Below are 57,671 nucleotides of genomic sequence, written 5' to 3'. Positions count from 1 at the left end.
TGTCCGGCAACATCCTTAAACGTCTTGCCGGTTTCTGCTGAAACATAGATCTTAGCGTTGGATTTGCCGAAAGTCATCGTGTTGGCGCCCATCTTTTTGGCCAGCTGCCTTGAGAACAGCTGTCCGACGCCCAGAATAATGATGATCGGCACCAGCCACATCAGCATATCCATGAGGAATGAATTCTGCTGCGGAATCACCGCGGTATACTGAGCCCCGCTTTGTTCCAGACGATCCGTCAGCGCCGTATCGTTAGGCATAATCCCGGTGACAAAGACATTTTTCTTATTGTCTTTGATCGTATAGGCGATCTTTCCGGTCTGATTATCGACTTCGACTTCATCGACCTGCTTTTCATCCAAAGCGGCAAGCAGATCACTGTAGCCGACTTCCTTTATCCGCTGATTCTGAATCATCGGCGTCACAAAGAGATTAAACGCCATCAAAGCGATCAGCATCACAAAGTAATAATAGATTAACGGTTTTTTATTTTTTGGTTTTTCTGTTTTCATAAATCCTCCCGATCCAAGAACTCATTGAGTTTGTGCAGACCTGCGCAGATCTCTTCCAGATCCTGCGGCGTCATTTTCGCTGAAAGCTGATCGCTTTGCAGCTGCAGCTGCTGATCACAATCGGCAATCAGCTGTTTCGCCTTGGCTGACAGACAGATATGGACTGTCCGCTGATCCTTCTGCGAACGAACGCGATGCAGAAATCCATTGCGCTCCAAACGCTGGCAAATCGCTGAGATGTTGCTGACGGTCATGCCGGAAGCCGCCGCCAGATCACATATCCGCTGCTCATCCTGCTGAAACAGCTCAAGCATGACAATCGCCTGCGGACCTGTCAGACCCAATGGTTCATAGACTTCCCGTAAGCAGCGATGCAGACGCATGTTAATCTGCCGCATCAGCGTCATCATTTCCATGACTTGTTCGCTCATAATTCCTCCATTTCTAAATATTCAATGCATTGAATATCTATTTATTGATGATTATAAGCGTTGTTTCTTATACTGACAAGATTTCTGCACCACTTCACACAATCTCACAAAATCATTCCATCTTTTCCGGCAGTTCTTGCAGTTTCACCTGCCGTGATGATACTTCCTCAGAGAAACGGATGGCTGGATTCTGAGTTTTCAGAAAACTCATAACAGTTTTTGCATCCTTGTCCTTCTGCAGCTGAATTAAGGTCGTTCTGCCATCCTGTGTGTTGATCTGCAGCTGACAAGGGGCGTAGAGCTTTTCGGATTTTCTTAACGGCACCCGAGCATAGCTGCACATTGTAATTTCTGCGTAAGTTCCCTGTACACCCTGCTTATTAAACCAGGAAAGCCAGCCGTCTTCCATGAAAAACGTCGTGTCTGCCTGACGGTAAAGCAAACGCTGCGGACCGCGCAGCTGCTGGGTAAACCGTTTGACCTGACCTAACTCACCAACCGCCTGAATCAGCCGGACAGCTAAAGCCGCCAGCCAGACAACAAGAAATAAGCCGATATAGACAGACTGGCTGACCCAGGCTAAAAGCGCGGTGATGATCAGTAAAAGCAAATAGAAAATTAAGGCGCGGCTGTGTTTTTTGACAATCTGCTTCTGAATGAGTTCCGTGATGTGTTTCATTCCCCTCACCTCCATTGACTTCATTGTATCATATTTTTCTTATTTCTCGTATTCATTATTCTTTTCTTATACAAAAGACTGAAATTGTAAAAGAAAACCCGAACCGCTGCCGTTCAGCCTATTCGGGTTTATTCAAATTCAGGTAATTCCTCCAGTGTTAACGGCTTGTTCGGCACCTCATAATAGACCGTCAGTGCGGGATTCATCGTTTTCAGAAACCGCAGAACCAACATGCAGTCCGCTTTGCGTTCCAATGCAATCACGGTATAGCGCTGATCCCGACAATTGATCTGTAATTTCCAGCTGCGACGCCGGCTGTCAAATTTCATCCGGGAATTCTCATTGATCTGATTGAGATAACAAGTTTTAATCTGTTCATAGCGGACACACAGTCCCTGTCCGCGGTACCAGGAAATAAGCTTTTTGGGCAGAAAGAACGTATTGTCCGCCTGCCTGCACACCGGATAGGAATCATTCAGTTCCAGCGTTTGAACAAAACGTTTAACCCGCGCCTTTTGCACGAGTGCTTGCAAACTCACAAGGACGTCGACGATCAAACTAACGGCGAATAACAGCCATAGAGTTCCGCTGAACCAGGAGATCACCAGTGTCAGTAAATTCAGCGTGAACGCAAAGCTCAGCTTTTCCCAGGGTTCCCTCATCGCTTTTTGAATTAATCCTGCCTCGATCCGCTGCATCCCGGTCATCTCCTTTTCCTTATTATAGCAGGAAACAACAGGATTTCAGCGAAACTATTCTATTTTACCGCCTCGTTGGGTTCATCGAATTCCCTTCATTTTCCAGCTTATTCATACCGCAGTGCGTCAATCGGATCCAGCTTGGCGGCTTTGTTAGCCGGATAGTAACCGAAGAACACGCCGATTGCCATACTGAAGCCGACCGCCAGCGAACAGGCCGCGGCCGAAGGCTTAGCCGGATACCCAAGCAGATTAGCCGCACCCGCTCCCATCGCTACGCCCAACAGGACGCCTAACAGACCTGCGATCATGCAGATAATCATCGCTTCAATAATAAACTGAACGCGGATCGCCAGATTCGGCGCGCCCAGCGCCTTGCGGGTGCCGATCTCACGCGTCCGTTCCGTGATGCTGACAAGCATGATGTTCATGACGCCGATCCCGCCGACCAGCAGACTGATCGCCGCAATGCCGGCAATCGCCACCTTCACCGTGTCGAGCATCTCCGTCATCGTTTCCAGCATTTCCTTCATGCTGGACGCGGAAATGGTGTAAGTCTCATTGTGGGTGTAAAAGCTGGTGAAAAAAGCCTCGGTATCGCTCAGCAGCGTATCGACGTCCTCACCGGCCGCCCCGACAACCGTAATCGACTGATATCCTTGATTCGCCTGGGTGATCTTCTTGCCCACAGCGGCAGGCACATACATCGAAGTCGTAAGATTGTCGCTGTCTGAGAGCGCCGCCATCATGCTGCTGGAAGTATCATAATGATAAATTCCTACGACGTAAAAGGTCTGAACATTGTTATTCAAACTGACTTCCAGCTTTTCACCCATCGCTTTTTCCACCGAGCCGTACAGCTTTTCAGCCAGATAATCAGAAATGACGGCTGACCGTTTAGCGTCAGCATTGTCTTTATCATTAATAAATCGCCCGGTGATCATGTCCAGATCTTCGACGGTCAAAGCATCGGGATTCACTCCTGTGACATTGACGCTGCCGGAAACCTCTGCCTGCGTGATCGTTCCGCTGCCGACACTTTCCGTGCAGGAAACAGCGGTAACACGCCCGTCAAACAGGGATCGATATTCCGCAATCATGGCTTCCGAGATCAGATCTTCTTCATCGGGATTATTGGGACCGAACATGTACATCCGAGTGCCGCCGCTGAAACCGGAAGAAGAACTGCTGCTTTTTTTCTGCAGGGAAACGGTGATGTTGCTGGCGCCCATACCGGACATGCTGTCGGTGATGGACCCGGTCAGTGAGTCGCCGACCGTCATGATCGCGATCACGGAACTGATGCCGATGATAATTCCTAGCATTGTTAACAGCGACCGCATTTTATTGGCTTTTAAGCTGGAAAGCGCCATCAGAATATTGTCAAGCACGCCCATGAACGCCCGCTCCTTTCCGAACGCTGATGATCTGACCATCGCGCAGGGTGATCACCCGCTGGGTTTCCTCGGCCAATTCCGGGTTATGCGTAATCAGCACAATCGTTTTCCGCTGTTCTTCATGCAGCTTATGAAACAGATCCATCACGATCCGGCTGGTCGCTGTATCCAAGGCGCCGGTCGGTTCATCCGCCAGAATCAAGGAAGGATCGTTGGCCATGGCCCGGGCGATCGCAACCCGCTGCTTTTGACCGCCGGACAGTTCATTGGGCTGATGTTTCTTCCGTTCGCTCATGCCCACCAGCTCCAGCAGCCGGCCGGCCCGCTCAGTCCGTTCCCGGGCGGCAACGCCGGCATAAAGCATCGGCAGCTCTACATTTTTAAGCGCGCTCATCCGCCCGATCAGGTTAAATGTCTGAAAAACAAAGCCGATCTGCTGATTGCGGATCCGCGCCAGCTCTTTATCCCCGGCCGTTTGAATATCAACGCCGTTAAGCCGATAATGGCCTTCGGTAGGACGGTCCAGTGCACCCAGGATGTTCATCATCGTCGATTTGCCGCTGCCGCTCTCGCCGACGATAGCGACAAATTCACCGGGTTCAACCTGCAGATCAATCCCATGCAGAATCTCAAGCTCATTGGGCTTGCCTATATAGTAGCGTTTGATGATGCCCTGCATGGTGATGACCGGCAAATGCGGCGTACTCATCCATTGCCTCCCCGGCCGCCCGGCGCGCCGCCGTTTCCGCCCGGTCCGCCGCCGGAAGGCATCTCACCGGAAGGCATAGCTCCGCCCATGTCAAACTGAACTCCGGCATTGTTGGATAAATCCTGAGCATTCCCTTCCGTCATGTTGACCTGGGCCTGTTCTGGATCGGCACTGCTGCGTACTTCCATCCCTTCGCTCAGCTGGGAAGAACTGATTTCAATATAGTAATCATTTTCCTCGCCTGTCGTGACGCTCACTTCCTTAAAAACCGCCTCTGCCCCGGAACCTGACTCCTTGACGAAGACAACCGCCTCGCCCTGATCATTCGTCCCTACCGCGTCAATCGGAACGACAAAGACATTGTCTACCGTAGACTGGATGATCTCTACTGTTGCGTTAATTCCCACATATAAGCCGCTGTTGGGTGTCGTTACGGTCACTTCCGCTGAGAAGCCGGTGCTGTTCTGGGATGAAGCCACAGGGGAAATCTGCGTCAGCGTGCCTTCGATTTCACCCTCGGTCGCATCCGTTGTGATTTTCGCACTCATTCCCAGTTCAACATTCTGAATTTCATACTCCGGAATGGTCACTGAAATTTTCAGCGCTTCGGTATCCTGAATTGTCGCAATCGTTGTATTGTTGCCGGCCATGGACCCGACCGTCACATTGATTGCCGTCACCTTTCCAGCCGTTTCCGCCCGCAGCGTACAGTTCTCTCTTTTTTCATATAAATCATCCAAGGCGTCGCTGGCAGAAGCTTTTTCCAGAGCTTCCTTAGCCTCCGTGACTTTCGTTTCCCAGTTATCCCGCTGATTTCTGGCTGTGTTCCACGCATTCACAGCGCTGTTGTAAGCGGTCTGCGCAGAAGTATAGGCCGCCGCCAGCGCGTCGTAATTCATCGCGGACTGAGCTGTTTTTAAATCCTGCTGGGCACTTTCGGCCTTGGCTTTCGCATCCTTGGAAGCCTGTTTGGCATTCTGATAATTCGTTCCGGCGGTGCATGCCGTATCCTCCAAGCCTGAACACTCTCCCGTACTGATCGCTGCATTCAATTGGGAAAGGGCCTCATTCTCAGCTTCCATTAAACTTTGATACGCAGCCTGCGCCTGATCAACATTAGCCTGGAAGGCATCCACAGAACTGCGCGCTGATTCATAAGCCGTCTTCGCGCTGTTCATCGCGGTTTCTTTTTCTGCCATCGTATTCCAAGCGCTGTCGGCGTCACTCTGCGCCCATGTCAGATTTTCCTCAGCGCTGGCCAAGCTTTCTTTGGCCTGATCCGCAGACTCCTGAAGACTTTCCAGCGTCTTCTCAATATTCTTGTCGATTTCCTCGGTGTCGAGCACACAGATGATATCCCCGGCTTTCACCCAGTCCCCTACCTGAACGGGAATCGACTTGACGGACAATGACTGATTGGTCGTCACATTGGACACCGCCGCGCTTTCCACCGTTCCGGTCAAACTGATTGAATTGTTTAAGGTCGTTTTCTTCAATACGGTTGTCCGCACAAACGAAGCCTGGGTGTTATTGCGCCGGGTTGTTCCCCGACGGGTAAAATAAAAACTCCCCGCTCCCAAAAGACAAACGCAGAGCACGGTAATCCACGTTTTCTTTTTGTTCCAATGCAGGGATTTCCGCAGTTCTTGGAATTCCATTTCATCACGCTCACTTTCCACTCTTTAATAAGCACCGCTATTCTCCCATGAAAATGTGAATTGTTTTTGAATTGTTCATGACAGTAAACTGAATTTTAAGCGAACTTTCAGCGAAGCCGCGCGTATTGCCTGATTTCCCCTTTTCAATTCTGACAAATTGCGTAATTTTTCGCCGGCTCACTTTCTTTCGATATCGAATCGGTGTAAACTTAGCTTATCTGAACCACCGCGTTCCATGATCCCAGATACTGCGAAAGGAGATGTTCTATGAAAACCTCCGCGTCCCTTGTTGACTCCTGCATAAATCGTTTTATCCAGTCCTTGTTTGTCGATCAAGACTGGGATACTCTGCAGTCGCTCCTCGATGAAAATATTCGTTGGCATTCGGCCGAGGCAGGAACGGTTTTTATCGACAAAGAAGCTATTCATGAGCATATTCAGCAGCAGCGGCGCCGGCATTCGGAATTGTTGGTCCAGACCACGGCGCCGGTCTGTTCCCAGCTGGATGATCGATATCAATTCATAACGGTGAAAGTCCTGATGCAGGGCGAGAACTGGCATACCTTGTACCTGTCTTTAATTCAGGATTGCGGCAGCGGTCTTTTCTGCTTTGTCCAGGCAGCCCCGGCGCAGAGCAGCTTGAATTCGCTGCAGCATCAGGAGCTGACCTTAACGTTTTTGCCGGATCAGATGCCGGGCGGTATTTTCCATTGTTTGTTTGACGAACCTTTGACGCTTCTGCAGACAAGCGACAGCTTCCTTCAATTGACCGGTTATACAAGAGAAGAAATCAGCACGGAGCTGAACAACAGCTTCCGTGCCTTAATTGATCCGCGGGATTATGAAAATACGCTGAAAGAAGTGCGGGAACAGCTCAGTCACGGCTGTGATAAAGAGCTGCAGTTCCGGCTGCTGCGCAAAGATAAAAAACCGATCTGGGTGCTGGACAAAGGCCGGTATTTACAGGACGAATGGGGCCGTCAGTATTTCTGCTGCATCCTGGTCGATATTACGGAGACCAAAAAGATCCAGGAAGAATTGCGGCTGAGTCTGGAACGTTATGAAATCATCATGAAGCAGACCCGGGATATCATTTTTGAATGGAATCTGGCAACCGATCAGCTGTTGTTTTCGGATAACTGGCAGCATCGTCTAGGTTATGCGCCGCCGGCCACAACGGCGATGATATTGAACAAATCAAAGCTGCATCTGTCCGATGAGCATCGCAATCTGTTTGTCAGCCTTCGCGACCAAATTCTTCAGGGCCAGCCGGTTCTTGAAGGTGAAATGCAGCTGTTGGATTGGGAATACCAGCCGATTTGGTACCGTGTCCGCATTACAACGCAGTTTGACGCTCTCGGCCATCCCGTCAAAGCCCTTGGCATTCTGACCGATATCGATGAAGAGAAATACAAATCTCAGCTGTTGCTGGACAAAGCCCAAAAGGATGCGCTAACCCAGTATTATAATAAGGAAACTGTCCAGCGGCTGATCGAAGACTGGCTGGCTCAATACCCCAAGGCTTTCAATGCTTTGATGATCATCGATATCGATGATTTTAAGCATGTCAATGATACGCTGGGGCATTTGTTCGGTGATGCTTTCTTAATTGAAGTGACTTCCCGAATCCATCAGCTGTTCCGCAGCGAAGATATTTTAGGCCGGATCGGCGGCGATGAATTCCTCATCTTCCTGAAAAACATTCCCGGCCCTTCTCTGGCAGAGCGAAAAGCCCAGGAAATTCTTGAGGCCTTCCGCACCTTTGAGATCCGCAATCAGAAGATCGCCAATGTTTCCTGCAGCATCGGCATTGCCCTGACGACGGACTCCCGACTCAGCTACCATCAGCTATTTCAGCGGGCGGATCAGGCTCTGTATTCGATTAAGAATCAAGGCAAGAACCGCTATGCCTTTTACAGTGAGCTTTTACGCTCAGAAACCTTCCCGCTGCGCGACGGTATGACCGCAGTCAACACCCGCATCGATTCCGACACCAATCAGAAAAATGCTTATGCGCAAGTCAGCGATTATGTATTCAGTACGTTATACAACACCCAGAATCTTGAGGAATGCATCGAACATATTCTGGAAGTTGTCGGTCTGCATTTCAACGTCAGCCGTGTTTACATCTTTGAAAACAGTGAAGACGACCGTTTTTGCAGCAATACCTTCGAATGGTGCAATACCGGGATTCTTCCGGAAAAAGACGCGCTGCAGCGGGTTTCCTATGAAGAGGATCTCAACGGCAATTATCTCGACAATTTTGATGAGAACGGAATCTTTTATTGTCCGGACATCATGACGTTGGATCCAAAACACATTGAAATTCTTGAACCGCAGCACATCAAATCCTTGCTTCAATGTGCGATCCAGGATCAGGGTGTGATTAAAGGCTATATCGGGTTCGATGAATGTCAGGAAAAACGGCTGTGGGATCAGGATCAGATTGACGTGCTGACGCATGTCGCGGAAATTCTCAGCGTTTTCCTGCTCAAACGCCGGGCTGAAAAACGAATCGAATCACTGCAGGCTCAGCTTAGCCAGTCTGAAAGCACCAGACGTTAAAGCCCTTGCTTAGTCCCCGCTTAAAAACAGGATCAGATTTCCGGAAGTTTTTCACTTCAGGCTCTGATCCTGTTTTATTGTAAACCATTAAAGCTCCCCTAAAATTCAGACAGCTTTCCTCATCGGGAAAGCGGGGAAGCTTCCCGATTGGACTCGATCAGCAGCCGGCGCTGAACGTCCAGAGGCAAACTCCGGTACAGTCCCATTTCAAACGCATAATAGCCTAATAGATTCCCATCCTTTTCAATATCCAGCTGACCTGCCAGAAGGGTCTGCAGCTGTTGGTACAACGCTTGTTCACCGCCGGTTTGAAGACGCCGAACCACCTCCGCCACCAGCTGCTGCATCTTTGTCAGATAGAGGCGGTATTCCGGATTATACTCAGCCATCAGCGTTCCCAGCGGACCGTTGAAAAACTGTACGAGCGGCAGCGTTACCTTTTCATAATTGAGCTTCCAATAAGCCTGTTCACGATCATCCTCCACCAAATGATGCAGGCAGTCCAAGATTCTCTGCGTATAGATCGGAAAGGTCGTTTCATCCAGCTTGAGTATCGCCTGGGTATCGCGGTATCTCTGCCGGGCATCTTTTTCAATCCATTCAGAATCCAAAGCATAGATGATCCGGGCTACATATTTCAGTGATCCTTTTAAGTCCTGCTGCGCCTGTTCTGTCATTTTCCGCCACAGAAACAACCGGTATTCACTCTTCGATACATTGAGAAAAGAACTCCAGATAAAAATCGAGATCATGCGGGCATCCTGATCCGGACACAACAGATCCAAGGTTGACTGATCGGCTTCGCTGGGCGCGGTACTGCGGCCGATCTGTTCCTGCATGCTGCTCATGTTGTACTGCGGCGGCAGTTCCGTCAACAACGCAGATAAGGAATGCACTAACCCCAGCTGCCGCAGCAGCTGATTGCGCAGCGCGTTGAGCCGGCGATGCAGATAAAAATTGGTCATGCTGGGATAATCGAACAGCTCATGAACCTCACTGACCGGCATATCCCATTGTCTTAACAACGCGATGATCTGTAAACTGCGGACGTCATCTTCACTGAACTCCAGGTAATGATTTTCATCACAGCGCTGCGGCGACACCAGACCTTCCTCAATATAAAAATAGATCGCTTTTTTCGTCAGTCCCGTTCGCTGGCAGACTTGTTGAATACGCATGCGGCTTCACCTCGATTTCCTCTTCATCCAAACCGTTCCCTAAGGGAATGGTTTTTTAGCTCTTTTTCGTGAAAGCACTATCATTTCTCACATAGTCACCTTGTTTTCTTCATTATACACGAATTAAACAAACCAAAAAAGAGGGGATTGACCTTCCTGTCACAGGACATTGTATAATGAGTTTGCGAAAGCCTTAACAAAAAAGGAGTGGAAAGAAATGAAGAAACAAGCAAGCAAGTTCACAGCGCTGCTTCTGTGCGGAGTCCTGGCCTTGTCCTTGACCGCCTGCGGCACCAACGACAAGCCGGCGCCGACCCCGGACGCCAATGCGAAACCATCCTACACAGCCGGAACCTATACCGGAACTGCCAATGGCATGAAGGGTGAAATCAGCGTGGATGTCACCGTCAGCGCCGATGCGATCACCGATGTCACCGTTAAAAGTCATCAGGAGACTTATGGTATCGGCTACGGCCTGGAAACTTCCCCGGTAGAAGTTCTGCCAAAGCAGATCGTCGAAACGCAGTCACTGGGTGTGGACAACATCACCGGCGCGACAATTACCACTGCCGCCATCAAAAACGCAGTAGCCAGCGCGGTTACAGAAGCCGGCGGCGATGCTGAAGCCTTAAAGAACGTACCGGTGGAAAAGAATCCGGAAGATCTGACGCTGGACGCTGACGTCGTCATTGCCGGCGCTGGTGCTGCCGGTTTAGCCGCAGGCATTGAAGCGAGCCGTGCCGGCGCAAAAGTCATCATTCTGGAAAAGCAGGGTGTGACTGGCGGCGCCACAACCCGCAGCGGCGGCAAGCTCTTGGCTGCCGGAACAGAATGGCAGAAAAAGCAGGGTTATGAAGATACTCCGAAAATGATGCTGGACTACATGAAAACCATGGACGGTGCTGCCGAACAGCTCAATGATGAAATGATCACCGCTTTCTGCAACGATTCTGTGGAAAACATGACGTGGCTGGAAGACATGGGCGTTATGATCTTTGACGTTGAAGCCATTCATCAGTCTTTAACTCCATGGCGTGTTCATAACACCACCAATGCGGCAGGCCACAGCGGCGGCGGCATGACCGACGGCTTCGGCGGCAACATCACCGTGCCGATGACAGAAGAATACCTCAAGAACAACGGCGAAATTTATTACAATACAACTGCAGAAACCATTCTGACCGATGCGGACGGAGCGATTGTCGGCTTAAGCGCAACCAAGGCCGATGGAAGCAAGCTGACAGTCAACGCTAAAAACGTTATCCTTGCGACCGGCGGTTATGCTCAGAACAAGGAAATGATGCAGCGTTATGCTGAATCCACAGAAGGCTTTGTAACATCCGTTCCCGCCGGCAACCTCGGCGACGGCTTAACGATGGGCAAGCAGGTCAACGCTCAGATCTTTGATGCTCCGGCGACTCAGACAGTTTACCTGGATTTCAATTCCGGCGTCGGCATCAATGAAGAAGCCGGCTTGATCGTCAATGCCGAAGGCAAGCGTGTCGCCAACGAATATACCTATCAGTATCATGTCGGCAATGCCCTCGCCAAGAGCGGAAGCAGCTACGGCTGGTATCTCGCTACAGCCAACGACACAACCCCAACCGTACAGTATGCGATGTCGTTAGAGAAGACGATCAAAGCCAATTCGATTGAAGAACTGGCTAAATTGATGGAAGTCGATGCCGCTGAACTGCAGGCAACAATCGACCGTTACAACGAATTATGCGCCAGCGGCAAGGATGAAGATTTCGGCAAGCCGGCAGAACACATGATGCCGGTTGAAGGCGAAACTTACTTCGCCCTGAAACTGCGTCCAAGTGTAACCGTCACCTTCGGCGGTTTAGTCACCAATGTTCAGGCTCAGGTGCTGGATACGGAAAACAACCCAATTCCAGGTCTGTATGCGGCCGGTGAAGTCGCCTTTACCGGATTGTTCGGCGACGAATATCCATGCTGCGGCATGGCGATCGGCGGCGCCGTCTATTTCGGACGGATCGCAGGTCAGCAGGCAGCAGCCAACAAATAAGTTTCTCCCCTCGTTTCAAGCGGTTCGGCTTTCTGCCGGCCGCTTTTTTGTCAGCTTACAGCCGCGCTTGCTTTTCCCTCGGTCAGCCTGCTATGCTTAAGGTAAAGAAAGAAGGTTGCGCCATGAAAATTCAGGATGCCTGTCTGCCCTGCATCGTGTCGCAGGCGGTCCGTTGTGCCAAACAGATCTGCGAATCCAAACGCCCTGCTTTTTATCGCGCCGTCTTCGCAAAACTGGCAGCGCTGGATTTTGAACAGCCCGCACCGGCAGCGATTGGCGATATTTACCGCTTAGTAAAGCAGACTGTCTGTACTGAGGATCCCTATGCCGAACTGCGCCAAAAAGTCAATGCCCGCTTACTCGCAGAAATTCCTGCCCTCGCCCAGCGGATTGATCAAGCTGCCGATCCCTTTGCCGAGGCACTCTGGATTGACGCGCTGGCCAACGGGTTTGATTTCAATCCGATTCATCATCCCAATTTTGAACAAATGCTCAACAATTTCCACGCTTCGTTGACTCTTGCTTTTACTGAGGACCAGACAGAAGCGCTGAGACAGGATTGTCTGCAGTCTGAAACCCTGCTGATGCTGGGCGACAATTTTGGTGAAGTCGTCATCGACCGGCTGCTGCTTGAACAGATCCATCAGCTGAATCCCAAGCTGAATCTGATCTATGCTGTCCGCGGTGCACCGGTGGTCAACGATGTGATCAAAGCCGATGCCAGTCAGGCTGGAATCGGACAATTCGCCCGGATTCTAAGCAATGGCGATGATGCCTTGGGAACATTGCTTTCGCGTACCAGTGCGGAATTTCGGGCTGTCTATGACCAAGCGGATCTGCTTTTATGCAAAGGGCAGGCCAATTTTGAATGCTTAGTGGATGTTCCGGAAAAGAACCGCTACTTTATAATGAAAGTCAAATGCACCGTCCTCGCCAAACGGACAAAGCAGACTCTTGGTTCTCTGGTCTGTCTTCATTATCCCGAAGCGAAACAGCATAATGTTCAGCGATGAAGCAGTTGCTGATTGATCAGCAGTCTAGGCAGTTTCTGAATCAAATATCTCAGCTTACTATAAGATTGAAAAACGCAGCTGAAAGTTAGAAGACAGCTCAAGTCAGGCATACTGTATAATTTAACATTCAGATCGAAGACAAAAGCAAAAAAAGCTCAACCATAGCCGCAGAGGGAAAAATGAAAAAATTAATAGTTTTTCTTACAGTATTCGCTGTTTTCCCTGGATGTACTTTTATTTCTAAAGCTCCTCCTGCTGAATACGAAATTGAAGAACTGCCAAATCTTATCATGAATGCTTACGAAGAAGTTTATGGAGTGAAAGTTACCGTTAACAATTTGATCGGTGCCTCATATTTGGAAGAAAATAACAAAACGAAAATTAACTATTTATATGAAATCAGTTTTGACGATTCTTTTTATCACTTCTATAACACGCATCAATTAAGTCCGGAAAAGGATATGATCAAGAATGTAAGGGAAGATAAAACAGAGCTTGCTTATTTTAAAGAAAGAATTTTACTTACTGAAAATAATAAAGCGTTTATCAGCTCTGTTCTGAATTGTGATTTTAAATCTTTATTTTGGACCGGCGGAGAATTTTTCAACGCAGCTATAGCTTTAACTAAAAAAGACAGAAATTCAGATGATACCTATTATGAGAGAATCGCTGAAACAATATTGAAGAAATTTGAAACAGATTATAAATACAGATCAGTTGTTTTTGTTTTTGTTGACGATTTAAGTTTAATTGAAAATAGTCTGTATTTAGAGTTCTACGGAATGAACATAAATCAAGTTCACACACTTATTGACACTACCATTCCCTATACTCAGTTAACGTATGATGCAAAAAAATAAACCAGCTTGATTAACGTATTGCTGCAAAGCTGATTATTGGTTTTTATAAATAATCATCCCCTATTACTCAATTTAGATTTCTTGTTCAAAGATATTCGTTCTTTTTTAAGATAAGTGTTGAGATTAATTAATAACTCCTATGATTTCACCCAATGGCCTTGAGAAGAGGTTTCCTATAATAGGATTAAGAAAAGCGATCGTATTGGAGCAATGAAACTAGATCGTGGAGGAATAAACTATCTCACAGATAGTCAAGAACTCCGTATAGTTACAATAGAGTAAATCTTTACTGTAAAGGGTGTTGCCAATCCCCCTTTGATGTAACGCTGCTTTAGATAATAATATCTTATGGGATTTAACAGTTGGAGGCGTAAGCCGTTAAGTTACACGCCCACTTTCTTTAGGTGGTAAGTAGTTAACAATACGCTCTTATCATTGTCAGTGATGGTTCGCAGCGTGCCGAAGATTTATAGAAGCCACTCTAAAATAAAAAGGAAGACGATTATCACTTTTTCTTTACTGCACTGTCAATTTTCTGCAAAAAAACTTAAAAGGTGCAAATAACGATTTGTAAAGCACATCATTTAGTGCAAACAATTATCTAAATAACATGCTAAATGGTACAAGATATGATACAATCATTTTAACAAACAGTTAGTAGGATTGTTTATGGAACGACTTGCGATGCAAAATTTGATAGCTTGGACTCAAAATAAAAAGCGAAAACCTCTCATTGTTTGGGGTGCCCGTCAGGTAGGGAAAACCTATCTTGTCAAAGACCTTTTTGCTGAAAAATATTATAAGGATAACTATATTTACATTGATTTTAAAATTGATGATAATGTAAACGAGTTTTGTCAAAAAACCGCAAACGCTGAGAAAATCATAGAATACCTCTCTTTGCTTAAGGGCAGACATATCGATGAGAACACCCTGCTTATCTTTGATGAGATACAGGAATGCCCCAACATCATATCGGCATTAAAATATTTTTGCCAAGATTTCAGAAACATTCCTGTCATCGCAACCGGTTCAATGATACGAATCAAAATTCAGAGAACAACTCATAAACGGGGTGGTAGTCATGAGAAGTTTCTCTTTCCGGTTGGAAAGATCAATCAAATCACGATTTATCCGCTTTCCTTTGACGAATTTTTGATGAACAAAAATCGAATAATGTACGATACAATTCAAAAAGCATACAAAGCCAAAAAGCCACTTGAAGCAGCGATTCACGAGCTTGCGATGGAACAGGTTTACAGATACTTGCTCGTTGGGGGTATGCCTGAAGCTGTGGACAGTTATATTGAGGATGGTGATCTGCTTGCTTCCCGTGAGATATTGAAAGAGCTTTATGACAACTATCTTGTCGATATGGAGCTTTATCAAGCAAGTCAGGAAGCGATCGTTCGCTCAAGAGCTTTGTTTTCCAACATCTACAAAGAACTTAACAAGGAAAATAAAAACTTCTCTCCGAGCCTCGTAGAAGCCAAAGCAAAAACAAGAGATTTTGCAACTTCCATCCAGTGGCTCACGTTGGCTCACATTGTAATTCAGTCCTATCAACTTAAAGAACACATTACAATGCCGCTTGTTGCAGATGAAGATAGTTATTTCCGATTGTTTCTTTGCGATATGGGTATGTTCTCTTATCAAAGCGGCATCAATTCGGTATCCTTTGTGTCAAACGAGAGAGAAAACACTCTATCGGGCATATTCTTTGAAAACTTTATCGCAAACGAGTTGACTGCAAAGGGGAACAATCTTTTCTATTGGAAAGGCAAATCCACCGCGGAGCTTGAATTTATCGTCGAGAGTGATAATAAACTATACCCCATCGATGTAAAAAAAGGGAAAGGAACACTGAATTCCCTTGAGAAATTCTCTAATCATAATAAGTTTGAATATGCCATTAAGGCATCTAGAAACAACTTCGGCTACAATTTTGAACAAAAGCTGCTGACTGTTCCGTTCTATTTCTTCCCATTTGTAGCAAAAGACCTCGCCGAAGGGAATATGACAACATTTTAAAGGAAAAAGACATGCAGGGTTATTCCCTTTTATATTTGTTTTCGCGGCAAATGAAAAGGAATGGATGTTCCCTCAAGCTTGTCATTCCTCTCCTTTGAGGTTATACTAAAAAAATAAAGAATCTGAAAGTGGGGGAATACCATGAGAATTGAAGAATGTCTTGAAAAATCCAGATTTGAATCACAGGGATCAATTGTCCTAAAGGGCCAGACGATTCCTTACCGCACCGTCAGCGAAGATAATTTCTTTGTTGATGAAGAAGGTCAGCCGACCGCAACCCTTTTTTCCTATGCTTATTTTCGCAGCGATATTGAAGATCCGTCAACCCGACCGGTTCTGTTTGCCTACAACGGCGGGCCGGGCTGTTCCAGCCTATGGGTGCATGCCGGTTTATTCGGACCGCGGCGAATCAAGCTGGAAGATGAGCTGCATCTGCCGACCGTTCCGCCGTTTGAGCTGGAAGACAATCCGCACTGCCTGCTCGATCTGTGCGATCTGGTTCTGGTCGATCCGGTCGGGACTGGTTTCGGCCGGCTGATTCAGGAAAAAGCCCGCGCTGAATTCTATGACGCGGACGGCGACGTGAAGGCTATGGCCCTGTTCATCGAACAATGGCTGACACGCTACAACCGCCGCAACAGCCCAATTCTGTTAGCCGGTGAAAGCTACGGCACCGGACGCTCGGCTTTGTTGGCGGCTGAATTGCTAGGAGCCGGACCCGTAAAACCAGATACCCTGGGTCTGTCGGTCAGCGGCATCATGCTTTTAGGCAGCACTTTCTTTGAAGCCAATCCGGCAGAACCTTCTGCCGTCAATCTGATCACGATGGCAGCCACTCATCATTATCATCATCCCCAGGGCAAGCCTTCCCGCGGCGAGTTCATCGAAGCGGCTTCGCAATTTGCCCAAACCGAATATCTCAGCGCATTATTCCAGGGCGACGCCTTGCCGCAAGAGCAGCAGGAAGCCATTGCCGAAAAGCTGGAACATTTTACCGGCATCGAGAAAGCATTCTGGATTCGTCACCATCTGCGGATTGACATGCAGAAGGAATTCGCTCACCTGCTTTTAAAAGATCAGGGCCTGGCTGTCGGCTTCTATGACGGCCGCTATACCTGGAATGATGATCCGGCCATCCAGGACGCCAACGTCATCGCCGATGATCCAGCCATGGGACAATACACCCCGGCCTTCCAGACCGCCTTTGCCTTAATCTGCAAGGAACTGAACATTACGTTCAACCGCAGCAGCAAGGGTCTGGTCTTTGACGTCAACGAAACATGGCAGCGCAAGCCAAAGACCTCCCCGGCCCAAGCTTTAGCCGGAGCGATGCGGCGGAATCCCAAGCTGCGTGTCTTCTTTGCCAGCGGTCTGTATGATCTGTGCACTACAGCCGGCAATGCCCGCTATCTGGCTACGCATTCGCATTTAGATCCAAGCCGGGTTCTGGTTGGAGAATATCCTTCCGGACACATGGCTTATCTGGGTGAGGAAAGTGCGAAATTATTAGCTGCAGATATGCGCCGCTTCTTCACACAGGCCATCGAAAAATAAAGTCAAGCATCAAGACGGATGTTCGCGCTCGAAAGCAAAGCATCCGTTTTTTCATTTGCGTTTGAGAAGACTTTGTTTTTTAGCTATGCTTCTAAAAGAAAAAACCGCAACGTTCAGGAAACACCCAAGATGTTCCTTCTCACTGCGGTTTGATCTATTCGAATAACCTATGTTTGTTCAGGCCTAGTTTTCCAGCTGCTGCCTGCCTTTATTTCGCGGCGTTGGCTCCGGCAATTCTTCCGAAAACCATAATGTCCGCGATGGCATTGCCGCCGACACGGTTGCCGCCATGAATACCGCCGGTCACTTCCCCTGCGGCATATAAACCTTGAATCGCTTCGCCAGCTTCATTTAAAACCTGAGCTTCCGTATTGATCGTCAGTCCGCCCATCGTATGATGAACGCTCGGTTTTTCGATAACCGCATAGTAAGGGGCGGTCTCAATTTTACTGCCGAAAACATTCTTTCCAAAATCCGGATCGTTTCCCGCGTCGACATACGAATTGTATTTTTCAACCGAAGCCATCAGATTCTCGCTCGGACATCCGATTTGTTCAGCCAGGGCTTCCAGACTCTCTGCCTTATACAGAATTCCCTTTTCCACCATCGCGTCGACCTGTTCCTGCGTTGCTTTGTTCTGCAGCGTTGGGATCATATTCTGATCGGCAATGTGGTAGAAAACGCCGTCGGTCTGACTTAAAGCCGCACTGGCTAAGACATCCCGTTCCGCATATTCGTTGACAAAGCGATTCCCTTCCTGATTGACAAACATGTAATACTGGCTCGGCACCAACAGACCGTCCGCAAGCTGACCGGTCACGGCGCTGGCTGTCGGCATCAGCTGAACCATGCCCATGCCTGTCAGCGAAGCTTTTGCCTGCAGGCCCAGTTCAATTCCATCGCCGGTTGCCCCGGCAACATTGGTGGTTTTAATGCCTTCTGGAATCGCTGGCCAGTAGGTATTGTACTCTTTTACCATTTCCCCATTGGCGCCAAAGCCGCCGGTTGCCAGAATGACATTTTTCGCATGAATCGTTAAGGTGGATCCATCTTCTTTGCGGCAGATCACTCCCGTGACCGCATCCCCGTCCAGAATCAGATCGGTAGCCCGGGTAGCTAAATAAATCTTTCCGTTATGCGCTTCGATATACTGCTGCGCCGAAGCGAAGACGCCTTCCTTACTTTCAAAATTATGACCTCTTAACCACAGAGATCCGACCGGACTGGATAATTCGTCACTCAAAGCTACGCCGACTGTATCCCCCAGCCAATGGAAGGTTTCCAATGATTTTTCACATAAGATCCGAACCAGATCAAAATCACCGCTGATTTCCTCGCCGCTGAGGTCGACTCGTTTTCCGGCTTGGTAGGTCTGAATGATATGCCATTCAACCGAATCGAATTCTTTGCTTGTATCGCCCTTAAGGTATTCGTTAATCTGTGTTTTCAAGGTTTTCAATGTGTCTGCATAATCCCCGAACTCACTTTCATCATAATCAAGCACAGCCTTCAAGGTTTCAACTTGACCATTGAGCGCATCCAGCTGATTTTCCAATTCCGGGTCCGCGGCATTCATCGCAAAGCCGCTGGCCAGCGTATTGCCGCCCAAAGCCGATGTTTTTTCAACGAGAATGACGCTGGCGCCCTGTTCCGCCGCGCTGCTCGCTGCCGCAATCCCGGCTCCGCCGCCGCCGACAACGACCACATCGACAGTTTCCTCCGTGTCTTCACCGGCTGCCGCACTCAGATGAATTTCTTTGAGTGCTTCCACATCCGCGCCCGCGGAAGCCAGCGCTGAAGAGGCGGCCGCCAGAATCGCTTCACTGGTTATCGTGCAGCCGGAAACCGCGTCAATTCCCAATCCCTGGGCTTCTACAATCGCACTGGGAATCTTTTCGATGGCTGGATCCGCAATGCCTTCTGTTTCCTGATGCGAGGTCACCGTGACTGATTCAATCTTATCCGCAGATAAAACAACTTCGACCGTCAATTCACCATTTCGACCCTCTGCCGTTGCGCTGTACGTTCCAGCTTTGAACGCTGATGTTTTCTTTTCCTGCGTTGTGCATCCCCCCAGAAGCAGCATCGCAGACAAGAACAAAACCGCTAGTTTCTTCACATTTATTTCCTCCTTGTGACTTTCCTATCATAACCCCTACAACGTTTGTAAGGTCAACCCCGTTTAATGACCGGAAGATAAAAACGATGAAAGCGGTGATGTTCCTGATCCTTGCCCACACAGTTTCCCAACGTGTAACCCCAACAATCGCCATTCACTTCATAACCCTGTTGGCAAACATATTCCAAAACCCAATGAAAATGTGCCAGATTCAGTCGGTCCTCCCCAATGGTTTCGATCAGAAACGAATAGGCCAGATTTGAGGGATGATTCTCATAGTTCTCAAACCAGGTTAATTGAAATTCCTGAAAATCGTTGAGCGCGATCCCAAAACCAAATTCAATTTGACTTTTTTTATTCGTCCAATCCTGTTTGCGGACGACCGGGGAAATAAAGGATATCGGAAGCAGATTTGTAAACTGCCGGTTTTTCTCGCCGGCAATTTCGCTCATGATACGGGTCTTGGAAAACAGTGAGAATCGAACAATCGCCGGACTGGTTGTCAGTTCGATTTCATGAAGGCTTGTTTTCACGTTGTTCAGTTCCCGACGGCAGTCAATCATACTTTGCAGGATCGCCTGCTGCTTTTTCAGGTTCCACTCGAAATCCTCTATTTTCTGCGAAAGCGTTTCTTCCAACGTGTCCAAAGAGCCTTCATAAATCAGCGTCTTAATCTGTTCCAGTGGAATATCCATGTTTTTATACCGCAAAATTCCGGTCAGAATCTCTACATCCTGCTGCGTGTATTCGCGATATCCGCTTTCGTTTCGCAGCGGATGAATCAACCCCAGCCGTTCGTAATACCGCAGCAGTTCATTGCTGACATTCATGGCGTTGGCTGTTTCCTTAATTCTACTCTTCATTGTTTCCTCCTTCTCTTTCGTGAGGCTGCTTCGTACCTTTCAGCATTTTCATGAGCTTGTATCTAACTGAATAAAAACCGTAAGGTTTTCTTAATTGGCTTAAGTTACCCTACGGTTCATCAAACATCAGTTTTGATCAGCGAACAATACTGCCCACCGGTAAAGCTTCCACGGAAAGCACTTCGATCTGATCTTCACCCATACCGGCTAAAATCATACCCTGTGATTCAACCCCGCGCAGTTTCGCCGGCGCCAGATTGGTAATCACTACAACCTTCTTGCCGATCATCTGTTCCGGCTTGTAGCTGCCCGCAATGCCGCTGACAATTTGCCGCGGTTTTTCCTCACCGATATCAATCTGAGAAACCAGCAGCTTATCCGCTTTCGGATGCTTCTCGCAGGACAAGACCTGGCCCACCTTCATTTCAATCTTCGCAAAATCGTCAATTGTGATCTGCGGCTTCGCTGGTTCCGCCGGCTTGGCCGCTGCTTTCTTCGGCTGATCAGCTTCAATTTTTTCCAGCATTTCTTTTTCATCAATCCGCGCGAACAGTATCTGCGGTTTCGAGGTGACATGAATGCCGTCTTCCAGCTGACCGAAAGTCAGCACAGAAGCATAGCTGCGCTGTTGGGTCTGAAGCTGATCCAGAATCGCCTTTGACGTTTCAGGCAGATAGCTTTCAAGCAGAACTGCCGCAATCCGAATGCATTCCAGCAGATTATACAGCACGGTAGCCAGGCGTTCTTTTTTAGTTTCATCCTTACCCAGCGCCCACGGCATCGTTTCATCAATGTATTTGTTGCTTCGGCGCAAGAGTGCAAAAATTTCATCCAGGGCATCCGCCACCCGCAGCTCATCCATCTTTTTCTGAACATTGGCCGGCGTCGCTTTCGCCAAGGCAATCAATTCCTCATCAATCGGATCGCTGACCTGCGTCTTACGCACCAAACCCCCAAAGTATTTGTTGGTCATCGACAGCGTGCGGTTGACCAGATTGCCGAGAATATTGGCTAAATCGGAATTAATCCGTTCTATCATCAGTTCATAAGTCACTGTTCCATCCTGAGCAAACGGCATTTCGTGCAGCATAATGTACCGCACCGCATCCACGCCGAAGTAGCGGACTAAATCATCCGCATAGATGACGTTGCCCTTGGATTTGGACATTTTGCCTTCTCCCACCAGCAGCCATGGATGACCGAATACCTGCTTCGGCAGCGGCAGATCCAGCGCCATTAACATAATCGGCCAGTAGATCGTATGGAAACGCAGAATATCCTTGCCGATCAGATGGACGTCGGCCGGCCAATAGCGCTTGAACTTTTCTCCATGATTGCCGTCGCAGTCAAAGCCTAAACCCGTGATGTAGTTGGTCAGCGCGTCAATCCAGACATACACGACATGCTTCGGATCAAAATCCACAGGCACACCCCAGGTAAATGAAGTCCGGGATACGCACAGGTCCTGCAGCCCCGGTTTAATGAAGTTGTTGATCATCTCATTTTTACGGGATTCCGGCTGAATGAACTGCGGATTTTCCTCAATGTGCTTTAAGAGCCGGTCGGCATACTTGCTCATCCGGAAGAAATAGGCTTCTTCCTTCGCTTTTTCGACCGGTGCGCCGCAATCCGGACATTTTCCGTCCACAATCTGACTTTCGGTAAAGAAGGATTCGCATGGTTTGCAATACCAGCCTTCATATTCAGACTTATAGATATCTCCCTGATCATAGAGCTTCTTAAAGATCTTCTGAACCTGACGTTCATGTTCCGGATCGGTTGTCCGCATGAATTTATCATAAGATGTATTCATCAGATCCCAGATTTCTTTAATCTGGCCGGCCACCTGATCAACAAACTGCTGCGGCTCTACTCCGGCAGCTTTGGCTTTGTCCTCGATCTTCTGTCCGTGTTCATCCGTTCCAGTCTGAAAGAATACGTCATATCCCAGCATTCTCTTATAGCGGGCAATGCTGTCGGCCAGCACGATTTCATAGGTATTGCCGATGTGCGGCTTGCCTGAGGTGTAGGCGATGGCCGTTGTAATGTAATATTTTTCGCTCACAAAAATTCCTCCTTTTTATAATAAAAAAACGTCCCTGAAAGGACGCTGATTTCGCGCGGTACCACCTTACTTCATATCATTTCGATATGCGCTTGCTTCTTAACGCGAAGTCACGTCTTATCCTACGCTGTTCGGATAATCAGTTCCAAGACCATGTTCGCTTTGATTTTCAGTCCTGCTTTCACCTGACCAGGCTCTCTAAATCTAAAATATCAAAGCTACTCTTCTTTTCTCTACCTTTACGTCCTTAATTATAGTAGCAGAAATCGCCGATGTAAAGCCTTATTCTTTGCCTTTTCTGCTTTTTTCTTACGTTTGTTTCACTATCTCTTCGCTGATAAAGCATGCTATAATGGTTATTACAGAGGCGAGGTTATAATTATGAGAAAACAGAAGAAGCGTGGATTCACATTAATTGAGTTAATTGTCGTCATCGCGATCTTGGTCGCTTTGTTATTAATATTGGTTCCAAGGTTAACCGGATTCACTTCCACGGCGGCCGAGGTTCAGTGCCGGCAGACACGCCAAAAGGTGATGGAAATGGTTAAAGCCTACGAAATCAAAGGGGAACCCGTTTCTATCACTGACTTATTGGCTAACAAAGATGATGAATATTTTATTTCTACTCCGCAATGTTCTTCCGGGGGCAAATTGAGTGTTGTTGAAATCAAAGGATTGATTACTTTAATCCGTTGTTCCAAGCATGGAAGTATCAGTTCAGGAAATTTAGACACGACGCCCTTAGGTATTCAAAATACAGTTATGGGAGTCAATGAATTTTTAAGTCAATTAAGTGAATCGGAGCGTCTAGAGTTGATAAACTGGAAATTTATGGATAATACTCATATTTATGATTTTATGCGGGATGAAATCTATGGGGGAAGTTGGCCGGAGTTAGATAAAGGCATTACTGCCGCAGCAGGCATCAAAGATCCTTTTTATATTCAAATCTGTTATAATAAAGATGCTTATGGTAGTTTAGATTCAGCCAATTCTATTATATTTGCTTCAAACAGCCAAACTGGGAATTGGTATACTTCTATGATTTATAATCCAGAAGACCAAAAATGGTATACCGGTAAGAAAGGAATTTCTGTCGCTAATTCAAGCTGGGAAAAAATAAAAACATTAATGAATGATAATGGCTGGAAGCCTGTTGAATATATTGAATAAAATTCTTACAACTCCATGACATTCTTCCCGCATATCAATTTTTTCCATGATGATTTTCTCTAATCTACTGTAAGCCCCAGATGGGGAGCAGGAGGATTTCAGATGAAAAAATTATGGATGATCGTTTTAACAGCTGTACTGTTGCTCGGTACAGCCGGATGCGGAAAGGAAGAGAAACCAAGCCCGGCTCCGGAAGCTTCCGCTAAGCCGGAAATTTCAGAGCCAATAAATTCGGATACTCATGGAGAAGAGAAAAGAATTACCGGCAAGATCAGCGATATCAAAAATGTGATGTTTATCCTGGATGACGGACGGGATGCTTATGTCTTCCCTTTAGAAGAAGGAACAACGCTGGAAGGGATTCAGGATGGGGATCAGGTTCAGGTTACCTATACCGGAGAACTGAGTCTTACCGGGGACAGCGAATTGAATACCGTGAAGGTTGAGAAAATAAAATAAACTCTGTTTCAGAAAGGTCAGCTTGCTGACCTTTTAATGTGCCGGCTTCCAACAGATTGATGTATTCGCGTTAGCGCTCCGATATGCTTTGTATTACAAAACACTTGCAATCCTCCTGCATCGGTGGTAGAATGCTTAATGTTTTGTATATCAAATTATTTGGAGGAGTTATGAAAAAAACAATCAAACGCCTGTTATTCGGCCTGCTGGCTGTTCTGATCATCGTGATCGCAGCTTTTGGACTGATGTTCGGCAAAGAAATTCAGACCATCGCTTCGATTAAAAAAGTGGATGATTATGGGATGTATTCGATTGAATACCAAGCTGATTACGGCTTGGACAAACTAGTTCAATCGGGCGGAGCTTCCAGCGATTCTGAGTTAGTTTCCTTCGTTGTCGGAAATCTCTTAAAAGGACTTCCTTTGAAGTTCAACATTCCGGATTTCGGCTGCAGTACGTTTCAAGCAAAAACAGAGGACGGGGACTGGCTGTTCGGCCGGAATTATGACTTAAATTATGTTCCGAGCATGATCGTCAAAACCAATCCGAAAAACGGCTATGCTTCACTGTCTGTCGCAAATATTTCCGTTTTAGGTTATGACGCGGATAAACTGCCGGATAATTTTGCATCGGGAATTATGAGTCTGGCTGCTCCGTATGTCATGATGGATGGCATGAATGAAATGGGCTTTTCAATCGGCGTCTTACTGATCAAAGATGAACCCACCCAGCAAAATACGGACAAGCTGGATCTGACTACGACCTCGGCGATGCGCTGGCTCTTAGATAAAGCAGCCAATGTTGAAGAAGCGATTGCGATGCTTGAAAATATGGACATGCACGCTTCTGCTAACGCTTCTTATCATTTCCAGATGGCCGACGCGCAGGGAAACAGCGCGGTTATTGAATACATTGACAATGAATTGCGTGTCATCCGCAAAGAACCAGATGGATTACAATATCTGACCAATTTTTTGATCAGCGAAGATGTCTATGGTTTCGGCAAAGGTCAGGATCGCTATGAAATTCTTGAAAACACGCTGACTCAGAATCATGGCATCTTATCCGAAATGGAGTCCATGGATCTGCTCCAAGCTGTCAGTCAGGATAAGATCAGTGAGGATACTGGAAAACAAACCGCTACGCAGTGGTCGGTTGTGTATAACAATACAAAAAAGACCGCAAAGATCGTTGCGGGAAGAAATTATGATACGGTGATTGAGGTTTCTCTCAGCCGCTAAATTCAATGAACTCTTTGTCCGTTTGCCAGACAAGGAGTTTTTTGTTTTATCCTCTGAAAACTTTTTCTTAAAAAATGAAAATTTATTCAAAAACTTGTTGACATTCTTTCATCCTTCGCATACACTAAGAACAACAAAACATCGAGGAACAGAAAAAGTAGTCAGAACAAAACCCCAGCGAGCTGATACAGAGTGGAAGGTCAGCGGTACTGATTCTGATGAAAACGCATCTGGGAGATGGCTTTCTGAAATCTGTAGGAAAGTCCGATTATCCGCGTTAAGGATCTGAGGAGGCCGGAACAGACCGGCAATTAGAGTGGCACCGCGAATCCATCGTCTCTAGCTTAGGCTGGGGACGATTTTTATTTTCCCTAATGGGTTCTGGAAAGGAGTGAGAGGATGATCCAGATCGTACAGTTTCAAGTTGACAACCGAAATCGCCCGACCCATCATCCCGAGAAGCGTTACCGACGATGCTTGTTTAATCCAGAAGCTTCAAACTCAAGAAAGGAAAATGAATATGAAAAAAATCAATTTACTTCTCTGCGCAGGCTTATTAATGCTAAGCACTGCCTGCTCTTCTAACCCTTCCGCCTCTTCGCCAACCCCGCAAACAGCACAGAACGCCATTACCGTTGCCGTCGGCAGCCAGATCACCACGCTGGATCCCGGCTACAATACAGAAACTGTCAACAATTACATTTTAGCTCATACCGTTTCCAGCCTGATGACTAAGGATGAAAATGGCACCGTCATTCCGGAGCTGGCTGAGGATTACACCGTCAGTGAAGATGGACTGACCTACACCGTAACATTAAAGGAAGGTCTGACCTGGAGCGATGGTCAGGCCCTGACCTCCCAGGATTTCAAATACGCGATTTTACGAAATCTGACTTATGGGGCAGATAATTCCTGGGCGATCTACAATCTGACAACCTATCTCAAAGGCGCGGAAGAGATTGCTTCCAACACCAATCTGGATGCCTCCGCGATTGAAATTGAGGGTGTTGAAACACCGGATGATTCCACGCTGGTACTGAATTTAAAACAACCGTGTGCTTTCTTTGTCAATCTGTTAACCGGCAATGTCTGGGCGCCGCTCAGAGCTGACTTTGCGGATGCGCATGATTCAACTTGGGCATTAAAGCCAGGTTATCCAAGCATTGGAGCCTATCAGCTGGCCGAATGCAACGAAAATGAAAAAGCGGTGATCGTCAAAAATGACAGCTATTACAAAGCTGACGAAATCACGCTGGATCAAATCACCTTCCTCGTCATGCCTGACAGCGATGCTCAGTCATTGGCATATAAAAACGGTGAAATTGATGTGGCGCTGAATGTTCCTGTCGATGTCGGCGTCAATTATCCAAATCAGAACGAAGTCTGGAATATCCCTTCACCTACTTCTTATTTCATTGCTCTCAATTCCGGAGCGACTGCCCCGGAAGCACTGAAAGAAGCAAAAGTGCGCAAAGCGCTGGCGATCTCGATTGACAAACAGGCTCTGGCTTCAACCTTGGGGCCGGAACAATACTACCAGGCACTGGGCGGCTATGTTCCGGCCGGCCTGAATGGGATTGATCAGGATTTCCGGAAGGAAGCCGATGCGAAAGGAACGATGCAGGCCTATGATCCAGAACAAGCGAAAGCCTTGTTAAAGGAAGCCGGCTATGATGAAACTCACCCGCTGAAAATCAAATATAAGTATTCTTCTTCCTTTATCCATTCCGATGTTGCTCAGATTCTCGAAGCGATGTGGAAAAATATCGGGATCGACTGTGAATTGGAAGTGGTAGAATCGGGCGTCTTCTATAATCAGATTGATAATGGTGATTTTGAACTTTCCCGTTACGGCTACACAGCCAGTGATGATCCGTCGCAGTTTCTGACCTTGTGGACAACCGGCCAGCAGGTGGTGGCGGCCGTGGATGATCCGGCTTATGACAAAATGGTTGCTGAGGCCGCGGCACTGATCGATCACACCGAATATATGGAAGCTCTGCATGCGGTGGAAGAATATCTTGTTGAAGAACAGGCCTACGTTATTCCGCTGTTCAGCTACAACACGCCGATTCTCAAAAGTGAAAAGATCCAGAATGCGACAAAGAAGGGAACAACGCCATTCTACGGTTATGTCACTTTGCAATAATCTCTCCGTATAAGAGAAAAGGATGGATTTCCATAAAACAGTGGAAACCCATCCTTTTCCTTTACTCGCTCAGTAAAACTGCTTCCAAATCCTGAAGCATCACATCCAGCGCGGTAATCCCGCCTTCTGCCAGATACCAAACCGTCGGCGTCAGGTAAACAATATGTCCCTGCTGCGCTGCCAGCGTCTTGGCGGTCAGCTCGTTATTCATAACTTCCTGAGCCAGCTTTGCCCCTTCGGTGTTAATCGCAGAATCCCGATCCAGCACGAAAATGTATTCCGGATTCAGCTTGACCAGCAGCTCCATGGAAGACTCATTGCCGTGCGTTGAATCCACGTCGTCCGCCAAATTGGTAAAACCAATTTCATTGCCGATCAGCGAACAGCGGCTGCCATTGCCCAGAGTATTAAAGTTGCTGCTGGTGACCATGCCGATCACCGCGGTTTTGCCTTGGGCTGCCTGGCGCAGAGCTTCGACCCGGCTGTCAAAATGCTGCAGCTGTTCAGCCGCTTTTTCTTCCATCTTAAACAAGGATGCGACTTTCATGGCATTCTGTTTTACACTTTCCACGACGCCCAGCTGAGCATCCGTGCTCAAATACACGACCGGAGCAATTTTAGACAACGCTTCATATTGGGCGCTTAACCGGCCGCTGATAAAAATCACATCCGGCTCGCTGGCCATCAGCGCTTCCATATTCACTTCCTTTAAGGTTCCCAGATTGGCAATGGCTTCATTTTCATTATAAGCTTTTAAATAATCCACCGTGGATGACTTCGGCATCCCGACAACGCGATCGCCCAAGCCCCAGTTATCCAGCATATCCAAAACCGCCATATCCAACACGGCAATCCGCTGCGGATCGACCGGCACTTCCACGGAGATCATTTCCTGACTTCCGTTCAGGGTTGTCAACGTCATCGTTTCATTCGGCTTCTGTTCAGGCTGGCCATCCTTTTCTGGTTTTGATGCACAGCCGGTAAGTGTCAGCAGGGCTGCCAACAGGAATATTGTTATTTTTTTCATTTCTTCTGCTCCTTTTTGTTTTTAATTTCGAATCGCAGGGATGCGCCTGCCGCTGGATGCGTTTCATCGCAATTCCACTTTTAAGCATAATCCCCCGTTTTTTTGACAAGTCCGCTTCTTATCGATTAATAGTAAATGGATAACGGCCGGCCCTCGACCTGTTGAATTTCAAAATCAACGCCGTAGATTTCTGATAAATTTTCCTTGGTGATCACTTCCTGCACCGTTCCGAAATGGGCTACCCTGCCCTCGACAAATGCGCAGATATAATCCGAGTAAAACGCGGCGTAATTGATCTCATGCAGGACGAGGATTACCGTTTTCCCTAATTCATCGCACAGCCGTCGGACAATTTTCATCATCTTGGTGGCATGGTAGATGTCAAGGTTGTTGGTGGGCTCATCCAACAAGATATAATCGGTATCCTGAGCGATCACCATCGCGATCATCGCCCGCTGCCGCTGCCCGCCGGACAATTCGTCGATAAACTGATCGGCAATCGCATCCAGCTCCATATAAGCCAGCGCTTGGTCGACTTTTTCCTGATCTTCCGGCTGCAGCCGGCCCTGACAGTACGGAAACCGGCCGAAGCTGACCAGCTCCCGAACCGTCAGTTTCATTTGGATATTGTTGGACTGGGTGAGGATCGCCAGCCGCTTCGATAATTCACGGCTGTTCCATTTTGTCAGATCCTGACCTTCAAAGTGAATTAAACCGGCATCTTTGGCGACCAGTCTTGAAATCATGCCCATAACGGTCGATTTTCCTGCCCCGTTAGGACCGATCAGCGACAATACCTGACCTTGCGGAATCTCAAAGCTCACCTCATCAACAACTCGTTTTCTGCCATATTGTTTTGTCAGATGCTGAATTACCATACCTGCTGCCTCCCTTTGCCTAATAACAGAACCAAAAAATAGAAACCGCCGCCAATCGTAATCAATACGCTGATCGGTATGCTGTAAGCAAACAGGTGTTCCACCGCCAGCTGACCGCCGACCAGGACAATCATGCCCAGCAGTGCCGAACCGAAAATCAGCCAGCTGTGGCGGTAGGTCTGAAACAGCTGCCGCGACAGATTGGCGATGATCAGTCCCAGAAATGAAATCGGCCCAACCAATGCCGTCGCAATTGCGATCAGAATCGTCACGCCCAAAAGCAGCCGGCGGTTAGTTTTGTCCACGTCAACGCCCAGATTGACTGCCTGATTTTTCCCCAGCGCCAGCACATCGAGCAGCTTCAGTTCCCGCCGCAGAACGACAAGGATGCCTGTGATCAGCACTGTGGAAATCAAAAGCAGACTGGAATTGACGTTGGAAAAGCTGGCAACTAACGAGCCTAATAAGGCGTCGTATTCATTGGGATCCATGATCCGGGTCAGCGTTGTCTGCATGCTGGAGAAAAAGGTCGACATGACCGTGCCTGCCAGCAGCACATATAAAATCTGATGCTTCATTTTCTTAAACAATGTCCCATAGATCAGAATCGCCGCGCCGCCCATGATCACCAGATCGACGACAAACGACAGCTGCGGATGCCGGGCGATCAGACTGCTGGAGCCGAGAAAGAACACCACCGCCGTGTGAATCAGCGCATACAGGGAATTCATTCCCAACAGGCAGGGCGTGACGATCTTGTTCTGAATCAAAGTCTGAAAGACAATCGAAGCACCGCCGATGCAGAAGGCGGTTACAAGCATCACCAACAGTTTCGGCACGCGCAGCTCCATCGCATAGGCAGCATATTTCGGATTGACGTTGATCGTCAGATAGCCGATCACCGCCAGCACAGCCAGGCCGATTAAAATCAGGGCTTTGATCTGTAAACTGCGCTGTTTCATCCCTTGCACCCTCCTTCCGCTTTTTTGATGAATCGTCCCTTGCCGTTAAGCCGCATCCATAACAGGATAAGAAAGATCAGACTGCCCAGAACGCCCACAATCAGCTCAATCGGCAGTTCATACGGAGCGATTACAACCCGGCCGATCATGTCAGAAATCAGGACGAACAGCGCGCCGAACAGTGCTGTATCCGTCAGCGTCCCGCGAAGTTTATCGCCCTTAAACATCGTGACCAAATTGGGAACGATCAAACCGATGTAGGAAATACTGCCGGCGATAACGACGACACTGGCGGTAATCATGGCCGCGATCGTTAGTCCCAGAAACAAAACGGCATTGTAAGAAACGCCAAGATTCTTTGAAAAGTCCTTGCCCATGCCCACGATATTGAAATGATTGGCAAAGATAAAAGCGGCAGCGATCAGCGGCACCACCAGCATGACCAGTTCATAGCGGCCTTTCATCACCAGTGAGAAATGACCGACCAGCCACGAGGACAACGCCTGTGTCATTTCATATTTATAGGCCAGATAATTCGTAATGCCGCCGATCACATTGCCGAACATGATCCCGACAAGCGGTACCATCACAACGTCCTTAAATTGAATCCGCTGAATCAGTGCCACGAAGATCCACGTTCCGGCGATCGCCGCCGTGAAGGCAAAGCCGGCGCGTACCCAAAGGGTTGATCCCGGCATAAACAACAACGCGCACAAGATTCCCAGCTGGGCCGAGGAAATTGTCGCGCCGGTCGTCGGCGATACAAACTTGTTCATGCACAGCTGCTGCATAATCAATCCGGCAACGCTCATGCCCATGCCCGTACAAAGAATCGCCAACAGCCGCGGCAGACGCGAAATCATCAGAATTTCAAACGCTTCCCAATTCCCGCTGAATATGTCCATCACGCTGAAATCCACAACGCCGATAAATAAGGAAGCGGCTGCGCATACCATCAGCAGCACCGTTAAGATCAGCGTACTTTTAACTCGCAGAAGCATAGCATTCTCCTTTCCTAAATATTTGTTAGTTTAAACTAACTTAAGCATGAAAATAAAAGAGTCGATGGCCCTTCGATTCTATCTTTCCATTTGTTAGTCACATCTAACCTTAAGCTTGTTCAGTCTACCATGTTCCAGCCAAAAACGCAAGCTTCCCTTTTCTCCTTTCGTATGGCAGTTTTTACAAATCTTGAAAACTGATCTTTCAGAAGAGCACCGAAACTTTGTCTTCGACTGAATGAAAAACCGCCCATTTTGCCTGAAACGAAGAACTATGATACACTGGAAAGACAGAGGAAATGAGGGGCGTTATGACACAGACTGAATCTTCTTTATGCCGTGTTTTTCTGGTTGATGATGATCTTCTTGTACTGGATGATCTGCGGGATCTGATCGATTGGGAAGCAGAGGGCTTCATTCTGACAGGCACGGCGGGCAATGGGGAACAGGCGCTAAAACGGCTGGCTCAGACACCGGCAGATCTGGTGCTGGTAGATATTGAAATGCCGCGGTTAAACGGGCTAGCTTTCATCCGGCAGCTGCGGCGGCAGGATCCGCAAGTCCAAACACTGCTTCTGACAGCGTTTTCCCGTTTTGATTACGCCCGCGAAGCTGTGTCGCTGGGTGTGTATAATTATATCCTCAAACACGAACTGACCGCAGCGGGACTGCTCGAAAATCTGCGCGGCATGCGGGAGCAGGGAGAACGCCAGCGAGCTTCCCGTTATCTTGATGAACAGTCACGGTTTCGACAGCTGCTTTTTACCGGAGATCACATTGATTTTTCCGACGTTGGATTCAGCAGCCCGCATTCCGGAATCGGTTTGGTTTGTCTGCGGCATCTGCCTTCGTTCCATGAATTGATCTCTTTCAAAGCAACAGAAGAGACCGACCACTTTTTTGCGCAGCTTCAGCAAGCCCTGCAGCCCTTGCGCAAAACCGCTGTTTTTCTTGTTTTTCTCCAATCCGTCAATGAATGCTGGATTGTTGTGGAAGCCGATCCTCAGCTTGCCAGTGTTCCGTATGAATTTTGTACTGCATTACGAAAGAGCCTGGAAAACATTCTGGCTCCGATGGGGCTGTTGGTCAGTCCGGTTGCGCAGGATCTATCTGAACTGCGCCGATTGTATCGTGAGATGAATGAGCGCCAGAATCAGCTGTTTTATTTTCCTGAGCAGCGCATCACCCTGCTTCATGAATGTCCGGATGCCATGCCGTATGAGGCTTCGGATTGGGAAATTCAATTAGCTCAGATCGATACTCAGGCTAGCCTGTGCCAAACGTCAACAGCGTTTTTAAACGCTCTCGATCAGGCTCGGCCGGCTTTGCCGCAGATTCTTCTGGCTGTGAAGCTCCTGCTTCAAAAGCTTCAGAAGCGAACAAGGATCAGTGAATTGTCTGAGGATTTTTCAGCATGGAAAACAATCTGTACCTATCCGGCTTTATGCGACTTTGTCCGCCGTTGGCTGCCGCTTCAGCCCCAGCCGCAGACTAGCCGCAAAACCGACTTTATGATCCGCTACCTGCAGGATCACTGTGCCGATGAAAACGTTCTTGACGATCTTTCGCAGACCCTGCAGATGAATCGCGAATATTTAAGCAAGCTGTTAAAGAAGGAAACCGGCATGACCTTGGCGCAGATGTTGTTGGATCTGCGGCTGCAGAAAGCAATGCGGCTCTTGAAACAAAAGGATCTCAAGATTTATGAAGCGGCCCGGCAATGCGGATTCCACTCCAGTCAATACTTTGCGATCGTATTTTATAAAAAATATCATGTTTATCCCAGCGATGTATTAAAGGAGCCGTATGTATGAAGCGTAAAGACATCAAGGACTGGCTTGTATCGCTGCTTCCGTCCCGACTTTCGGTAAAGCTGGCTGCCGCGCTGGGCGCGTTGGTTCTGGTGATGACCACCGTCACCAGCTTTGTCACTTATCAATACTTTGCTCACATCCTGACCCAGGAAAATCTGAAAAAAGATGCGCAGGTGCTCCGCCAGAATGCCCAGCAGCTGGAAGGCTTCATCCGTGAACTGACAGTTCTTTCCCGCAGTCTGTTGGCCGATCCGCAGCTGCAGCAGTTCTGTCACACCGCGGATCCGGACTATTTCCAAAAGGAAGCGGCAGCGGATTTATTAACCCGGACGCTGTCGGTACAGGATCTGATCCACAGCGCTCTGATACGCCACGAAGATCAGGTGCTCTGGAACCTGTATCCGCTTGATCATACCTTTGATCCGCTTGCCCAATCTCAGAAAACAAGGGAGCCAGCCGGATTTACCGAAGCCTTCCTGCTGAAATCCGGCGTGGAACAGCTGCGTCTGGCGGCTTATCACACGCCGATTGCTGATTTAGTTCATCCCCAGCAGAAAATCGGGGAGCTGTGGATTCTGCTTGATCTGCGGCAGTTGGAATCCCTGATCCAGACCTGGAATCTGCCCCAGCAGGAAATCACGCTGATGCAGGATCAGACGGTTCTGATCGCTTCCCCCTCCGGGCTGAATGAACAACAGCTGAACAGACTGGCCGGCGATCAGCCCCCTTCCCCGCTGCAGTCTGTTCCCGGCGGATTTCTGCTGAGCAGCCCGGTTGCGGGTACGCCTTATACCTTATTCTCTTATCGATCCAAGGCCACACTGCGCGGACAGGCGTCCTTTCTGATCGTGTTTTTCAGCTTGTTCTCGCTGCTTATCTTCCTTTTATTCGTGATGATTCTCTCCCGCATTGTCCGTCGGTTTACCGCACCGTTATCCACATTGACGGCCGGCTTGAATCAATTTGCCGCTGGTGATCTGAACACCCAGATTACCCTGCACAGCCATGATGAGCTGGAAATGCTGGGTGATACTTTTAATTCGATGGTTGTCCGCATACATGAGCTTTTAGATCAGGCTGTTGAGGATGAAAAAATCCGCAGGAAGCTGAAATTTGACATGATGATCTCCAAAATTCATCCGCATTTTATCTACAATACGTTAAACTCTGTCATCGTGATGGCTCGCCGAGGCGGGAATCAGGAGGTTGTCGACATGGTGCGTGCCTTAATTCTGATCCTTCAGGACGGCATGGCGGTGCATGAGGATCTGTTAATGGACACCATCGAACGGGAACGAGCGGTCATTGAGGCATATGTCACCATCCAGAATTATCGCTACAAGCAGAAATTCAGTGTCGTTTACGACATCGACCCAGCGCTGAACGAGCTGTTGATCGCCAAAAACATTCTTCAGCCGTTAGTTGAAAATGCGATTTTCCACGGCATCATCCCCAAAGAGGGGCCTGGACAGCTGACGCTATCCATTCAGCGCCAAAACGATCAGCTGCATGTCGAGGTTCGTGATGACGGCGTGGGACTGAGCGCCGAATTGGCCAGTCGCATTGAACAAGGCTCTGCCGCCCTGAATGCTCATCGGGAAGCTGAGAAAAACAGTGTTCATGCGATTGCGCTGGTCAATGTCTGCGAACGGCTGGAATTCCTTTACGGCGATCCTGTGACGCTGCACGTTGAAAGTGAGCTGGGGCAAGGTACTGCGTTCATCTTTGATCTGCCGATCATTGAGAAAGGAGGGCTCCCGCAATGAAGGCCTATCGCATTGTTTTTCTTCTACTGACCCTGACGCTGGCGCTTTTTCTCTACGGAGCTTTTTCCGCGCCGCGCATGACGCCGGAACCCTCGCAGAAAGAAGTGATTACGGTCTGGGGCTGGGATGATTTTCTGCCGGATGCGTTTGCGGAGTATCAGAAATCTCATCCGGATATCGCGCTTAATTACACCGTCGTTGAAAAAAGTGAATATCTGCAGCGCTTTAAACTGGCGCTGGCACTCAATCAGCCCTTGCCGGACATCTGCATTCTCGAAAGTGAAACGCTTGACGGCATCAACGGTGCTGAATTGTTTCTCGATCTGGAAGCCTCTCCGTATTTCCTGCCGCGGCAGGAAGTTCTGGAATTTCGTCTGGCTCAGTTTGAAAATGAACTCGGTCATCTGTGGGCTGTGCCGGCCACCTTGTCCGCCAGCGGCGTCGCATACAACCGTACGGTGGCCCAGGCGTTTCTGGCAACCGAGGATCCAGTTCAGGTGGGGATTGTTTTCAGCAGCTGGGCCGATGTTATCAGCAAGGGCATGAAGTTCAAGGAACAATTCCCAGATCGGGCCATGTTTGCCTCGCTGGAAGATGCCGCCGTGATGTTGTTTGGACAATCACGCACGCCGTATATTCAAAACAACACGCTGCTTCAGCCCTACCGTTTCCTCAATGCCTTCCAGATTCTCGACGCCCTGCAGGAGGCTGGCCTGGTCTTCTCCCTGCAGCAGTATTCGCCGCAGTGGATGAACTCGCTGGAAACCGATCAGGTGTTTTTCTATCCGTGCTCACTCTGGCTGATGTCCATGGGTATTTTTCATACCGGACAAGCCTGGGGCTTTACCCGCGCGCCCAGCGGCAGCTTTGCCTGGGGCGGTACCGTCTGGGCGATTCCCAAAACCAGCACCCATGCCGCGACAGCCTGGGAATTCATGCAGACAGTGCTGCTTTCGCCTTCCGGTGCGGCTTATGCCAAAAATCATGGCACCGGAACTTTGATCAGCTACAGTCCGGCTTACAATGAAGAGGGATATTCAGATCTGATCATGGAGGATTTCGGCGGTCAGAATATCGGCAAGATGTATTTGGATCAGATTTTCCCGGAAGTTCAGACCCGTCCGGCGGGAGAGAACGAAGCGCTGCTGAAAGAAGTTTATCTGCAAACTGTCCGTGCGATGATCGGCATGCCGGAAATGAATGGCGAACAGGCTTACGCCTTATTTTTAGAGCGGCTGCATCAGCGGCTGCCGGATTTACAGGAGGAACCCGCATGAACTTGAAGAAAATCATCCCCTCGTTCTGTCTGATTTTGTGCTGCGGCTGCGCGTCTTCCTCCACCCGCTGTCAAATTGACGGTTATTTAGGCCCGATGGACATTGAAGTGCTGAGTGAAGATCAGCGCATTACCGCGATTCAGGTACTGAGCCATGCGGATACGCCGGAAATCGCAGATCCCGCCCTGGCCGACTTCATCGCTCAGATTTTAGAAAATCAAACGCTGCAGATTGATGCGGTCAGTGGAGCAACCCAGTCCTGTGAAGCACTGCGCAAAGGAATTGAGCGCTTGTTGAAACGTCAGGGCTTTACCGAGGAACAACTCTATGCCGCGCGCCCCCAAACGCCGACAGTTCAAGAGGAAGCTTCAGAAATCTATGATGTGGTGGTCATCGGCGGAGGCGGAGCTGGCTTAGCCGCGGCCGTCAGCGCCGCACGCCAGGGGGCTTCCGTTGCGGTGCTGGAAAAAGCCGACAGTCTGGGCGGCAATACAATCCGGGCTACCGCCATGTATAACTGTGTGGATGATCAGCTCCAGCATCCTTTGCAGATCATGGACAGCGAACAGCTTTTCTTTGAAGAAACCTTCAACGGCGGCCATCAGAAAGCAAAACCGGAGCTGGTGCGGATCCTGACTTCCCAAGCCGATGAGGGTCTGGCGTTTTTGCAGGAGCTGGGGTTAGAAATTGACACGGTGATCGACAACTGTCTGGGCGGCGAGCATGCCCGCGGTCATTATTCCAAGGCTCATAACGGTACAGATTTCATTCAGGTTTTGAGCGATGCCTGTGTTCGGGAACAGGTTGACTTTTATCTGAATACACGGGCGGAAGCGCTGATTCAGGAGGGTTCTGCCGTGATCGGAGTCCAGGCTGTCCAGCAACGTCAGCCGATCCAGTTCCAAGCGCGGCAGGGCGTGATCTTAGCGACCGGCGGTTTCGGCTACAATGTGGAAATGCGGATGCAGTACGATCAGAGCCTAACCGGGGATCTGCTTTGCAGCAATACGCCGGGAACGGTGGGCGATGGTCTTGTGATGGCGCAGGCCATCGGGGCTTCGCTGATCGACATGGAATATATCGAGCTGTATCCGATGGCGGATATTTACGACGGCGGACTGCACAACTCCATTCCCAACGCGATCAATCACGGGATTCTAGTCAACACCGAAGGCGATCGGTTTATCCGTGAGGATGCCGGCCGGGATGAACTGGCCCAGGCGATCCGGTCACAGGATCACGGGTTTGTCTATTCCCTCGCCGACGATGATTTTTCCTCGCTGCAGGAAGACCGCGACTTCCTGGAGGGGCTGGTGCTGATGGGACAAGTGGTCAAAGCCGATACCTTGGAAGACCTGGCCCGTCAGTTGGAACTGGATTTCAGCGTATTGGAAGCAGCCGTGAATGACTACAACCGCAGTGTTGAACAGCAGTACGATCCCCGCTTTCAGCGCAGGACGTTAATCAATAAAATTGATCACCCGCCATTTTACGCCACCGCCAAGACCGTCACGGTGCATCACACGCTGGGCGGCGTCGAAATCAATGAACACGCCCAAGTTCTCGATCAAAAGACACAGCCGATTCCCCGGCTTTATGCGGCCGGCGAGGTGACCGGCGGGATCCACGGCGCCAATCGCTTAGGCGGTAACTCGTTTCCTGACTGTATCGTCTTCGGACGGATTGCCGGAACGGAGGCTGCCGCTCAGCCGCCGCGGCCAATGTCCTGAACTTGAACAGAATGTCCGGTTTTTAACTCGACCTCAACTTGTGATTTTTTTATAATTTCCTTATTCAAGGAGGAAAGAGAAATGAAGAAATTACTTGCCCTGACCCTGGGCGCCTGTCTGGCTCTGGGCTTAGGCGGCTGTGCGAATACGCCGGCTGAAAAAACCCCGGACCCTCAACCCGAATCCGGCAACGAACAATTTGATATCGTCATCGTCGGCGCAGGCGGAGCCGGCCTGGCAGCTGCGGTCGAGGCGCACGAACAAGGCGCGGACAACATTCTGGTTTTAGAGAAGATGTCCTTTGCGGGCGGAAGCACCACGATGGCTTTCGGCGGCTTTAACTGTACGAACTCCCGCTTTATGGACGAACAGGGAAAAGAAGAAACACCGGTCATGTTGGTGGATAAAATCATCAAGAACGGCGCCGGCTTTGCGGATGTGGATATGGCAGGCGTCATCGCTATTGAAACGCCGAAAGTCATCGAATGGCTGGACGGCTTCGGATCGGAATGGGGAAAGATCCGCTACGCTGATCTGCATTGTCCGACGGACGGCACCATTCCCGGTGTGGAATTAGTCCGTGTTTTAAAAGAACAAGCCGAGAAAAACGGCATTGAAATCCGCTACAACAGTCCGGCTGTCGATCTGACAACAGATGAAAACGGACGAGTTAACGGCGTGCAGGTCAAAGACGCCCACGGTGAATATACGATTGATGCCCAAGCTGTCATTCTGGCGACCGGCGGTTATGAAAGCAATCCGGAAATGATCGCCAACTATGACAATCCTGGACTGGCCAACATTCATTTAGCTCCAAGTCAGGGCAATATGGGCGATGGTATCGTTATGGCGGAAAAACTGGGAGCGGATCTAGTCAACATGGATCTGATTCAGCTGTCCTGTGCAGTTGCGCCGTTCTCTATTCAGATGCAGCTGCCGATCAAAAACAACGGCGTCGTCTTCGTCAACAAGGAAGGCAAGCGCTTCACCAATGAATACAGCGAAGCCAGCTCAGATCGGCGAATTACTGAAGATATCCTGAAACAAACGGATGCGGAATGCTTCGGCGTTTACAATGAAACGATTTATCAGAATTTCATGGCTATTGAAGAAAAGGATTTCTTTGATGAATACCGGATGACCGGCATCGACAACAGCGGCACGGTCATCAAAGCCGATACCCTGGAAGACCTGGCTGAAAAGATGGGTGTGGATCAAGAGGCTTTCCTGACCACGATGAGCAGCTTAAAGACGGACGGCATCGGCAACGAAGAAGTTGTGAAGCTGGCCGACACCTACAAGGCGGGACCATACTATGCCGTGAATTTAACACCGGGCGTTATGGACACACTGGGCGGCGTCAGAGCCGACACAACCGGACGCGTCCTCAACCAGGAAGGCAAGCCGATCAAGGGTCTGTACGCTGCCGGGGAAGTCATCGGTAATGTTCAGGGTGCTTATTATTCTGTCGGTTTGGGAGAAGCCGTCGTCTTCGGCCGGCTCTCTGCCCGCAATGCGATCGAATACATTCTGGACCGCCAAGGCTTAACCGAGCATGTTCCATTTGACCGCACTCCGGCACAGTCGGAAGACTCAGAAGTGGTCAAAGGCAGCTTCACAGACGGCACTTACACCGGCGAAGGTCAGGGCAACAACGGTCCGATTAAGGTTGAAGTCATCGTTAAAGACGGAAGCATCACTGAGATCAATGTTTTAGAACAGGCTGAAACGGCGAATATTTATGCCGGGGCTGCAGAACAGTTCATTCCGGAGCTGATCAGAACGCAGAATCTGGATCTTGATGCCGTTTCCGGCGCTACCAATTCCAGCAATGGCATCCGGGAAGCCGTCAAGGACGCGCTGGGACAATAACCAGCGGAAATCATTCAATTCAAAACAGGATATATCTAAGCAGAAAGGAAGCGCCGGAATTAGGGCTTCCTTTTTGTTTCCCGTCTGAGCAGAATAAGAAAATAAGCGGCATTGACAACTCAAAAGATTGTTTTGAGCTTTTACGCTTCTCCCTGATTGATTCCGCGGGGAAACGGTGCTCCGCCTTTTCAGACGCTTTGGCTTTTTGACTTTGATTGGACCATCAGGAATTGATTGAAAGAGGTATACTCTAAAATCCTTTATTGATATAATTAGAAGTAATCGTGGTATGGGGATGGTTTTTCCTTCGTTTTTTAAGGCGCGGCATTTCTTTTACAGAACGGAAGATGATGATGACCTATTCAAACAGTAAAACCAAACAGAGAATTTTAGACGTTGCCGTTACCTATTTCACCTTGTATGGTTATGAAGGTACCAATCTTGAAGACATTGGCAAAGCCCTAGGCTTATCCCGGGGTCCGCTTTATTATTATTTTAAGAATAAAAATGATCTTTATCTGGCCGCTATCCGATATCAGATGGAAATTTCCTCACAGGATCTGCAGCGGATTTATGCGGAAGACCTGGATGTTTTCAGCAAAATCTGCCGGGATCTGGCCTACTGCACCTCCTATCGGAAGATTAACCGGGATACTGATCATAACACCGGCGAAGGACCGACGCTGGAAGAAATCGCGAAATACAGCAGGCACTTGTTCTCCCTGCGCAAAACGGCTTTAAAAACAGCTCAGGAACAAAATGAAATCCGTCCGGATGCCAATCTCAATGAAATGACAAGCTTTATCTATCTGTATTACTATGGGATTCAGGGCTTCAATCATGAAAACGAGCTGTATCACATGCTGGACTTTAACCCCAACGAGCAGGCCATGGAAATCTTCCGGGAGACGTTCATTGCCAAATACGCGGTGAACCCTGAAAAATGGCTCAAAAAGGAAACTGACCGATCAAAATAAAACCTCCGTCGCAGCTGGCGGAGGTTTTATACGTACTGATCCTCGGTAAAGGAATAACTGTTTTCAGGCAGCCGCTCGCTGCATAAAAAGCTCCTGAAAACGCCGCTCAGCCGCGCTTATAATGCAGACCGCTGAGCGCTGAGCTTATTGATTCTGAATAATCTCCACCCATTGCCGGCCGGCAGCTTTTGCTTCTTCCAGCTGTTTTGGCGATGGCTTAAACCGGACTTTGAATGCCGGCATAACCTGGATTCGCAGCTGTTTCAGGCGTTCTTCCAGGTGCGCAAAGGCTTCGCCGCTCCAGCCATAGCTGCCGAAAACCGCGGCATACTTGCCGCCGTGAATCACCGGATTCATCAATGACAGAACAGCCCATACCGGCGGCAGGGCTTCCGCCAGAATCGTCGGCGATCCCAGCAAAAATCCCCGCGCGTTTTCAATCTTTTCCACAACTTCGGCAACGGGTGTCTGCGTCAGTTCAACCAGCTCAGCCTGCCAGCCAACACTTTCGATTCCACGGGCTGCCGCCTGCGCCAGCTGCTCGGTATATCCATAGGCGCTGACATAAGCCAAAATCAGTTTGTTTTCCAGCTGCGGCTCCGCATTCCATTTCCGATACTGCGCAAACATTTCCGGCAGCCTGCAGTCCAAGATCGGCCCATGACCCGGACAAATCATATTCAGTTTCAGAGGTTCAACTTTATCCAGCGCCTTCTGCATAAACGGCCGAAACGGCTTTAAAATATGATCATAATAATACTTTAATGCCCGCTCATAGCCATTGTGATCCTGAACTTCACTGAGCCGCAGCCCCTCAAACGCATAATGCGCTCCGAAGGAATCACAGGTAAAGAGAATTCCATCTTCCTGAACCCAGGTATACATGGTATCCGGCCAATGCAGATTCGGGACGATCATAAACTGCAATGTTTTTCCACCCAGGTCCAAAGTCTGCCCCTCTTTCACCGCCAGCGCTTTAAAGTCACGGTTGACGATCTCTTTCAAAAACTGCAGTGCCGCCGGACTGCCGATCACGGTCAGATTCGGATTGATCGCCAAACATTTTTCAATCGATCCGGCATGATCCGGTTCTGTATGATTCACGATTAAATAATCGACGTCGCAAAGCGGAACTACCTTCTCAATCTTCTGTTGAAATTCATCGAAGAAGGGTAGTTTTACCGTTTCGATCAAGGCGGTTTTTTCCGTTCCCTTCAAAAGATAAGAATTATAAGTTGTTCCAAATTCAGTTTCCATAATGATATCAAAAACCTTCAGCTGGGCATCCTGAACCCCTGTCCAGATTAAATCCTGCGTTAACCGTTCGTTGACTGTCATCTTCATCACTCCTTTATTCATTTTTCCCATTCCCTTAGAAATTAACAGGAAACTTTTTTCAGCAGATTCATCATAATCAAAACCATTCTTGATTTCTATTGTAATGCTCATATCAAGCATGAAAGGAACAGATTAAGCCGGACTGATCCTGTTTTTCAGAAGAAACGATTCCGTTTCAGGATCATTTGCGCTGCTTTCTCACTTTTTCTTTCAGAACCTGACTTATCCTGATTTAATTATGATTACGAACAATTATAGACCTTTTTCACGCAATCTGCCATGAAATCCGGATTGATTCCGATAACGAATCGTGCTATATTGTAGATAGATTTTGAGGCTATAACTATAATTTCACATGGGGAAGGATAGTTAATGTCCATCCGCATGGGTTTTTTATTATAGTGGCATAGGAGGACAGTTCATGGTCACAGGAAAAGTAAAATGGTTTAATGCAGAAAAAGGCTACGGATTCATTACCACCGATGAAGGGAAAGATGTTTTCGTTCATTATTCCGCGATTCAGATCGACGGTTTTAAAACGCTGGATGACGGCGATGCCGTCAGCTTTGAAGTCGTACAGAGCGACCGCGGCGAACAGGCTGCGAATGTCTGTAAGCTTTAATATCACTGACAAAGCGACAAAAGCACTCACAGGAGTGCTTTTTCTTTGCTCAGGCAGAGTGTTTTTAAGGCTCCCTGATCCTTCTTTTTCCCACACCTATTTCCTAAGCTGCCGCATAGAGGAAACAGGCGACATTCACTTCCGCCTTTTGCTTCATCCAATAGCACTCTACCGGAAACGGAAGTTCCTGGGTATCCAATTCCAACGTATCATTCTGACGGTCCTGAACAAACAGCCACAGAGCATCCGGGTAATCCTTCGGTTTTGTCCCCTTCAGCAGATGTTCCAGCTCAGCACTGAGCTTTCTTTCCTTCTTAACTTTAACAAATTCCAGTCCCTGATTCTGATCCAGCCGCTGCTTGTGCAGAACCAGCTGACTGATCATCTTCACGAGCCATTCCCCATTCCAGGGATCCATCAGTCCCTTTTGAATTTTCCAGCAGGGATAGCCGGAAATCGTCTGCGGGGAAAGGATCAGGACAGGTTCTTTAAACGAGGCGGCAAGCTGCGGACTGATCGCCGCAGAGGAGCAGAGAATCGTCTGATCCCAGGTTTCTTTGGAAAGGGCAGCGTCTATAATTTGGATGTATTCAATGATAAGCTCACCCGTCTGATGACGGATGCGATGAACCTGATCCTCGGCCTGCGGATCAAACGGGTCACATTGCAGGATTCTGATTTTCATTGTGGTCTATCCTCCGATTCTGTTTTCAGTGTATGAATCAGCCTCGAAAAATATGTGTCCTGTCCCTGTCTTTCACCATGAAAAAAGGATCCACAGCGGGATCCTTTTCATCAGAGAAATTAGTAGTTTGCTTTTTCAACTTCAAAGAAGGATTTAGCATAGCCGCACAGCGGGCACAGACCCGGAGCGTTCTTGCCGACCATGGTATAGCCGCAGATCTGGCATTTCCACATGACGTCTTCTTCTTTCTTGAAGACTTTGTCTTCTTTGACATTGCTTAACAGAGCCAGGTAACGTTCTTCATGGCGCTTTTCGATCTTCGCAACCATATCCATCTGTGCTGCGATCTTATTGAAGCCTTCTTCACGGGCAACTTTGGCGAATTCTGCATACATATCCGTCCATTCATAGTTTTCACCATTGGCCGCATCCTGCAGATTGACGTCAGTTGTCGGGATCTGATCACCATGCAGAGCCTTGAACCACAGCATCGCATGTTCCTGTTCGTTGCGGGCGGTTTCCTCAAAGATGTTGGCAATCTGTTCCATGCCTTCAGCACGAGCCTTCATCGCATAGTAAGTGTACTTGTTGCGAGCCTGAGATTCTCCGGCAAAAGCGCTCATTAAGTTCTGTTCAGTTCTTGATCCTTTTAATTCCATTGTTCTTTACCTCTTTCTTTCTCTTTTTCCTGTTTGTCTTTACACTCGTTGCAGCAGCCTTCCAACGAAATATTCAGATCTTCCACGCTGACGCCCATCTGGTCTTCAACCTGGCGGATCATCTGCTCCTCCACGGAGAACGAAACGTCGAAATACCGCTTACAGTATCGACAATAGAAGTGATGATGTTTTTTCGGATTTCCATCGTACATGAATCCGGTACTGCGGTCCTGAAACTTCTGTATTTCGCCCATTTCCGTCAACAGATTCAAGTTGCGGTAGACGGTCGCGATCCCGATGGAGGGATCCGCCTGCTTCACTTTTTGATAAACCTGATCAGCGTTCAAGTGAATTCCTTCTCCGCGCATCACATCCAAGATCAGCTGGCGTTGCCTTGAATTCCTGCGAATCATCATCTCACCTCCTAATAACGATAACTGTTATCATTATAACATAAGTTTTTAGATCGTCAAGGGGTCTACCGGCATTTTAATCCGAATTTTTTCATTATTGAGCTTCCGCTTTTCCTGTGGAGGATCGCAGCGGATCTTATGGCAGGCGCAAAAGAAAACGGGATAGGCTTCCCGCTTTCTTTCCTTAATGAACGTAATAGACTTGGCGGACAGATTTGCCGAAGTACGGGCTTTCTGGATCATACCATTCTGGACGTGTGCTGCCCTCTTTGTTGTAGGTCCACTGCAGTGAATTCACTACGTATTCAGTCGGATCAATTTCAATCCAGTCATTGACTTCCAACAGTTTGGCGATGATCGTCGGCTGCTTTTCGCCCATCGCGGCCCAACCTTCCGCACCATACAAAGTTTCCAGATATAACGCCGCTGCTTTCTGTGCTTCTTCCGAGGCTGGATCCATCAGCTTCGCTGTGCCTTTGATCTGAACGCCGTAGGAGTTGAAATAATCATTTTTATAGGCAATGTATTCTTCTTCCGGAATCTGCTTGTACCAATACAGAACAACCTTCGGATTCTTTGCGATATGCACGCATTTTTCAGTGCCTTTTTCACTGGAAGCATAGAGCTTCATCGTCTGAGGATCCAGAACAAATTCGACCGAGGACAGCCCTGGCTCATTATTGTAGGAGGTAGCGATTTGATACATTTCACGATAAGCATAGATAGTCTGACCTGCTTCATCGGTTTTTAACGGCCAGCCCCGCAGATAATCCAGAGCCAGGTCGCGGATTTCCGGCTGACTCAGCTGCTGACTTTCATCAATGGCTACCGAAGCCGTCGTCAACGCGTCTTCCATTTTGATATAACCGTTGGCTTCCGGATTCTTAACCCAGCCTTCCGCTTCCAACTCCGCATCGGTTTTCTGAGCCGGAGCTGTGCTGCAGCCTGCCAGAAGCAAAGCTGCCAAAAACAACATTCCTAATTTCTTCATAATCTTCCCTCTTTCTATGTTCTTATCATGTCATATTGTTTATTTTCACACAAGATTCCAATCAGACCGACTAGGATAAAATTCAGAACTTCGATATAATGAGTTAAAGGAGAATCCAGCCAATGAAATACCGCAATTTATTAATACCTGATCAAAGCTGTTCGGATTCTGTTTCCTCTGTTCTGCAGAAATATCAATATCAGATTTTCGCTTACCGGCATACTTTTCAGAACCGTGTTCGTCAGTTGTCCAATGTCCTGATTCCTCATATCAAGCTGGCGGTGATCCGGCAGGGAGAATGCTCCGTCACCATTCAAGGTCAGACCTTTCATGCCGGGCCTGGCGATTTATTCCTGATTCCGCCTTATCTGCTTCACAGCGCTCAGTTCATCACGGATTCATTAGAAACTTATGAGCTGCTTTTTCAAGTCAGCGGCTTGTTCAATCAGGAACAATGGCTGACCTTATTTCACCATCAGCTCTGGTTTAAGCAGCTGATTGATGATCCGACTTTTGAGCTGATCAGTTATTGGATTGACAACGCGGAAAAACAGAATGCCGGTTATGTTTTAGGTCTTCAACATTTAATCAGCCTGCTTGCGGTCATGATGCTCAAAAATAATCAAGGCCCCTTTATCTCGGCCAGCGCAGACAGCGCCATGCTTTCCACCGCAGAGAAATTTTTATATGAACTGGAAAAATCCGATGAAGCGTTAAGCGTTCAGGATTATTGCGACCGCCTGCATGTTTCTCAAAGTTATCTCTGTCGTTGCACACTGGCTATCATTCAGCTGTCGCCGCAGTCCTTAATTATTCAGCATCGGTTATACCGCTCGCTGACGCTGCTTGCCGATCCGGATTTATCAGTCCGTCAGATATCAGAACAGCTGCATTATCTGCATCCCAGTTATTTTTCCAAACAGTTTAAGGCGACGTTTTCCCTGACGCCCAATGCGTATCGGAGAATATACTATCGAAAACCTTAGCGGATACCCAAACTGAACCGCTGCGCTGCAAAGGCATTTCCATCATCAAATTCAGCTGCAAGAAAACGAACTTAGATCTGGGGGAATGAAGCATAAAAGACCGCGGGAATGAGCTCTTTTACAGGCGGCAAAAACGGAAAGGCCAAAGCAGAAGACAAGCATAAGCGAGCTGTCATTCGGTTTTCCTCGTATTTTTTGTCATATACCAACATTTTTCGTTGTAAAAAGTGTTATATTCTATCTAAATATCGTTGTATTTTATGTAATTATGCGGTATTCTGATCCTATACTCAGATAAGGGAGAGGTGTACATGTACCGAACTGCGATTGAAAAATTAATAAAATGGAAAGCCAGTCCGCGCCGGAAGCCCTTAATTATTGAAGGAGCACGGCAGGTAGGGAAGACTTGGCTGATGAAGGAGTTTGGCAAACAGGCCTATGCAGATACCGTATATATTAACTTTGATTCAAATTCCAGAATGGCGGAACTGTTTGCTTCGGATTTAGATACAGATCGTTTAATATTGGGCTTGGAATTGTATTCAGGCCGCAAAATTGACCCAAACAACACGCTGCTGATTTTTGATGAAGTCCAGGAAGTTCCGCGTGCTCTGGCCTCGCTCAAATATTTCTGCGAAAACGCACCCCAATATCATATCATCTGCGCAGGTTCCCTGCTTGGAATCGCTTTGCATGAAGGTACATCTTTTCCGGTTGGCAAAGTCAATTTTTTAAAGCTTTATCCTCTCACTTTTAAGGAGTTCCTGATGGCAACCGGCAAGCAGCGCTTTTCCGAACTTCTTGACAGTCATGATTTTCAGATGATAACAAGTTTTAAACAAACCTATATTGACGCCTTAAAGCACTATTTCTTTGTGGGAGGTATGCCTGAGGCTGTACAAAGCTTTGCGGAAAACAAAGATTTCAATGAAGTTCGTGAAATACAAAAGGGAATTCTTGAAGCTTATGAACAAGATTTCTCCAAGCATGCCCCCAACGTTATTGTTCCAAAGATTCGTATGTTATGGAACAGCATACCTTCTCAGCTTGCGAAAGAAAACAAAAAATTTATCTATGGTCTTATTCGTGAAGGCGCCCGTGCCAAAGAATATGAAGAGGCCTTGATGTGGCTCTGCGACTGCGGTCTTGTCCATAAGATCAGCCGGGTTAATACTGCAGGCATCCCTTTGAAAGCTTACGAAGACTTAAAGGCCTTCAAGCTGTTCGTCGTTGATGTTGGTTTACTTGGATGCCTGGTTGGACTTCACCCGCACACTTTGCTGGACGGCAATGATCTCTTTATTGAGTTCAAGGGCGCCCTTACTGAACAGTATGTTTGCCAGCAGCTTAAAACCCTTGAAGATTTAGGCATTTACTATTACACCAATGACAGAGGCTCCTGTGAGATTGATTTCGTAGTGGATACGGGTGAACAAATCATTCCAATTGAAGTTAAGGCTGAGGTCAATCTTAAAGCTAAAAGTCTGAAATTTTACCATGAGAAATTTTCTCCGGGAATCTCTGTCCGAACATCCATGGCTGATTTCAAAAAAGAAGATTGGCTTATTAATCTGCCGCTGTACCAAATAGAACAAATAACACGGATTGGGGAGGAAAAATAAAATGGCGGATATTAAATTATTCAATATAAGCGGAAAGGTCAAAGAATATCAGAGCAGTACAGTCAACCTTGAAAAGGAATTGCAAACTGTAATTGAAAATAATATGAGTGCTTTTTTCGGCGTTACGTTCCTTGCCTCCGAATATCGGACAACAGACGGCGGCCGCATGGACAGCATTGGAATAGATGAAAATCACTGCCCCGTTATCTTCGAGTATAAGCGGTCGATGAAAGAAAATGTTATTAATCAGGGTCTGTTTTATTTAAACTGGCTGCTGGATCATAAGGATAGCTTTAAGGTTCTTGTTATAAATAAACTTGGCTTAACTTTCGCTGACAAGATTGATTGGACAATGCCGCGTGTCATTTGTATCGCAAGTGATTTTACAAAATATGATGAATCCGCAATTAAACAGATGAATCGCAATATCAGCCTGATCCGTTATAAAAAGTTTGGTAAAGACCTACTGATGTTTGAGCAAATCAATGAAAATATTGCTTCGGTCATTCATGAGGAGAATGCTGTTAACAAGCCGAAATCCACAGATAAAACCTTTGAGGAACAGATTGCCGGAGCGGATAAAGAAATTAAACTGCTTTATCAGGATTTGTCCAACTTCATTTTAAGTCTTGGTGATGATATCAACGAATCTCATCTGAAACTGTATGCAGCATTCAAGAAAATTCGTAATATTGTTACGGTGGTTGCTTTGAAAAAGAAACTGGTTATCAATCTTCCTCTTGATGTGAATACAGTGATTTTCGAGGAAGGCTTTTCCCGCGATGTTACCAACATTGGTCATTGGGGCTGCGGTGCAGTTGAATTGCATTTGAAAAACAAAGCTGACTTCGAAAAAGCGAAAACGCTGATTGATCGTGCCTATAACGAAAATTGAGTATAGAAAGAAAATACGCGAATAAGCCTCTAAAAATAATAGAAAAAACGGGGTATCCCTTGTTATGATTAAGATAACAAAGACCAAAAGAAAGAGGTGATCCCATGAATCCGATTTTCGATTTTCTTGTTCATCTGATGATTCTGCTTCTGGATCGTACCGCCAGGTCCCCATCCTTGCCGCGGCCGCTGCGGGCAGCGGGTCTTTTCCTTACATCGCTGGTATTTCTTTTTCTGATTGGTTTTTCCGGATGGCTGGGTTTTCAGGCTTGGATTGCTTTGCAGCGCCAGTCCATGACCACCGCCGTATTTCTAACGCTTTTCACAGTGGGACTTGTGGGTTTCTGCCTTCTGTTGTTAAGAAGCCTGCAAACCGCAATGCGCCAGACCGCAAAGTAAGCATCAGGCTTTGCCTTTCCTTTGTCACGCTGAAGAAGTAAATATTATCAAGAGTGATCGAACAGCCGTCCCCTTAAGCCCTGCATTTATTAAGCATAAAAGCTCTTTCTCCTATGACATGCTGCCGCTGGAGAAAGAGCTTTATTTTAGGATTCCTGATGATAAACCCGATAGACTTCGTTTTTGGAAATTCCGGCTTCCTTGGCAATTTGCTTAATCGCTTCCGAAGCTGACATTCCGGATTGAATCCGTTCGTTGATCTGTTCCGTGATCAGCGCCATATCGACTGCCGGTTCACTTTCTTCAGCACAGCCTTCAATCACGACGACCATTTCGCCTTTAAGACCGCAGGCGGCATCTTTCAGCTCGCTGAGCGTACCGCGCAGAAATTCTTCATGCCGCTTCGTGATTTCCCGTGCCAAACAAGCTTTGCGGTCGCCGAACACATCCAGGCAATGTCCCAGCATGCGTTCGATCCGATGCGGTGCTTCATAGAAAATCATCGTAAACGGCAAGGCTTTCATCCCTTCCAGCTCCCGCACACATTCACGGTCATTGCTGGAAAGAAAGCCTTTGAACAAGAATGGCTGTGCCTTTAACCCGGAAGCCACCAACGCATTAATCGAAGCGCTGCAGCCGGACACCGGGACAACATTGTAGCCTGCGGCGGTGACCTGTTCGACAATATTCTGACCCGGATCGGAAATCAACGGATAACCAGCATCGGAAACCACGGCCACCGATTGTCCCTGTTCGAGCAGGTTCAGCAAACCCTTCGCACTTTCCCGTTCATTGTGGGAATGGTGAGCGATCAGACGGGTATGGATATCAAAAACTTGAAGCAGCTTCATCGTATTGCGGGTATCCTCGGCGGCGATCACATCCACCGTGCGCAGAATCTCAATCGCCCGCGGCGTCATTTCATCCAGATTGCCAATCGGCGTTGGAACGAGATACAACGTTGGTTTTTCATTGGAAAAACTTTGCTGCCGAATCATTTCTGACCCTCTCCCGTTTCATTTTTCGGCTGTCCCTCCCGACGGCCCGGATGCCGACGGCGCCGATTCGGCCGTTTATGCTCCTGCGGTTTGCCTTCGCCTTCCGTGGTCTGCGGCTTGACTTCGGCCTCAGACTTCATTTCTTTAACGCCCTCACGCGGCTTTTGATTTCTGCGGTTCTCCTGCGGTTTGCGCTCCGGACGTTGATCCTCAGCTTTTCGCTCTTCCGCTTTCTTTTCTGCCTTCTTCTCCACAGGACGTTTTACGCCCTCTTTGCGTTCCGGCTTCTTTTCTTCCGCCGGCTTTTTATCGTTCGCTTTCCGTTCTTCCCTGCGCTGGGCATCCTTATTTTCCCCACGGCGTTCCGGACTTTCCTTGCGGTCGTTTTCCTTGCGTTCCTCTTTGCGCTCCGGACGAACTTCTTTTTCTTTGTTCTTGGCATTCTGAGCTTCCGGACGGCGGAATACACCCTTTTCCATTAAATCCGTCAAGGCGATGAACTGCACGTTTTCACGGTTTTCCAGCTTGGCTGTGCCGTTGATCACATTCATCGACGTCACGCGGTACAGCTTGCCTTCATATTCAACCTGGGCGTTCATCTTCGGCAAGCCGGCGCGCAGCTGCTTGTAATTTTCATCTTCAAATTTCAGACAGCACATCAATTTGCCGCACTGTCCGGAAAGTTTCTGAATATTCAGTGCCAACAGCTGATTTTTCGCCATATTGATCGACACGACGTCAAAATCGTCCATAAACCGTGAACAGCACGTTTCCATCCCGCAGGTTCCCAAGCCGCCGATAATCTTAGCTTTATCCCGCGGCCCGATCTGACGCAGCTCAATCCGGCATTTGAAAATACCGGCCAGCTCCTTTAACAGTTCACGGAAATCAACGCGTTCATCCGCGACATAGACAAAGATAATCTTGCTTCGATCCAGCGTGTACTCACAGCTGATCAAATTCATATCCAGCTTCAGACGCGCTACCGCTTCCTGACAACGGGTCAGAGCTTCCTTTGCCAGATCTTTATTTTCAGCATACATCTCCCGGTCACGCCGACTGGCCTTGCGCAGCACCGGTTTCAACGGTGTATTCTGAGTATGCATGGATACATCGCGAAGATTGCTGATAATCTCACCCATTTCCACGCCGCGGACCGTTTCTACAACGACATAATCTCCATATTCCAGCGTTTCATCGTCAGTGCCGAAGCTGTAAGCCTTCCGTGAATTCTTAAACCGCACTGAAACGACAAAGCGGTACGCCGGTGCAACAGGTTTGACTTCTTCCGTCGTTACCGCTGCTTCCTGATTCTCACTCATGAATCATTCCCTCCTTCATTTGATAGATTAACTGATCCGCCAATAACGGCAGATTATAACTGCGGGACAGCTTGTCCCGGCATTCTAATAAAACAATGATCAGACGATCCAGCCGCAGCGGACGCTGATTCCATTTGACCACTTCCTCGGCCATCCAGGCCGGGCCTTCGGTATGCCCTACCGCCGCATCACGGAAAAATTGAAGCAGACAATCGAGAAAATAACCAAAGGTTCGCTTATCCTTCTCTTTATCCTTGCTTCCCAGATACTCGGTCTGCATCCAGACCAGCACTTCTTCTTCCCGTACAGGAAATTCCCGGATAAACCTTCGCATCATCAGCATTCCGTTCTGATACGCTTCATCCTCAGCCGTGGCCTTGATCTGATCCACATCGCGGATCAGATGCGACAACAGATAGCCGTCGGTTTCATCCAGTTGTTCTTCTAAGGCGATCTGATGGATCTGACGCTGCGTCAGCGGCCGGAACGTCAGGGTTTGACAGCGGGAAACAATTGTCGGCAGAATGCGGTCCTGATTTTCTACAATCAGAATCGCCAGCGTATCCGAGCCCTGCGGCTCTTCGAGAAATTTCAGCAGGCTGTTCAAGGCTTCCGGCGTCGTGTTTTCCGCGTTGTTGAGAATATAGACTTTTTGACCGCTGCGTTCCAGTCCGGTTTTGTTAAACCGCTCCTGCAGACTTAGAATTTCGTCTTTCTTAATCGACTTGGCCGCGCCATCCAAAACGATCAGGTCAGCATAGTTTTCTTCAGCAACCCGCCGGCACTCATCGCATTCTTCACAGGCAAAACCTTCATGAACATGCGAACAGATCAAGCTCTGTGCCAGCAGCAGTGCTGTTTCCAATCTTGGCGTTCCCTTTTGTCCGACAAACAAAAACGCATGGGCCAGCTTCTTCTGGACTAAGGCGTGCTTCAGCGTTTGATAAACCACTGGCTGCTGAACCGCAAGCCGTTCAGCGAACTTCACGGTCAATCAGCGCTCCAATCGCTTCCAAACAGGCGTCGATCACCTGATCTGCCGGTTTTGACGCGTCGATCACGATCATCCGGTTATGAAAACGCTCGCGTACCTGTTGATAGCCTTCGCAGACACGCAGATGGAAATCGATTTTTTCCTGATCCAGCCGATCCTTGTTCTGCCGGCCTGCAATTCGATCCAGCCCCTGCTGCGCAGTCAGATCCAGATATAAGGTTTTATCCGGCCAATGGCCTTCAATCGCAAATTCATTGATCGACAGCACTTCCTCGATGCCAAGATTCCGGCCAACGCCCTGATAAGCCAGGGAACTGTCGACGAACCGATCACAGATCACAACCTTGCCGGCGGCCAGTGCCGGCAGCACTTTTTCAATCAGATGCTGACGCCGGGCTGCAGCGTAAAGCAAGGCTTCCGTCTTGCTGTCCATCGCCGTATTGGCCGGATCCAAAATCACGGAGCGAATCTGTTCCGCGATCTCAATCCCTCCCGGCTCCCGAGTATATACCGTATCGATGCCCTTTTCCTGCAGGCGTTTTGCCACTGCGGTGCTGACTGTGGTTTTTCCGCTGCCGTCCGGGCCTTCAAATGTAATAAAAAATCCTTTTTTCATGTGCTTTCACCCTTGATCTCTTGTGCTATTATATCACGGTTATCCACCATTACGCCACAACCTTTCCCTTCCTGTTCTTCGTCTTTGGGCAACGAAAAGAACTGCCTGCTTAGGGCAGACAGCTCGGTATTGTTTTCTTTTTCAGCTCAGGGAAAAAACGGAATGAAACGCCTACTTTCGGGAAGCCCTAATCAGCCGATAAAAATGTTCATCGCCGGTATCTTCTAGTTCCGCGGTCCAATGCGGCAACCGGTCCAGATTTTCCTTGACGGTCTGAACGATCTGCGGATTGGCATTGTTTCCTTTCACCTCCGCAACCTTCACACCTTCAACAAACAGTTCATTATCTTTCCACTCCACACGATAGGCAACAAAATCCACGGTGATTCGATTGTCCTTTTTCGTCTGATCCAGAATCATGATTCCCGGACTGGCCGGCATCCAGTCGCCTTCCCGTGAATAAGTGATGTAGCTGTTGGCACTCTGACTGTAAACAGCACCGCTGCTCAGTTTGCGATTTTCATAATCATCATAAACAAAGTCCTGACCTGTTAAAACTTTGGCCGCCCGATTCATCTCTGGCTGCGTCGCCAACGCGCCATAACCTTCCGGGATCGCAAAGTCCGCAAAACGTACCTGACCCTCGCGATCTTTGCAATACTTACCATCACAGCCATAGTTAGGAATCATACTCATTAAACTCGGCGCCAGTGCTTCCCAATCAATCTTTGACGGATCATCAAAGCCCCGCTTCATCACCGTAAACAAATACAGCGTGCGCTGCAGCTTATTGGCTTCCGACAAAGATATATCCGTGATTTCATTGAAATTCATCTCAACTTCCAGCGTAATATCCGGAGTTATTGAACCGAGTTCCAAAATATTAACCATTTTATCCAAAGGTCTTTCGACATTCACTGTCCCGGCGTTTGAGTTTGTATGCGATTGACTTGCCTTGACAGCCTGCTCGATCAGCGCCTGCTGAACGACCGATTGATTCCAGTATCGCTTCATATAGCTCAGACATTGACCATACAGCGACGGTGAGAAATTCATCTTCTGCCCCTTCGTTGAAGACCCACTTTCCCCATCCTGAATTTCAATCTTCTTCGGATCAAATTGAATTGGATAATGCTGCCGGTCTTCCGTATCCACTGCGGACTGCCAGGAAAAATCCGACCCGTCCAACCGCATGTTCAGCTGCGCCGAGAACACAGCGGTTTTCATGACGCGGTCTTTCTTCTTGTATTCAATTGTGACATCCGGAAAGTCAAACGTGATTTCCTCGTTGATCAGGTTCACCACAATATCGCCTTGCTTCAGATCATCTGTGAAAACCCAAGCAGAATCTGTCATCTCCAGCTGATAATCATGGCTGAATTCGTAAAGAGCAGTGTCCATATCCCGCAGCCAGCGCGGCTTTGATGAATCCTCTTTCTCATTCGTTTCTGGACTCGGCGTGGATGTGGGAACTATGGAAGGCTGCGGCAGCTCCGGCCCTTCCTGCACGCTGCAGCCGCAAAGCAGAACCGCAGTGAGCTGACCCTTCTGCACACGTCGCAAGTCCGCCTTAGTATAAAGTAAAAAAGAAATCCGCAGTTTCAAGGAAAAAGAACGGATTTCCAATATCAATTTAGATTATTTAAAGTCATGGTCGGATTTGACAGCCTGTTGTTCCGGCAAACATCTACCTCAGCAGCCGGCTTTCGCAATACTCCCGAAGCTGCGCAGTTTCCTGTTCATAAAGCTTCGGTACATTCTGAACTGGAATGACGGCGGCCGGATCGCACAGCTGGTACGGATATTCCTCACGATAACGGAACCCCTCAAATAAGATCGGCATATCCTGCTGCATGCGCAAATGCAGATCATACGCCCCGTCCATGCTCGCCCAGTCAAAATTATAGCCGCGGGTCGCCGCCATCACCAGATCAGCCAGCTGCTGCGGTGTTTGATCAGCCCGAAGCTGCCGGCGAACCTGACCGTTATAAATCACAGTACACAGGATGATAAAATACGGACGATTGCGCGGAAACAGCTGCTCCACAGTCAGAGAAACCCGCGCCTTTAAGTATTCCAAGGTCAGCGTTTTATCTGAAACTGACGCATCCCGGCTGAAAAAATGGGCAAACTGAATTAAACTGTCCCAGGCATCCGGATTGTCGATCAACCGATGTGCGACCTCTAAAAATCCCATATCAAATTTTTTAAACTGGCTGATAATTAAATCATTTTTATTATTAAAATAGTGATAAAACGTTCCCACCGAAACTTCGGCTTCCTCACAGATATCAGTAATCAGCGTATAGGCCATTCCTTTACGAATAAAACAGGTGTTGGCGGCTTCTACAATCTTCTGCTGCGTTCTGATCTTCTGCTCCTGACGGCTTGTCATTTTTTCCATAGCTGTGCCTCATTCTCTATCTTATTATAATGAAACGCAGAAGAGGTGTCAAACAACAAGACATCCTCACCTTCTGCTTAAAAGCCTGGGCCAGCGGATATGACTGCTTTCAACGGACTTTCCAGAACAGACAGAAAAACCTCCCGCAGCTTCTTAAGAAAACCGCGGGAGGCATGTACGTCCTCTATTCTATGTCGTGATGATTGCTGGATTTATTTCTGAACTGCTGCGTTTGCGCCTGCGATTTTACCGAAAACCAACGCATCCGGAACAGCGTTGCCGCCGACACGGTTGGTTCCGTGAATTCCGCCGGTTACCTCACCTGCTGCATAGAAGCCTGGAATCGCTTCTCCGGCCGCATTCAGAACCTGAGCTTCCGTATTGATTTTTAAACCGCCCATCGTATGATGCACAGCCGGGGTATAGGAAGCGGCATAGTACGGCGGATTATCCAGCCGTGCGCCCCAGGTAGAACGTCCGAATTCATCCTTCTGAGCATCGACGGCTTTCCCGTAATCCTCAATTGTCTTTTTCAGATTTTCGGCCGGTACGCCCATATTTTCAGCGAGTTCTTCGACGGTTTCACCCTTGAACAACATTCCGGCTTCCACCATGTAATCCAGTTTATCCTGCGGAATCTGAACACTGTCAATTTCTGTCTGGTCGTTGATCACAAAGAACAGTTTATCCGTCTGATTCAAAGCAGCCTGAGCCAGAACGTCACGGCGGTTATCCTCGTTGACATACCGCTGACCTTCTTTGTTGACATAGATTGCGTTGTTGACATAACCGGAGATGCCGCCTCCGCTGACCGGGAACAGCGGCATCAGCTGAATCCACTGCATATCGACCAGGTCTGCTCCAACGGCTTCACCCATTACAATGCCGTCGCCGGTCGCGCCTGGATGATTGTTGGTGGCGATGGATTCGCCGAGGTCCGCCCATTCGGTATTGTATTCAACCCGCATATCGACATTAGCCGCAAATCCGCCGGTCGCCATGACGACGGATTTCGCATTGACCGTTACGGTTTGGCCGTCCGCGTTAGTAATAGTTGCACCCGTAACTTTTCCGTCCTCCTGCAATAAGCTTTCAGCTTTGGTATCCAAATAAATCTGAGCGCCGTTTTTCTCAGCCTGAGTGCTTAAGGCCTGAATGAAATCCGCGCCGGAGCCATTGGTCGTCTGTGCTGAACGATTCCACAGCGCGCCGATAACCGTGCGGATTGTCGGATCCCAGACTGTCCCGTTGGTTGTCAGCCACTTTTTCGTATCCAATGTGTTGCGGGTCAGCGTCAGAATCAGATCAACGTTGCCGATATAATCGCCGGCATCCAAGGTCTGCAGCGCATGCCATTCCGGAGAGTCGAATAACGAATCCGAACCGGAAGCCAAATATTCATCATATTGTTTCTGAACGTCTTCAATCAGCTGTTTATGCGCATCATTGATCGGTTCAACGGCGAGCAGCTTCTCGACCGTCGCTTTCAATGAATCATCCATTTTGGTGCTGGCCTGACCTTCCGGATCATAGCTGTTGAAAGCGCCGCCGCTGCGCAGCGTATTGCCGCCCATGATCGACATTTTTTCAACAACGATGACGCTGGCTCCGTTTTCCGAAGCCGATACCGCGGCGCTTAAACCAGCTCCTCCAGCTCCGATGACTAAAACGTCGACATCGCTGTCCTGCAGGGCTGCGGATGTGGTCTGCGGATCCCCTGAAGGTTCTGCAGAAGGCGCCGGTGTGTTCTGAGTGCTGCAGGCGGTCATTCCCATCAAAACCAGACTGAGGGTCAGACAGAGTAATTTCTTTGTTCCTTTCATTTCTTTCTCTTCCTTTCTGAAATTTCATCGAGTTCATTTCATTGAATTATATTCGATGAATATTCTTCGATAGAATGATAACAAATTATCAACACCTTGACAACAGACATTTAGGCTTTTTTGTAAATATTTTAACAAAATCGTTTCTTGAGTTCCAAAAAGCCGCCTGAGAAAGCGATGTCCCCTCATCCGCCTGCGGTTTATCGCGCGGTTTGCCT

The 57,671-nt window shown here is 48.2% G+C and carries 49 protein-coding genes and 2 other annotated features (1 of these 51 only partly in view); of the genes, 21 read left to right on the top strand and 28 right to left on the bottom strand.

The window, feature by feature from the left end; genetic code table 11:
- The 7 genes from ftsH to BN162_RS14825 form a co-directional block, all read right to left on the bottom strand.
- Positions 1–512 carry the start of an ATP-dependent zinc metalloprotease FtsH gene (gene ftsH, locus BN162_RS14855; protein ID WP_020225916.1) on the bottom strand. The gene continues 1,348 nt to the left of window position 1, outside the view, so only the first 512 of its 1,860 coding nucleotides appear in the window; it begins with the start codon at positions 510–512; its stop codon lies off the left edge, out of view.
- Positions 509–943, bottom strand: a complete 435-nt coding sequence (locus tag BN162_RS18115; RefSeq protein WP_020225915.1) for a MarR family winged helix-turn-helix transcriptional regulator — start codon at positions 941–943, stop codon at positions 509–511. The genes ftsH and BN162_RS18115 overlap by 4 nt, the downstream gene beginning before the upstream one ends.
- A gap of 112 nt (positions 944–1,055) precedes the next feature.
- Positions 1,056–1,622, bottom strand: a complete 567-nt coding sequence (locus tag BN162_RS14845; RefSeq protein WP_020225914.1) for a hypothetical protein — start codon at positions 1,620–1,622, stop codon at positions 1,056–1,058.
- A 128-nt stretch (positions 1,623–1,750) separates the two neighbouring features.
- Positions 1,751–2,320, bottom strand: coding sequence for a hypothetical protein (locus BN162_RS14840; protein ID WP_020225913.1), 570 nt, complete (start codon positions 2,318–2,320; stop codon positions 1,751–1,753).
- Positions 2,321–2,427: 107 nt separating this feature from the next.
- A complete protein-coding gene (locus BN162_RS14835) occupies positions 2,428–3,717 on the bottom strand; it encodes an ABC transporter permease (protein ID WP_020225912.1) in 1,290 nt (429 codons plus the stop codon).
- On the bottom strand, positions 3,704–4,426 hold the full coding sequence (locus tag BN162_RS14830) for an ABC transporter ATP-binding protein (protein ID WP_020225911.1): 723 nt from the start codon (positions 4,424–4,426) through the stop codon (positions 3,704–3,706). The genes BN162_RS14835 and BN162_RS14830 overlap by 14 nt, the downstream gene beginning before the upstream one ends.
- Positions 4,423–6,084 carry an efflux RND transporter periplasmic adaptor subunit gene (locus BN162_RS14825; RefSeq protein ID WP_040452268.1) on the bottom strand — a complete coding sequence of 554 codons (1,662 nt, stop codon included), beginning with the start codon at positions 6,082–6,084 and terminating at the stop codon, positions 4,423–4,425. The genes BN162_RS14830 and BN162_RS14825 overlap by 4 nt, the downstream gene beginning before the upstream one ends.
- 267 nt (positions 6,085–6,351) lie before the next feature.
- Here BN162_RS14825 and BN162_RS14820 point away from each other — a divergent pair, with 267 nt between their 5' ends.
- Positions 6,352–8,649, top strand: a complete 2,298-nt coding sequence (locus BN162_RS14820) for a sensor domain-containing diguanylate cyclase (RefSeq protein ID WP_020225909.1) — start codon at positions 6,352–6,354, stop codon at positions 8,647–8,649.
- 119 nt (positions 8,650–8,768) lie between these two features.
- On the opposite strand, the gene BN162_RS18110 is transcribed toward BN162_RS14820, so the two are convergent.
- Entirely contained in the window at positions 8,769–9,827 is a 1,059-nt protein-coding gene (locus BN162_RS18110; RefSeq protein ID WP_020225908.1) for a MerR family transcriptional regulator, read from the bottom strand.
- Between the two features lie 217 nt (positions 9,828–10,044).
- Between BN162_RS18110 and BN162_RS14810 the strand changes: the two genes are divergently transcribed.
- From BN162_RS14810 to BN162_RS14790, 5 genes are all read left to right on the top strand, one after another.
- Complete coding sequence (locus BN162_RS14810; protein WP_020225907.1) at positions 10,045–11,856, top strand: FAD-dependent oxidoreductase; 1,812 nt, start codon at positions 10,045–10,047, stop codon at positions 11,854–11,856.
- Between the two features lie 122 nt (positions 11,857–11,978).
- Positions 11,979–12,869 carry a damage-control phosphatase ARMT1 family protein gene (locus BN162_RS14805; protein WP_020225906.1) on the top strand — a complete coding sequence of 297 codons (891 nt, stop codon included), beginning with the start codon at positions 11,979–11,981 and terminating at the stop codon, positions 12,867–12,869.
- Between the two features lie 179 nt (positions 12,870–13,048).
- Positions 13,049–13,729, top strand: a complete 681-nt coding sequence (locus BN162_RS14800; protein ID WP_020225905.1) for a hypothetical protein — start codon at positions 13,049–13,051, stop codon at positions 13,727–13,729.
- Positions 13,730–14,398: 669 nt separating this feature from the next.
- A complete protein-coding gene (locus BN162_RS14795) occupies positions 14,399–15,760 on the top strand; it encodes an ATP-binding protein (protein WP_020225904.1) in 1,362 nt (453 codons plus the stop codon).
- Between the two features lie 141 nt (positions 15,761–15,901).
- A complete protein-coding gene (locus BN162_RS14790; RefSeq protein ID WP_020225903.1) occupies positions 15,902–17,314 on the top strand; it encodes a S10 family serine carboxypeptidase-like protein in 1,413 nt (470 codons plus the stop codon).
- 208 nt (positions 17,315–17,522) lie between these two features.
- Here the strand turns inward: BN162_RS14790 and BN162_RS14785 are convergent, their stop codons facing one another.
- The 3 genes from BN162_RS14785 to metG all read right to left on the bottom strand — a co-directional run bounded on the left by BN162_RS14785 (position 17,523) and on the right by metG (position 22,361).
- Positions 17,523–19,433 carry a flavocytochrome c gene (locus tag BN162_RS14785; RefSeq protein ID WP_020225902.1) on the bottom strand — a complete coding sequence of 637 codons (1,911 nt, stop codon included), beginning with the start codon at positions 19,431–19,433 and terminating at the stop codon, positions 17,523–17,525.
- A gap of 53 nt (positions 19,434–19,486) precedes the next feature.
- Complete coding sequence (locus tag BN162_RS18105; protein ID WP_020225901.1) at positions 19,487–20,296, bottom strand: MerR family transcriptional regulator; 810 nt, start codon at positions 20,294–20,296, stop codon at positions 19,487–19,489.
- Between the two features lie 136 nt (positions 20,297–20,432).
- Positions 20,433–22,361, bottom strand: coding sequence for a methionine--tRNA ligase (metG, locus tag BN162_RS14775; RefSeq protein WP_020225900.1), 1,929 nt, complete (start codon positions 22,359–22,361; stop codon positions 20,433–20,435).
- 35 nt (positions 22,362–22,396) lie between these two features.
- Positions 22,397–22,604, bottom strand: a binding site (T-box leader).
- Positions 22,605–22,742: 138 nt separating this feature from the next.
- Here metG and BN162_RS14770 point away from each other — a divergent pair.
- The 4 genes from BN162_RS14770 (at position 22,743) to BN162_RS14755 (ending at position 27,383) form a co-directional block, all read left to right on the top strand.
- Positions 22,743–23,534, top strand: coding sequence for a prepilin-type N-terminal cleavage/methylation domain-containing protein (locus tag BN162_RS14770; RefSeq protein ID WP_020225899.1), 792 nt, complete (start codon positions 22,743–22,745; stop codon positions 23,532–23,534).
- A gap of 102 nt (positions 23,535–23,636) precedes the next feature.
- Positions 23,637–23,993 carry a hypothetical protein gene (locus tag BN162_RS14765; RefSeq protein WP_020225898.1) on the top strand — a complete coding sequence of 119 codons (357 nt, stop codon included), beginning with the start codon at positions 23,637–23,639 and terminating at the stop codon, positions 23,991–23,993.
- 170 nt (positions 23,994–24,163) lie between these two features.
- A complete protein-coding gene (locus BN162_RS14760) occupies positions 24,164–25,234 on the top strand; it encodes a linear amide C-N hydrolase (RefSeq protein ID WP_020225897.1) in 1,071 nt (356 codons plus the stop codon).
- A 135-nt stretch (positions 25,235–25,369) separates the two neighbouring features.
- Positions 25,370–25,578: a binding site (T-box leader), on the top strand.
- Positions 25,579–25,754: 176 nt separating this feature from the next.
- Positions 25,755–27,383, top strand: coding sequence for a peptide ABC transporter substrate-binding protein (locus tag BN162_RS14755; protein WP_020225896.1), 1,629 nt, complete (start codon positions 25,755–25,757; stop codon positions 27,381–27,383).
- Positions 27,384–27,444: 61 nt separating this feature from the next.
- Here the strand turns inward: BN162_RS14755 and BN162_RS14750 are convergent, their stop codons facing one another.
- The 4 genes from BN162_RS14750 to BN162_RS14735 form a co-directional block, all read right to left on the bottom strand.
- The gene (locus tag BN162_RS14750; RefSeq protein WP_020225895.1) at positions 27,445–28,410 is read right to left on the bottom strand and encodes a siderophore ABC transporter substrate-binding protein; all 966 of its coding nucleotides are present in this window, start codon (positions 28,408–28,410) and stop codon (positions 27,445–27,447) included.
- A 125-nt stretch (positions 28,411–28,535) separates the two neighbouring features.
- Positions 28,536–29,288: an iron ABC transporter ATP-binding protein gene (locus BN162_RS14745; RefSeq protein WP_020225894.1), complete on the bottom strand. Its 753-nt coding sequence runs from the start codon at positions 29,286–29,288 to the stop codon at positions 28,536–28,538.
- Positions 29,282–30,250: an iron chelate uptake ABC transporter family permease subunit gene (locus BN162_RS14740; protein ID WP_020225893.1), complete on the bottom strand. Its 969-nt coding sequence runs from the start codon at positions 30,248–30,250 to the stop codon at positions 29,282–29,284. The genes BN162_RS14745 and BN162_RS14740 overlap by 7 nt, the downstream gene beginning before the upstream one ends.
- Positions 30,247–31,251, bottom strand: coding sequence for an ABC transporter permease (locus BN162_RS14735; RefSeq protein ID WP_020225892.1), 1,005 nt, complete (start codon positions 31,249–31,251; stop codon positions 30,247–30,249). The genes BN162_RS14740 and BN162_RS14735 overlap by 4 nt, the downstream gene beginning before the upstream one ends.
- A 311-nt stretch (positions 31,252–31,562) precedes the next feature.
- Between BN162_RS14735 and BN162_RS14730 the strand changes: the two genes are divergently transcribed.
- The 6 genes from BN162_RS14730 to BN162_RS18095 all read left to right on the top strand — a co-directional run bounded on the left by BN162_RS14730 (position 31,563) and on the right by BN162_RS18095 (position 40,687).
- Complete coding sequence (locus tag BN162_RS14730) at positions 31,563–33,065, top strand: response regulator (protein WP_020225891.1); 1,503 nt, start codon at positions 31,563–31,565, stop codon at positions 33,063–33,065.
- Entirely contained in the window at positions 33,062–34,831 is a 1,770-nt protein-coding gene (locus BN162_RS14725) for a sensor histidine kinase (RefSeq protein WP_020225890.1), read from the top strand. The genes BN162_RS14730 and BN162_RS14725 overlap by 4 nt, the downstream gene beginning before the upstream one ends.
- Positions 34,828–36,108 carry an extracellular solute-binding protein gene (locus BN162_RS14720; RefSeq protein ID WP_020225889.1) on the top strand — a complete coding sequence of 427 codons (1,281 nt, stop codon included), beginning with the start codon at positions 34,828–34,830 and terminating at the stop codon, positions 36,106–36,108. Before BN162_RS14725 ends, BN162_RS14720 begins: the two co-directional genes overlap by 4 nt.
- Positions 36,105–37,838: a flavocytochrome c gene (locus BN162_RS14715; RefSeq protein ID WP_020225888.1), complete on the top strand. Its 1,734-nt coding sequence runs from the start codon at positions 36,105–36,107 to the stop codon at positions 37,836–37,838. Before BN162_RS14720 ends, BN162_RS14715 begins: the two co-directional genes overlap by 4 nt.
- Before the next feature lie 81 nt (positions 37,839–37,919).
- The gene (locus BN162_RS18100; protein WP_020225887.1) at positions 37,920–39,710 is read left to right on the top strand and encodes an FAD-dependent oxidoreductase; all 1,791 of its coding nucleotides are present in this window, start codon (positions 37,920–37,922) and stop codon (positions 39,708–39,710) included.
- A gap of 353 nt (positions 39,711–40,063) precedes the next feature.
- Entirely contained in the window at positions 40,064–40,687 is a 624-nt protein-coding gene (locus BN162_RS18095) for a TetR/AcrR family transcriptional regulator (protein WP_020225886.1), read from the top strand.
- 144 nt (positions 40,688–40,831) lie between these two features.
- Here BN162_RS18095 and BN162_RS14700 read toward each other — a convergent pair whose 3' ends face one another.
- The gene (locus BN162_RS14700) at positions 40,832–42,046 is read right to left on the bottom strand and encodes an FprA family A-type flavoprotein (RefSeq protein ID WP_244264204.1); all 1,215 of its coding nucleotides are present in this window, start codon (positions 42,044–42,046) and stop codon (positions 40,832–40,834) included.
- Between the two features lie 400 nt (positions 42,047–42,446).
- Here BN162_RS14700 and BN162_RS14695 point away from each other — a divergent pair, with 400 nt between their 5' ends.
- A complete protein-coding gene (locus tag BN162_RS14695) occupies positions 42,447–42,647 on the top strand; it encodes a cold-shock protein (protein ID WP_020225884.1) in 201 nt (66 codons plus the stop codon).
- A gap of 103 nt (positions 42,648–42,750) precedes the next feature.
- Here BN162_RS14695 and BN162_RS14690 read toward each other — a convergent pair whose 3' ends face one another.
- The 4 genes from BN162_RS14690 to BN162_RS14675 all read right to left on the bottom strand — a co-directional run bounded on the left by BN162_RS14690 (position 42,751) and on the right by BN162_RS14675 (position 45,395).
- Positions 42,751–43,332 (bottom strand): hypothetical protein, encoded by a 582-nt coding sequence (locus BN162_RS14690; protein WP_020225883.1) that lies wholly within the window; start codon positions 43,330–43,332, stop codon positions 42,751–42,753.
- Positions 43,333–43,451: 119 nt separating this feature from the next.
- A complete protein-coding gene (rbr, locus tag BN162_RS14685) occupies positions 43,452–43,991 on the bottom strand; it encodes a rubrerythrin (RefSeq protein ID WP_020225882.1) in 540 nt (179 codons plus the stop codon).
- The gene (locus BN162_RS14680; protein ID WP_020225881.1) at positions 43,982–44,404 is read right to left on the bottom strand and encodes a Fur family transcriptional regulator; all 423 of its coding nucleotides are present in this window, start codon (positions 44,402–44,404) and stop codon (positions 43,982–43,984) included. The genes rbr and BN162_RS14680 overlap by 10 nt, the downstream gene beginning before the upstream one ends.
- Positions 44,405–44,588: 184 nt before the next feature.
- Complete coding sequence (locus BN162_RS14675) at positions 44,589–45,395, bottom strand: pyridoxamine 5'-phosphate oxidase family protein (protein WP_020225880.1); 807 nt, start codon at positions 45,393–45,395, stop codon at positions 44,589–44,591.
- Between the two features lie 122 nt (positions 45,396–45,517).
- Here BN162_RS14675 and BN162_RS14670 point away from each other — a divergent pair, with 122 nt between their 5' ends.
- From BN162_RS14670 to BN162_RS14655, 4 genes are all read left to right on the top strand, one after another.
- Positions 45,518–46,381, top strand: coding sequence for a helix-turn-helix transcriptional regulator (locus tag BN162_RS14670; protein WP_020225879.1), 864 nt, complete (start codon positions 45,518–45,520; stop codon positions 46,379–46,381).
- Positions 46,382–46,692: 311 nt separating this feature from the next.
- Positions 46,693–48,003 carry an ATP-binding protein gene (locus tag BN162_RS14665; RefSeq protein ID WP_020225878.1) on the top strand — a complete coding sequence of 437 codons (1,311 nt, stop codon included), beginning with the start codon at positions 46,693–46,695 and terminating at the stop codon, positions 48,001–48,003.
- Between the two features lies 1 nt (position 48,004).
- Positions 48,005–48,898, top strand: a complete 894-nt coding sequence (locus BN162_RS14660; RefSeq protein WP_020225877.1) for a DUF5655 domain-containing protein — start codon at positions 48,005–48,007, stop codon at positions 48,896–48,898.
- A gap of 104 nt (positions 48,899–49,002) precedes the next feature.
- Positions 49,003–49,296, top strand: coding sequence for a hypothetical protein (locus BN162_RS14655; protein WP_020225876.1), 294 nt, complete (start codon positions 49,003–49,005; stop codon positions 49,294–49,296).
- A 146-nt stretch (positions 49,297–49,442) separates the two neighbouring features.
- On the opposite strand, the gene rsmI is transcribed toward BN162_RS14655, so the two are convergent.
- The 8 genes from rsmI to BN162_RS18975 all read right to left on the bottom strand — a co-directional run.
- Positions 49,443–50,294 carry a 16S rRNA (cytidine(1402)-2'-O)-methyltransferase gene (gene rsmI, locus BN162_RS14650; RefSeq protein ID WP_020225875.1) on the bottom strand — a complete coding sequence of 284 codons (852 nt, stop codon included), beginning with the start codon at positions 50,292–50,294 and terminating at the stop codon, positions 49,443–49,445.
- On the bottom strand, positions 50,291–51,616 hold the full coding sequence (locus BN162_RS19200; RefSeq protein WP_020225874.1) for a PSP1 domain-containing protein: 1,326 nt from the start codon (positions 51,614–51,616) through the stop codon (positions 50,291–50,293). The genes rsmI and BN162_RS19200 overlap by 4 nt, the downstream gene beginning before the upstream one ends.
- On the bottom strand, positions 51,609–52,604 hold the full coding sequence (locus BN162_RS14640) for a hypothetical protein (RefSeq protein ID WP_040452314.1): 996 nt from the start codon (positions 52,602–52,604) through the stop codon (positions 51,609–51,611). Before BN162_RS14640 ends, BN162_RS19200 begins: the two co-directional genes overlap by 8 nt.
- The gene (gene tmk / locus BN162_RS14635) at positions 52,591–53,226 is read right to left on the bottom strand and encodes a dTMP kinase (RefSeq protein ID WP_020225872.1); all 636 of its coding nucleotides are present in this window, start codon (positions 53,224–53,226) and stop codon (positions 52,591–52,593) included. Before tmk ends, BN162_RS14640 begins: the two co-directional genes overlap by 14 nt.
- Before the next feature lie 171 nt (positions 53,227–53,397).
- Positions 53,398–54,780, bottom strand: a complete 1,383-nt coding sequence (locus tag BN162_RS14630; protein WP_020225871.1) for a hypothetical protein — start codon at positions 54,778–54,780, stop codon at positions 53,398–53,400.
- 133 nt (positions 54,781–54,913) lie between these two features.
- On the bottom strand, positions 54,914–55,630 hold the full coding sequence (locus tag BN162_RS14625) for a TetR/AcrR family transcriptional regulator (protein WP_020225870.1): 717 nt from the start codon (positions 55,628–55,630) through the stop codon (positions 54,914–54,916).
- Between the two features lie 212 nt (positions 55,631–55,842).
- On the bottom strand, positions 55,843–57,453 hold the full coding sequence (locus BN162_RS14620) for an FAD-dependent oxidoreductase (protein ID WP_020225869.1): 1,611 nt from the start codon (positions 57,451–57,453) through the stop codon (positions 55,843–55,845).
- 33 nt (positions 57,454–57,486) lie between these two features.
- Positions 57,487–57,671 (bottom strand): hypothetical protein (locus BN162_RS18975; protein WP_208854770.1); only part of this gene is annotated, 185 nt, incomplete at its 5' end.

Source organism: Holdemania massiliensis AP2, from assembly GCF_000327285.1.
Classification (GTDB): domain Bacteria; phylum Bacillota_I; class Bacilli_A; order Erysipelotrichales; family Erysipelotrichaceae; genus Holdemania; species Holdemania massiliensis.
This window is presented reverse-complemented; position numbering and strand designations above follow the sequence as displayed.

What these genes read in the sequence shown, in the direction of transcription:
- BN162_RS14845 (WP_020225914.1), bottom strand. Translation starts at nt 1,622, where the DNA reads ATGAAACACATCACGGAACTCATTCAGAAGCAGATTGTCAAAAAACAC.
- BN162_RS18110 (WP_020225908.1), bottom strand. Translation starts at nt 9,827, where the DNA reads ATGCGTATTCAACAAGTCTGCCAGCGAACGGGACTGACGAAAAAAGCG.
- rsmI (WP_020225875.1), bottom strand. Translation starts at nt 50,294, where the DNA reads ATGATTCGGCAGCAAAGTTTTTCCAATGAAAAACCAACGTTGTATCTC.
- BN162_RS14750 (WP_020225895.1), bottom strand. Translation starts at nt 28,410, where the DNA reads ATGAAAAAAATAACAATATTCCTGTTGGCAGCCCTGCTGACACTTACC.
- BN162_RS14765 (WP_020225898.1), top strand. Translation starts at nt 23,637, where the DNA reads ATGAAAAAATTATGGATGATCGTTTTAACAGCTGTACTGTTGCTCGGT.
- tmk (WP_020225872.1), bottom strand. Translation starts at nt 53,226, where the DNA reads ATGAAAAAAGGATTTTTTATTACATTTGAAGGCCCGGACGGCAGCGGA.
- BN162_RS14760 (WP_020225897.1), top strand. Translation starts at nt 24,164, where the DNA reads ATGAAAAAAACAATCAAACGCCTGTTATTCGGCCTGCTGGCTGTTCTG.
- BN162_RS14695 (WP_020225884.1), top strand. Translation starts at nt 42,447, where the DNA reads ATGGTCACAGGAAAAGTAAAATGGTTTAATGCAGAAAAAGGCTACGGA.
- BN162_RS14680 (WP_020225881.1), bottom strand. Translation starts at nt 44,404, where the DNA reads ATGATTCGCAGGAATTCAAGGCAACGCCAGCTGATCTTGGATGTGATG.
- BN162_RS14620 (WP_020225869.1), bottom strand. Translation starts at nt 57,453, where the DNA reads ATGAAAGGAACAAAGAAATTACTCTGTCTGACCCTCAGTCTGGTTTTG.
- BN162_RS14665 (WP_020225878.1), top strand. Translation starts at nt 46,693, where the DNA reads ATGTACCGAACTGCGATTGAAAAATTAATAAAATGGAAAGCCAGTCCG.
- BN162_RS14715 (WP_020225888.1), top strand. Translation starts at nt 36,105, where the DNA reads ATGAACTTGAAGAAAATCATCCCCTCGTTCTGTCTGATTTTGTGCTGC.
- BN162_RS14840 (WP_020225913.1), bottom strand. Translation starts at nt 2,320, where the DNA reads ATGCAGCGGATCGAGGCAGGATTAATTCAAAAAGCGATGAGGGAACCC.
- BN162_RS14735 (WP_020225892.1), bottom strand. Translation starts at nt 31,251, where the DNA reads ATGCTTCTGCGAGTTAAAAGTACGCTGATCTTAACGGTGCTGCTGATG.
- BN162_RS14770 (WP_020225899.1), top strand. Translation starts at nt 22,743, where the DNA reads ATGAGAAAACAGAAGAAGCGTGGATTCACATTAATTGAGTTAATTGTC.
- BN162_RS14690 (WP_020225883.1), bottom strand. Translation starts at nt 43,332, where the DNA reads ATGAAAATCAGAATCCTGCAATGTGACCCGTTTGATCCGCAGGCCGAG.
- BN162_RS18095 (WP_020225886.1), top strand. Translation starts at nt 40,064, where the DNA reads ATGACCTATTCAAACAGTAAAACCAAACAGAGAATTTTAGACGTTGCC.
- BN162_RS18100 (WP_020225887.1), top strand. Translation starts at nt 37,920, where the DNA reads ATGAAGAAATTACTTGCCCTGACCCTGGGCGCCTGTCTGGCTCTGGGC.
- BN162_RS14830 (WP_020225911.1), bottom strand. Translation starts at nt 4,426, where the DNA reads ATGAGTACGCCGCATTTGCCGGTCATCACCATGCAGGGCATCATCAAA.
- BN162_RS14655 (WP_020225876.1), top strand. Translation starts at nt 49,003, where the DNA reads ATGAATCCGATTTTCGATTTTCTTGTTCATCTGATGATTCTGCTTCTG.
- BN162_RS14795 (WP_020225904.1), top strand. Translation starts at nt 14,399, where the DNA reads ATGGAACGACTTGCGATGCAAAATTTGATAGCTTGGACTCAAAATAAA.
- BN162_RS14820 (WP_020225909.1), top strand. Translation starts at nt 6,352, where the DNA reads ATGAAAACCTCCGCGTCCCTTGTTGACTCCTGCATAAATCGTTTTATC.
- BN162_RS14805 (WP_020225906.1), top strand. Translation starts at nt 11,979, where the DNA reads ATGAAAATTCAGGATGCCTGTCTGCCCTGCATCGTGTCGCAGGCGGTC.
- BN162_RS14835 (WP_020225912.1), bottom strand. Translation starts at nt 3,717, where the DNA reads ATGGGCGTGCTTGACAATATTCTGATGGCGCTTTCCAGCTTAAAAGCC.
- BN162_RS14790 (WP_020225903.1), top strand. Translation starts at nt 15,902, where the DNA reads ATGAGAATTGAAGAATGTCTTGAAAAATCCAGATTTGAATCACAGGGA.
- rbr (WP_020225882.1), bottom strand. Translation starts at nt 43,991, where the DNA reads ATGGAATTAAAAGGATCAAGAACTGAACAGAACTTAATGAGCGCTTTT.
- BN162_RS14725 (WP_020225890.1), top strand. Translation starts at nt 33,062, where the DNA reads ATGAAGCGTAAAGACATCAAGGACTGGCTTGTATCGCTGCTTCCGTCC.
- BN162_RS14675 (WP_020225880.1), bottom strand. Translation starts at nt 45,395, where the DNA reads ATGAAGAAATTAGGAATGTTGTTTTTGGCAGCTTTGCTTCTGGCAGGC.
- BN162_RS18105 (WP_020225901.1), bottom strand. Translation starts at nt 20,296, where the DNA reads ATGAAGAGTAGAATTAAGGAAACAGCCAACGCCATGAATGTCAGCAAT.
- BN162_RS14720 (WP_020225889.1), top strand. Translation starts at nt 34,828, where the DNA reads ATGAAGGCCTATCGCATTGTTTTTCTTCTACTGACCCTGACGCTGGCG.
- BN162_RS14825 (WP_040452268.1), bottom strand. Translation starts at nt 6,084, where the DNA reads ATGGAATTCCAAGAACTGCGGAAATCCCTGCATTGGAACAAAAAGAAA.
- BN162_RS19200 (WP_020225874.1), bottom strand. Translation starts at nt 51,616, where the DNA reads ATGAGTGAGAATCAGGAAGCAGCGGTAACGACGGAAGAAGTCAAACCT.
- BN162_RS18115 (WP_020225915.1), bottom strand. Translation starts at nt 943, where the DNA reads ATGAGCGAACAAGTCATGGAAATGATGACGCTGATGCGGCAGATTAAC.
- BN162_RS14670 (WP_020225879.1), top strand. Translation starts at nt 45,518, where the DNA reads ATGAAATACCGCAATTTATTAATACCTGATCAAAGCTGTTCGGATTCT.
- BN162_RS14700 (WP_244264204.1), bottom strand. Translation starts at nt 42,046, where the DNA reads ATGAATAAAGGAGTGATGAAGATGACAGTCAACGAACGGTTAACGCAG.
- BN162_RS14730 (WP_020225891.1), top strand. Translation starts at nt 31,563, where the DNA reads ATGACACAGACTGAATCTTCTTTATGCCGTGTTTTTCTGGTTGATGAT.
- BN162_RS14740 (WP_020225893.1), bottom strand. Translation starts at nt 30,250, where the DNA reads ATGAAACAGCGCAGTTTACAGATCAAAGCCCTGATTTTAATCGGCCTG.
- BN162_RS14745 (WP_020225894.1), bottom strand. Translation starts at nt 29,288, where the DNA reads ATGGTAATTCAGCATCTGACAAAACAATATGGCAGAAAACGAGTTGTT.
- BN162_RS14660 (WP_020225877.1), top strand. Translation starts at nt 48,005, where the DNA reads ATGGCGGATATTAAATTATTCAATATAAGCGGAAAGGTCAAAGAATAT.
- BN162_RS14625 (WP_020225870.1), bottom strand. Translation starts at nt 55,630, where the DNA reads ATGGAAAAAATGACAAGCCGTCAGGAGCAGAAGATCAGAACGCAGCAG.
- BN162_RS14755 (WP_020225896.1), top strand. Translation starts at nt 25,755, where the DNA reads ATGAAAAAAATCAATTTACTTCTCTGCGCAGGCTTATTAATGCTAAGC.
- BN162_RS14810 (WP_020225907.1), top strand. Translation starts at nt 10,045, where the DNA reads ATGAAGAAACAAGCAAGCAAGTTCACAGCGCTGCTTCTGTGCGGAGTC.
- BN162_RS14800 (WP_020225905.1), top strand. Translation starts at nt 13,049, where the DNA reads ATGAAAAAATTAATAGTTTTTCTTACAGTATTCGCTGTTTTCCCTGGA.